Genomic DNA, 57,671 nt, shown 5'->3' on the forward strand with positions numbered 1-57,671 from the left:
GAGCCAGGATCAAACTCTCCGTAGATGATTTGATCACGGCTGAGAACCAAGAGTTGGCACTCTCGATGTCAATCAACCAAAGGAACCCATCCTGGCAAACCCGAAGGCACCCCAGGACTGGGGTAAAACATATGGCACTGACTTTCAGCACGCTGTTGAGTTCTCAAGGAGCGGACACTCAGGAACGCCAGCCCTAGAGGAGCTTCGTCTTCCCAGTGGATTGTCCTGCTCGGCGTCTCAGGCCCGACCTCGCGGTCGTTCCCGGCGCAGAGAGAAAGTTACGTGCCGCGGCGGGGGCTGTCAAACCCGCGACCGGGTGACGCCCGCCACCTGGTCGGAACCCGCCCGTCACGCGCCGTTCACACGACGCTGAGGCGCAGGTCAGACCCCGGTGGGGGCGCTCTGGCGGGCGCCGGCGACCGTGCGACGCCCGCGGCGCAGGACGAGCCATCCTCCTGGCAGGACGTCCGAGGCCCCCGGAACCGCTTCCCCGTCGGTCACCCGGACGTTGTTCAGGTACGCCCCGCCCTCCTTGATCGTGCGTCGGGCGTCCGACAGCGAAGAGCACAAGCCGGACTGCTGGAAGAGCGCGGCCAGGGTGGGCCACTCCCCCTCGACCGTCGTCACCCCGGCCTCGGACAGCGCCGCCTCGAGGGTGTCCGGCGACAGGTCGGTGAGCTCGGCCCGGCCGAAGAGCGCGCGCCCGGCCGCCTCCGCCTGGCGCAGCTCGTCGTCCCCGTGCACGAGTCGGGTGAGCTCCTCGGCGAGGGCCCGCTGGGCCTCGCGTGCCTGCGGCTTCTCCTCCGACGACGCGATCAGCTCCGCCACCTCGGAGAGAGGGCGCTCGGAGAACAACGGCAACCAGGCGCGCACGTCCACGTCGTCCAGACCCAACCAGTACTGGAAGAACCGGTAGGGGCTCGTGAGCTCGGGGTCCAACCAGACCGTCGCACCCTCGGTCTTGCCGATCTTCGTGCCGTCCGCCCGGGTGATGAGCGGCGTCCCCAGCGCGTGCACGGACGTGGCGTGGGTGCGCCGGACCAGGTCGGTGCCGGCGGTGATGTTCCCCCACTGGTCCGAGCCCCCGGTCTGCAGCGTGCAGCCGTGCCTCTCGAAGAGCTCGCGGAAGTCGTTGGCCTGCAGGATCTGGTAGCTGAACTCGGTGTAGCTGATCCCGGCGTCGCTGTTCAGCCGGGCCGAGACGGCCTCCTTGGCCAGCATCCGGTTGACCCGGAAGTTCTTGCCCAGGTCCCGGAGGAAGTCGATCGCCGACAGGGGCGCCGTCCAGTCCAGGTTGTTCACGTACACCGGTGCCCGCAGGCCCTCCTCGGCGGCGGGCCGATCGAGGAAGGGCGCGACCCGGGCGCGGATGCGCTCCACCCACTCGGCGACCAGCTCCGGTGAGTTCAGGGTGCGCTCGGCCGAGGGGCGGGGGTCACCGATGAGACCGGTGGCTCCCCCGACCAGCACGATCGGCTGGTGGCCGGCGCGCTGCAGGGCGCGCAGCACCATGAACTGGATCAGGTGGCCGACGTGCAGCGAGGCCGCGGTGGGGTCGAAGCCGCAGTAGTAGGTGACCGTGCCCTCGGCCAGCGAGGCGCGCAGGGCGGTCTCGTCGGTGCTCTGGGCGATCAGCCCGCGGCGGTGCAGCTCGTCGACGACGTCAAGGGTGCTCACGGGGCTCCATCCTGCCCGGCAGCCCGTCGCGTCGTCCGCACCCCTGCACGGAAGGCGCTCACGGTGGCGGCGCCGGTCTCGGTGAACCGCCACGGCAGGTCCGCCGCGTGGGTGATCCCGACCCGGGGTCCGGCGGTCACCGACGCCGGTGGTGTGCCGTGGTGCAGGCGCACCGGCGAGGACGGCGACAGCAACCAGGCGTCCCGGTCGTCCGGGCCGATCCCGAGCGCGGAGGTCAACCGGGCCGGCCCCCGGGCGAGGTCGCGCTCCGTGGACGAGGCGGGCCGCCGGGTCCGGGCCGGCTCGAGACCGGCCACCACCTCCCCGGCCCGGAGCAGGACGGCCGACCCCTCCCCCTGGTGGCCCACCACCACGTTGGCGCACCAGTGCATGCCGTAGCTGAAGTACACGTACAGGTGCCCGGGCGGCCCGAACATGACCGCCGAGCGCGGGGTGGGCCCGCGGTGGGAGTGGGCCGCCGGATCGTCGCCGGCCCCGGAGTAGGCCTCCACCTCGGTCAGCCGCACCGCGACGGTGCCCTCGGGGCGTTCGGTGATCAGCCAGCAGCCGAGCAGGGACGGCGCCACCACCTCGGGCCGCCCGAGCAGCTCGTCGGGGGTGACGAGCGGCCCGGGTCGCACCACCGGCTCAGAGTGCGGCAGCGACCGGGGAGGCCCCGGCCCAGGAACGGTGGTCGGCCACCAGTGCGGTCAGCGACTCCAGCTGCTCGGCGACCCGCTCGGGGGCCGTCCCACCGCGGGCCTTGCGGGCGGCGAGGGCGCCCGGCACCGACAGGACGGTGCGGACCTCGGGCGTCAGGTGCTCGGAGACCTCGCTGAGCTGGGTGTCGGTGAGCTCGTCGAGCTCGACGCCGAGCTCCTCGCAGCGGGCGACCATGGCGCCGCTGATCTCGTGCGCCGACCGGAACGGCACCCCGGCCGACACCAGCCACTCGGCGACATCGGTGGCCAGCGCGAACCCCTGGGGGGCGGCTGCCTCCAGCACCTCGGGGCGCAGGGTGAGGGTGGCGATCATCCCGGTGACCGCGGGCAGCAGGAGGGCGAGCTGCTCGATGGAGTCGAAGACCGGCTCCTTGTCCTCCTGCAGGTCGCGGTCGTAGGCCAGGGGCAGCCCCTTGAGCATCGTCAGCAGGCCCGTCAGGTTGCCGACGAAGCGGCCGGCCTTGCCGCGGGCCAGCTCGGCGATGTCGGGGTTCTTCTTCTGCGGCATGATCGAGGACCCGGTGGCCCAGGCGTCGTCGAGGCGAGCCCAGCCGAACTCGGTCGACGTCCAGAGCACGACCTCCTCCCCCAGCCGGGACAGGTGCACCCCGAGCAGGGCGGCCGCGAAGCAGAACTCGGCGGCGAAGTCCCGGTCGCTGACGGCGTCGATGGAGTTGTCGGCGGCGCGGTCGAAGCCGAGCTCGGCGGCGACGGCGTCGGGGTCCAACCGCAGCGAGGAGCCGGCCAGGGCACCGGCACCCAGCGGGCTGACCGCGGTGCGGCGGTCCCAGTCGAGCAGCCGGTCGACGTCGCGGGCGAAGGAGTGCGCGTGCGCCAGCAGCTGGTGGGCGATGAGCACCGGCTGGGCGTGCTGCAGGTGGGTCATGCCGGGGGCGGCCACCGTGCGGTACCGCTCGGCCAGCCCGACCAGCGCCTGCTCGAGGTCGGCGAGGTCGCCCACCAGGGACCGGACGTGGTGCCGGAGGTAGAGCCGCAGGTCGGTGGCGACCTGGTCGTTGCGGGAGCGGCCGGCGCGCAGCTTGCCGCCGAGGGTGCCGAGCTTGGCGGTGAGGCCGCGCTCGAGGGCCTCGTGCACGTCCTCGTCGGCCTCGATCGCGGTGAAGGTGCCGTCGGCGACCTCGGCGGAGAGCTCGGTGAGCGCACCCACCATCTGCTCGAGCTCGTCGGCGGTGAGCAGCCCCGCGCGGTGCAGGACCCGGGCGTGCGCCCGGGAGCTGGCCAGGTCGAAGGGGGCCAGCCGCCAGTCGACATCGGTGGACTTGGAGAGGGCGGCCATCGCCGCGGACGGGCCACCGCCGAACCGGCCTCCCCAGAGCCTGGTGTCGGAACCGGTCGGTGCGGTGCTCACGGTGCGGGACGTCCTTCGGGGTCGGAGGCGGGGCTGCCGGCGGCCAGCGCCAGCAGGCGGTCGGCGAGCGCGGCGCCGCCGACCGGGTCGCGGGAGACGACCAGCAGAGTGTCGTCGCCGGCGATGGTGCCCAGGACGTCGGGGAGGCCGACCTTGTCCAGGGCCGAGGCCAGGAACTGCGCTGCCCCCGGAGGGGTGCGCAGCACGGCCAGGTTGGCGCTGCCCTCGGCGCTGGTCAGCAGCTCGCCCAGCATCCGGGTCAGCCGACCGGGCGCGGACTGCGCCGGGCGCAGCGGGGCGTTCTCCGGGGGCAGCACGTAGGACGCCGGCACCCCGTCGGAACCACGCATCTTGACCGCGCCGAGCTCCTCCAGGTCCCGGGACAGCGTGGCCTGGGTGACCTCGACGCCGGCCTCGGCCAGCAACCGCGCCAGGTGTGCCTGGCTGGTCACCGGCTGGGCCGTGATGAGCTCGGCGATCCGGGCGTGCCGGGCCGGCCGGCTCAGCGCCGAGGTCATCGTCGGGTCACAGGGACAGCAGCCAGGTGAGCAGGGCCTTCTGGGCGTGCAGCCGGTTCTCCGCCTCGTCGAACACCGCGCTCTGCGGGCCGTCGATGACCGACGCGGCGATCTCCTTGCCGCGGTAGGCGGGCAGGCAGTGCAGCACGACGGCGTCCGAGGCCGCCCGGCCCAGCGCCTGCTCGTCGAGGGCGTAGGGCCGGAACGGGGCCTCCCGGTCGATGCCGTCGTCCTCCTGGCCCATCGACACCCACGTGTCGGTGGCCAGCACGTCCGCCCCGTCAGCTGCCGCGGCCGGGTCGGCGGTCCAGGTGACCGAGCCACCGGTCTGCGCGGCCACCTCGGCCGCGCGGGCCATGATCGCCGGGTCGGGAGCGAAGCCCGCCGGGGAGCCGATCCGCACGTGCATGCCGGCGGTGGCGCCACCCAGGGCGTAGGAGTGCGCCATGTTGTTGGCGCCGTCGCCCAGGTAGGTCAGCGTGAGTCCGGCCAGGGTCGTCCGGCGTTCGGCGATGGTCTGCAGGTCGGCCAGGATCTGGCACGGGTGGTAGGCGTCGGTGAGTGCGTTGACCACCGGCACGCTGCTGACCGCGGCCATCGCCTCCAGCCGGTCCTGCCCGAACGTGCGCCAGACGATCGCGGCGACCTGCCGGTCGAGCACCCGGGTGGTGTCCTCGATCGGCTCCCCCCGGCCGAGCTGGCTGCCGGCCGCGTCGATCACCAGCGGGTAGCCACCGAGCTCGGCGACCCCGATGGAGAAGGACACCCGGGTGCGGGTGGAGGGCTTGTCGAACACGACGGCCACCGAGCGGGGGCCGGCCAACGGGGTCGGGGCGTCGGCGGTGTGCCGCGTCTTCTTGAGCTCCGCCGCCAGCGCCAGGACCTCGGCCTGCTCGGCCGGGCTGAGGTCGTCGTCCTTGGTGAAGTGCCGCGGGCTCACTGGCCGGCCTCCTGCAGTGCGGTGTCCAGGGCGGCCGGGAGGGCCTCGACGAAGGCGTCGACCTGGGCGTCGGTGACGACGAGCGAGGGCGCCAGCCGGACGACGTCGGGGGCGACCGCGTTGGTCAGGTACCCCGCACCGCGCAGTGCGACCTCGGTCTGCGGCGCGACCTCGCTGGTGAGGACGACGCCGAGCAGGGCACCGCGTCCCCGGACGCTGCTGATCGCGGGGTGGCCCAGACCCTCGATGCCGGTGGTGAACCGGTGCTCGAGGTCCTTGGCCCGCTCGAGCAGGCCCTCGTCGCGGATGGTGTCGAGCACCGCGAGAGCCGCGGCAGCCGCGATCGGGTTGCCGCCGAAGGTGGAGCCGTGCGAGCCGGCGCCGAGGAGCTCGGCGGAGTCCCCGAAGGCCAGCGTCGCGCCCAGCGGGAGTCCGCCGCCGATCGACTTGGCCAGGGTGATCACGTCGGGGGTGACGCTGTCGGCGGCGTGCGCGAACCACTGCCCGGTGCGGCCGGACCCGGTCTGCACCTCGTCGACGGCGAACAGCGCACCGACCTCGCGGGCCTGGGCCTGCGCGGCGGCCAGGTAGCCCGCCGGGGCCGGCAGCACGCCGCCCTCACCGAGCATCGGCTCCAGCAGCACCATCGCGGTCTGCTCGGTGAGCTCGAGGGCGTCGGGCTCGCCGTAGGGCACGTGCCGCACGCCGCCGGGCAGCGGGGCGAACGCCTGCGCCTTGGCCGGCTGGCCGGTCAGTGCCAGCGAGCCCATGGTCCGGCCGTGGAACGAGCCCAGGGCGGTGACCACCTCGGGCCGGCCGGTGAGACGGCTGATCTTGAAGGCGGCCTCGTTGGCCTCGGCGCCGGAGTTGCAGAAGAAGACCCGTCCCGGGCGCCCGGCCAGCTCCAGCAGCCGCTCGGCCAGGGTCACCCCGGGCTCGTGCATCGCCAGGTTCGACACGTGGCCCAGCACCGCGGCCTGCTTCGTGATCGCTGCGACCACCGACGGGTGCGCGTGGCCCAGGATCGTGGTGGCGATGCCGCCCAGCAGGTCGACGTACTCACGGCCGTCGACGTCCCAGACGCTGGCACCCCGGCCGTACGCCAGGGCGACCGGCGGGGTCTTGTAGTTGCCCATCATCACCGCCGACCAGCGGCGGGTCAGCTCCTCTGTGCTCGTCATGCTGAACCCTCCTCGGGGGTCGGTGAGGCAGGGACGACCATCGTCCCGGTGCCCTCGGTGGTGAACATCTCCAGCAGCAGGGCGTGCGGCAGCCGACCGTCCACGACGGTCGCCCGGTCCACCCCGCCCTCCACGGCGCGCAGGCACGCGGCCATCTTCGGGATCATCCCGGCGTCCAGGGTCGGCAGGATCTCGGCCAGCTCGGCGCTGTCGATCTGCTCGACGAGGGAGTCCCGGTCGGGCCAGTCGGAGTAAAGGCCCTCGACGTCGGTGAGCACGACGAGCTTGACCGCACCCAGCGCCACGGCCAGGGCCGCCGCCGCGGTGTCGGCGTTGACGTTGTGCAGCTGGCCGTCCACGTCGGGGGCGACCGTGGCGACGACCGGGATGTGCCCGGCCTCCAGGAGCGCGGTCACCGGCGCCGGGTCGACCGCGACCACGTCACCGACCAGCCCGACGTCGACCGGCTGACCGCCCACGACGGCCTGGGTGCGCTGGGCGGTGAACAGCCCGCCGTCCTCACCGCTCAGCCCGACGGCCAGCGGCCCGTGGCTGTTGATCAGCCCGACCACCTCGGGGCCGACCTGTCCGACGAGCACCATCCGGACGACGCCGATGGTCTCCTCGGTGGTGACCCGCAGGCCGCCGCGGAACTCGCTCTCCACACCCAGCCGGGACAGCATCCGGCTCACCTGCGGTCCGCCGCCGTGCACGACGACGGGCAGGATGCCGCAGGTCCGCAGGAAGACCATGTCCTCGGCGAACGCGGCCCGGCACTCGTCGTCGACCATGGCGTGCCCGCCGTACTTCACGACGACGACGTTGCCGTGGAACTCCTTGAGCCAGGGCAGGGCCCCGGTGAGGACGGCGACCTTCGCCGCGTCGCCCTCGGGGTCCTGGGTGCGCATGACCCGGCTGGTGCCGACCCGGCGCTTCGGGGGCACCTCGTCCGGCCGCACGTCGGGCGGGGTGGGGTCCTCGGTGGTCACGTCGAGTACGCCGAGTTCTCGTGCACGTAGGCGATGGACAGGTCGTTCGTCCACACCGTGGCGCGCTCGGAGCCGGCCCGCAGGTCGACGTCGATGCTGATGCTCCGGCCGGTGAGGTCCACGCCGTCCCGGCTGTCGCCGATCGCCCCGCCCCGGCAGACGGTGACCCCGTTGATGGTCACGTCGACCTGGTCGGCCTCGAACGCGGCGTCGGTGGTGCCGATCGCGGCGAGCACCCGGCCCCAGTTTGGGTCGTTGCCGAACAGCGCGGTCTTGAGCAGGTTGTTGCGGGCGCAGGCCCGGGCCGCCGTGAGGGCGTCGGCCACGGACGCGGCGTTGCGGACCTCGATCGCGATGTCCTTGGTGCTGCCCTCGGCGTCGGCCAGGAGCTGCATCGCCAGGTCCAGGCAGGCCGCGTCGAGGGCGGCCCCGAGCTCCTCGGCGGTGGGGGTGACGCCGGAAGCGCCGTTGGCCAGCACCAGCACGGTGTCGTTGGTGGACAGGCAGCCGTCGCTGTCGACCCGCTCGAAGGAGTGCTCCGTCGCGTGCCGCAGGGCCGGGGCCAGCACGTCGGCGGTCACCACCGCGTCGGTGGTGAGCACGACGAGCATGGTGGCCAGGCTGGGCGCCAGCATGCCCGCGCCCTTGGCCATCCCGCCGACCGTCCAGCCCTCGCCCGTCTGCACCGTCGTCTTCGGCACCGAGTCGGTGGTCATGATCGCCCGCGCGGCGGCCGGACCGCCGTCGGTGGACAGCTGGGCCGCGGCGTCGGTGACGCCGGCGGTCAGCTTCTCCATCGGCAGCCGGACACCGATGAGCCCGGTGGAGGCCACCGCGACGTCGATGGCGCCCAGCCCGAGGGTCTGCGCGACGTGCTCGGCGGTGGCGTGCGTGTCGCCGAAGCCCTCGGGGCCGGTGCAGGCGTTGGCCCCGCCGGAGTTGAGCACGACGGCCCGGGCGCGGCCGTCGCCGAGCACCTGGCGGCTCCACAGGACCGGAGCGGCCGGGAAGCGGTTGGTGGTGAACACGGCGGCGGCGACGTCGTCGGGCCCGTCGTTGACGACGAGGGCGACGTCGGGGTCGCCGGAGGACTTGAGCCCGGCGGCGACGCCGGCGGCCCGGAAGCCCTGGGGTGCGGTGGTGGTCACGGTGCGACTCCGACGAGCGGGAGACCGGTGGTCTCGGGGAGGCCGAGGGCGATGTTGGCGCACTGCAGCGCCCCGCCCGCCGTGCCCTTGGTCAGGTTGTCCACCGCCGCGACGACGACCAGCCGGCCCGCATCCGGGTCGACGGTCACCTGCAGCGCGACGGTGTTGGCGCCGAGCACGGCGGCGGTGGTGGGCCACTGGCCCTCCGGGAGCAGGTGCACGAAGGGCTCGTTGGCGTAGGCCTGCTCGTAGGCGGCCCGGGCAGCTGCGGCGTCGACGCCGGGCAGCACCTTGGCCGAGCAGGTGGCGAGGATGCCGCGGGCCATGGGCACCAGGGTCGGGGTGAAGCTCACGCCGACAGTCCTACCGGCGGCCACCGACAGGTTCTGCGTCATCTCCGGGGTGTGCCTGTGGACACCGCCCACGCCGTACGCGCTGGCGGCCCCCATCACCTCCGAACCGATCAGGTTCGGCTTGGCGGCCCGGCCGGCACCGGAGGTGCCCGAGGCCGCGACGACGACCACCTCGGGCTCGACCAGACCGGCCGCCAGGGCGGGGGCCATCGCGAGGGTCACGCTGGTCGGGTAGCAGCCGGGGACGGCGATCCGCCGCGCGTCGGCGAGCACCGCGCGCTGGCCGGGGAGCTCGGGCAGGCCGTAGGGCCAGGTGCCGGCGTGCTCGCTGCCGTACCACCGCTCCCAGGCCGCGGGGTCGCTGAGCCGGTGGTCGGCGCCGCAGTCGAGCACAAGGACGTCGTCGGGCAGCCCCGCGGCGATGGCGCCGGACGCACCGTGCGGCAGGGCCAGGACGACGACGTCGTAACCGGCCAGGTCGGACGGGTCGGAGGGCTGCACGACCATGTCGGCGTAGGGCAGCAGGTGGGGCTGGGACTCCCCCAGGCGTCGGCCGGCGCTCGATGCTGCGTGCACCCCGGTCAGCTGCAGCTGCGGGTGCCCGGCCAGCAGCCGGCACACCTCACCGCCCGCGTACCCGGTGGCGCCGGTGACCCCGACCGTCCACGTCTGTTGTCCACTCACGATGCATGAGTATGCACTAGGCCGGATGATCGTGCAGTGCCGCCTGCAGGTGGCGGTCGGTCAACCGGGGCAGCACCACCGCCCCTGCGGCGGTCAGCACGACGGCAGCCCCGACGAACACCGCGGGGACGCCGAAGGCCGCCGCGGCCACCCCGCCGAGACCGGCACCGACCGGGGCGACGCCCCACGTGGCGAACCGGTAGGCGCTGGAGACCCGCCCCTGCAACCGGTCCGGGACGACGGCCTGCCGGTAGCTGACCGACACCACGTTGAAGGCGAAGGCGGCCAGCCCGACCACGCCCAGGGCCACCACTGCCACGACCGGTTCCCGGGTCACCGACAGCACGACGGTGCCCAGCACGGTCAGCCCGACCGTGCCGGCGATCGTCGTCCCGGTGCCGATCCGGCGCTCCACCCGGGGCGCAGCCAGCGCACCGAGCACCCCACCGACCGCCACCCCGGTGAGCAGCACCCCGTAGCCGGACGCGGGCAGCCCCAGGACCTCCAGGCCGTACAGCACGAGGATGCCCAGGTAGGCGGTCTCGGTGAGGTTCCAGGCGGTGAGCAGGACGACCAGGGCGCGCAGCTGCCGGTGCTGCCACAACCAGCGGACGCCCTCGGCGATCTCGGTTCCGATCCGAGTGCCCGAGCGCTCGGCGGCGGTGAAGCGACGGCGGATCGCGGCCACCAGCAGCGCCGAGCCTACGAAGGAGACGGCGTTCGCGGCGAAGGGCACCGCCGGGGCCTGGGTGAACAACCAGCTGCCCAGCGGCGGGCCGGCGAACAGCCCGGTCAGGACGACGCCGGTGTACAGCCGGCTGTTGGCCGCTCCCAGCAGCGGCGTGGGCACGATCGAGGGCAGCGCGGCCTGACTCGCGCTGTCGAAGAGGGTGCTCACCGTGGCCGCGGCGAAGGCGACGGCACACAGCACCCACAGGCCGGCCCCGTCGAGGAGCACCAGCACGGCGAGGGCGGCGAGCAAGGTGGCGCTCACCAGGTCGCAGACCACCATGGTGCGGCGGCGGTCCCACCTGTCGGCCAGCGCACCGGTGTGCAGCGCGAACAGCAGCCACGGCAGCCCGGCCGACACCGACACCAACGCGACCAGCCGCGGGTCCCGGGTGAGCGTCGCGGCCAGCAGCGGACCGGCGGCGCTCTGCATCCCGCCGCCCAGCCGGGACACCACGCCGGCGCCCCAGAGCCGCCAGAAGTCCGCCGACAGCCGCTCCCCGTCCGCCACGCCCGGCAGCCTGCCGCACGCGGGGGCCCCGCGGGTCCACCCGGCGGGGCACGTCGCCGTCGGCCATGATCAGCCGGTCGGGACGACGCCGTCCCCCGACGTTCGACGAGAGGCCGACGGTGTCGTTCGACAAGATCGTGATCGTGTTCAACCCGAAGAGCACCGGGGACGCCCCCGCGCTCGCCGAGGACCTGAGCGAGGAGCTGGCCCGCCGGCTCCCCGGCACCCCGCTGGAGATGGCGCCCACCCAGCACGCCGGGCACGCCCGCGACCTGGCCCGGAAGGCGGCGGCGCACGGCCGACCGCTGGTGGTCTCGGTCAGCGGGGACGGCGGCTACAACGAGGTCGTCGACGGCGTCATGCAGGCCGACAACCCCGAGGCGACCGCTGCGGTGCGGGCCGCGGGCAACGCCAACGACCACCGGCGGGTCACCCGCACCCGGCCGCTGGCCGACGCGATCGTGGCCGGGGACACCACGCAGATGGACCTGCTCCGGCTGACCCTGGCCGGCGGCGGCCACGACGAGGTGCGCTACGCCCACTCCTACATCGGCCTGGGGATCACCCCGGTCGTCGCGGTGGACATCGAGGCCGGCGGCAAGGGCTCGTGGCGCGAGATCGCGTCGGTGGTCCGCGGGTTCCGCAGCTTCCGCCCCTTCCCGGTGCGGCTGGAAGACGGCCAGCAGATCGAGATCGACAGCCTGCTGTACGCCAACATCGCCCAGATGGCCAAGGTCGCCAAGCTGTCCGAGGGCGGCCGGCCCGACGACGGCCGGTTCGAGCTGGTGGTCAACCGGCGCACCAGCAAGCTCAAGGTGCTCGCCACCGCGGTCAAGGCGGCCACGGTCGGCCTGGGCGCCCAGCCCACCGCGACCCACCACGAGCTGACCGTGCTGACCCCGATGCCGTTGCAGCTCGACGGTGAGCTGGTCGAGCTCGAGGCCGACACCACCGTCACCGTCGACATCGCCCCGGGGGCGCTGCGCACCCTGTTCTAGGCGACCGGGTCGGTCGTCCCGTACGGCAGCAGCCGGAGCCGGCGCTCGGCGTCGGTCGGGGTGGCCGCGGCCAGCGCGTCGAGGGTGTCCTTGCCGGCCCGGACGAAGCGTCCCGACCAGGCGTCGAGCCGCCCCTCGGCGATCGCGGCCACGAGGTCGACGACGGCGGACACCGGGGTCCAGTCCTCGTAGCCGTCCCACATGGCCATCGAGCGGGTCATCGGGGTGTCGACCACCCCGGGGGCCACGTCGAAGGCGAGCACGCCCGAGGCGGCGAGGGACTCGGTGATCCGGAGCTGGCCGGCCTTGCCGACGCAGTAGGCGCTGTAGTGCGGGTCGACCCGGGTGGCCAGGCCACTGGTCACGTCGACCACCCGGCCGGTGCCGCGGGCGACCATCGACGGCACGACGGCCTGCACCAGGTGGAACGGGCCGCGCAGCTGGCTCTCCACCACCGACCACCACTGCTCCGGGTCGGCCTCCCAGACCGGCACCTCGGCGGCGTCGATGAGCCCGGCGTTGTTGACCAGCAGGTCGACCGGGCCGAGCTCGGCCTCCACCCGGGCGACGGCAGCCCGGACGTCGGCGAGGTGGGTGACGTCGGCGGGCACCGCGAGCGTCCGGCCGGGGATCTCGGCCATGGCCGCGGTCAGCCGCTCGGCGCCGCGCGCCAGGCCGGCGACCGCGGCACCGCGGGCGGCCAGGCCCTCGGCGAGCGCCCGGCCGATCCCGGTGGAGGCGCCGGTGACCAGCGCGACGGTCCCGTCGAGGTCACCCACGGAGCACGGCCCCCGTCGCGGCGCGGGCGGACTCGACGGCGGCGTCGAAGGCCGCCTGGGCCTCCTCGCCGGTGAGCGTGCGGTCCGGCGCCCGGAAGACGAACGCGTAGGCCAGCGACCGCTGCCCGTCGGCGACCTGCGAGCCGGTGTAGACGTCGAAGAGCCGCAGGTCCTCCAGCAGCTCCCCGGCGCCGGCGGCGAGCGCCGCACGCACGGTGGCCTCCGGGTGCTCCGCGGGCACCACGAGCGCGGCGTCCATCCGCACGGGCGGGAACGACGCGACGTGCGGGCCCTGGGCGACCGCCTTGTCCGGCAGCGCGTCGACGTCCAGCTCCATCGCCGACGTGCGCGGCGGGAGCTCGAGGGCGGCGCAGACCCGGGGGTGCAGCTCGCCGGCGTGCCCGACGACGGTCTCCCCCACCAGCAGCTCGGCACAGCGGCCGGGGTGCCAGGGCGCGTGCTCGGCGGCGCGCACCGTCAGCTCGACCCCGGCGGCGTCGGCGACGAGCCGGGCGGCCTGCACGGCGTCGGCCCAGACGGCCGGACGGCCAGGACCCCACCAGCCGCGGGGCTCCCGGGTGCCGGCGAGGACCACCCCGACGTGCCAGGGCTGCACCGGCACCGCGCCCAGCAGCGCGGCGAGCGTCTCGTCGTCGGGACGCCGGTCGACACCGGGCAGCGGGGCGACCGCGCCGTCACCGGCCGGGAACACCGCGCCGTGCTCGAAGACGGCCAGGTCGCGCTGGCCCCGGCCCAGGTTGCGGGCCAGGGTGGCCAGCAGGCCCGGCAGCAGCGTGGTGCGCAGCGACGGCTCCTGCTCCGAGAGCGGGTTGCGCAGGGTGACGACGTCCCGGCGCGGGTCGTCGTCGGGCAGGCCGAGGGCGTCGAGCACCCGGGTGCCCAGGAACGGGTAGGACGGCGCCTCCACGTACCCGGCCTCGGCCAGCGCGCGGCCGATCGAGCGCCGGCGGCGCTGGGTGGCGGTGAGCCCGCGGCCCGGGGGCACGGTGGGCAGCACCGAGGGGATCTCGTCGTAGCCGACGGCCCGGACGACCTCCTCGACCAGGTCGGCCGGGTCGGTGAGGTCCGGGCGCCAGGACGGCGGGACGACGAGCAGCCGGTCGCCCGACAGCTCGACGGAGGCGCCCACCGTGCGCAGGGCGTCCACGACCTGGTCGGTGCTGATCGGGATGCCCGCGGTGCGGCTGGGCCGGTCCACGGCCAGGGAGATCTCCGGGCGCGGGGCGCGCGCGTCGACGTCCACCACGCCGCCGACCACGGTGGCGCCGCCGTACTCGGCCAGCAGGGCCGCGGCCCGGGCCAGCGCGACGACGGTGACGTCGGGGTCGGTGCCGCGCTCGAAGCGCTTGGCCGCCTCGCTGGGCAGCTTGTGCCGGCGGACGCCGCGGGCGATGCCGGTGGGCTCCCAGTGCGCGGCCTCCAGCAGCACCGCGGTGGTGCCGTCGCCGATCTCGGTGGACCGGCCGCCCATCACCCCGGCCAGGCCGATCGGGCCGCTCTCGTCGGTGATCAGCAGGTCGTCGGGGTCCAGCGCGCGGTCGACGCCGTCCAGGGTGGTCAGCCGCTCGCCGGCGGCCGCCGTGCGCACCACGATCGGCCCGCGGACGGCGGACCGGTCGAAGGCGTGCATCGGCTGGCCGAGCTCGACCATCACCAGGTTGGTGACGTCGACGGCCAGTGAGATGGAGCGGATGCCCGACTGGGCCAGCCGGCGACGCAGCCACCAGGGGCTGGGCGCGGCCGGGTCCAGGCCCTCCATCGCGATCATGGAGAACCGGTCGCAGCGCTGCGGGTCGGTGACCTCGACGGTCCAGGCCGGCTCGCCCGACCAGGCGGGCGGGGTGGCCGCGGCCGGGTCACGCCACTCGGCGGCCAGCGCGCCGGCGACCTCGCGGGCGATGCCGCGGATGGCCATGCAATAGCCGCGGTCGGTGGTGACCTCGAGGTCGAAGACGACGTCGTCCAGCCCGACGACGCCGGCCGCCGGGGTGCCCGGGGCGATGCCGTCGGTGCCCAGCACCAGGATGCCGTCGTGGTCCTCGCCCACGCCCAGCTCGCGGGAGCTGCAGATCATCCCGTCGGAGACGTGGTCGTACGTCGTCCGGGCGGCGATGGCGAAGTCGCCGGGCAGCACGGCCCCGGGCAGCGCGACGACGACGAGGTCGCCGACGGCGAAGTTCCGGGCGCCGCAGACGATGCCCTGGGGGGTCTCGTTGCCGACGTCCACCTGGCAGTACCGGATCGGCTTCTTGAACCCGGTGAGCTCCTCGATCTCCAGCACCCGACCGACGACGAGGGGGCCGGTGGTGACCGGTGCCCGCAGCACGTCCTCCACCTCGAGGCCCTGCCGCACGAAGACGTCCTCGAGCTCGGTGACCCCGATGCCCGCGGGCAGGTCGACGTGCTCGGACAACCAGCTGACGGGGACCTTCACTGCTCTACTCCGAACGCTCGCGTGAACCGGACGTCGCCCTCGACGATGTCGCGCATGTCGCCCACGCCGTGGCGGAACTGCAGGGCGCGCTCGATGCCCATCCCGAAGGCGAACCCGCTGTACTCCTCGGGGTCGATCCCGCAGGCGGTGAGCACCCGGGGGTTGACCATCCCGCAGCCGCCCCACTCGACCCACTGCGGGCCGTCGCGGTGCTCGGGGAAGAACACGTCGAACTCCGCCGAGGGCTCGGTGAAGGGGAAGAAGTGCGGCCGCCAGCGGATCTGCGAGTCCTCCCCGAACAGCGCCTTGGCCAGCGCCTCCAGGGTGCCGCGCAGGTGGGCCATGGTGAGCCCGCGGTCCACGGCCAGGCCCTCGACCTGGTGGAAGACCGGGGTGTGCGTGGCGTCGAGCTCGTCGGTGCGGTAAACCCGCCCGGGCGCGACGACGTAGATCGGCGGCGTGCGCTCGAGCATGGTGCGGGCCTGCACCGGGCTGGTGTGCGTGCGCAGCACCAGGCCCGAGCCCTCCGGCGCGACGAAGAAGGTGTCGGCCAGCGAGCGGGCCGGGTGGTCGGGGCCGGTGTTGAGGGCGTCGAAGTTTAGCCACTCGCTCTCCAGCTCCGGACCCTCGGCGACCTCGTAGCCCATCCCGACGAAGACGTCGGCGATCCGGTCGTTCAGCGTGGTCAGCGGGTGCCGGGCGCCGCGGGGGGTGCGGTCCCAGGGCAGGGTGACGTCGACCCGCTCCTCGGCGAGGACCCGCTCGTCGCGCTCGGCCTCCAGGGTGGCCAGCCGCTCGGCGTAGGAGTCGGTCAGTGCCACCCGGGCGGCGTTGACCCGCTGACCGGCGTCCTTGCGGGCCGCCGGGGGCAGCGCGCCGAGCTCGCGGCGGGCCAGCAGCACCGGCGCGCGGTCGCCCAGGTGGGCGGGCCGGACGGCGGCGAGGGACTCCAGGTCACCCGCCCCGGCGAAGGCCTCCACCCCGGCCGCGACGGCGGCGTCCAGGGCGTCGGCCGAGAGGGCCGCCACCTGTTTGGGGTCGTAGGGGTCGTTGGCACCAGACACGGGAGGCCATTCTGCCTGCCGCGGGCTGCTCAGTCGGTCGGGGCCGGGGGCAGCAGGGTGGACAGCCCGCCCCAGGCGAGCGCGGTCAGCTGGTCGACCAGCTCCGCGGCCGGCACCGTGCGCGCGGTGGACCACCAGTGCGCGGCCAGCTGGACCATGCCGACCACCCCGTAGGCCCAGGTGGCGGTGGGGGCGGGGTCCAGGCCGTGGTCGACCAGCCGCTCCCCCATCACCCAGGCCAGCGCCTCGGCCACCTCGCGCTCGGTCTGGGCGACGAGGTCGGCCCGCCCGGCGCGCCCGGCCTGGGCGTAGGCGAACCGGTAGAGCGCCGGCTCGTCCTCGATGATCGCGACGAACGCGGCGACGACGGCGCGCAGCCGGTCGACGTCCCCGGGCCGGTCGGCGGCGAGCTCCCCCAGCAGCCGGGGCAGCAGGATCTCGGTGCTGACCCGCTCCAGCACGGCGTCGACCAGCTCGTCCTTGTCGGCGAAGTACCGGTAGAGCACGGTCTTGCTGACCCCGGCGGTGCGGGCGACGTCCTCGACGGCCAGCTCGGGACCGGTGCGCCGGACCGACTCCACGGCGGCGGCGACGAACTCCACCCGACGCGCCCGCCGGTGCTCGGTCCACCGCGAGGAGCGGCCGTCGGAGCGTCCGGCTGGGGTCACCGGGTGAGTCTCCCAGCCCCCCGGTCGTCCTGCTTGTGTACGGACGTACACATCGTCGGCTAGGGTCTGCCGCCATGAGCTCCCCCGTCGAGGACACCCGGACCATGCGCGAGCGGATGCTGGCCGGTGACGCCTACACCGCCGACGACCCCGACCTGGCCCGGGAGAACGCCCGCGCCCAGTCACTGGCCCACCGCTACAACGGCCTGGACCCGGCCGACGTCGACGCCCGCCGGGAGCTGTTGACCGACCTGCTCGGCGCGTTCGGCCCGGACAGCACCATCCGCGCCCCGTTCCACTGCGACTACGGGTACCAGACCACCGTCGGCGCCCGGACCTTCGTCAACTGGGGCCTGGTCGCCCTGGACGTCGGCCGGATCACGATCGGGGACGACGTCCAGATCGGTCCCGGCGTGCAGCTGCTGACCGCCACCCACCCGGTCGAGCCCGGCCCGCGGCGGGACAAGTGGGAGGGCTCGGCGCCGATCACGCTGGAGGACAACGTGTGGCTCGGGGGCGGCGTGGTCGTGCTGCCCGGGGTCACCATCGGCCGGGACACCGTCGTCGGGGCCGGCTCGGTGGTCACCCGGGACCTGCCGGCCGGGGTGGTCGCCGTGGGCAACCCGGCCCGGGTGGTCCGGTCGGTCGACGGTGGGTGACGCCCCGACCCGCCGGTTCGACCCCGACCGCCGCGACCGGCTGGTCGACGTCACCCTCGACGTGATCGCCGAGCACGGCCTGGCCGGTCTGACCTCGCGCCGGATCGCGGCTGCCGCCGACGTGCCGCTGGGCTCGGTGACCTACCACTTCGACGGTCTCGGCGACCTGGTCCGGGCCGCCTTCGCCCGGCACGCCGCGACGATGGCCGAGGTCTTCCGGGCGCACTTCGCCGGGGTGACCGACCGGGCCTCGATGCTCGAGGCGGCCACCGACTTCGTGCTGGAGGGCCACCGGGCCTCACCGCGCGAGTGGGCCGTGGCCTACGAGCTCTACCTGGCCGCGCTGCGCGACCCGGCGCTGCGCGAGGTCACCGAGTCCTGGATGGGCAGCAGCCGGGAGACCCTGCAGCGCGTCCTGGAGCCCGGCCTGGCCCGCGCCCTCGACGGCGTCATGGAGGGCCTGACCATGCACGCCATCCTCACCACCGCCCCACCCACCCGCGAGGAGACCCGCGCCGTGCTCGCCCGCGTCCTGGAGGTCACCCCGTGACCACCGCCGCTCCCACCCGTCAGCTGCAGCGCGCCCGGGTCGCCGTCGCCACCTGCTTCGCGCTCAACGCGGTCTTCTACGCCAACCTGATCCCCCGGCTGCCCGAGCTGCGCGACGACCTCGGGCTCTCCAACGCCGCCCTGGGCACGGCGCTGGCCGCCGCCCCGCTGGGCGCGCTGGTGATGGGCCCGCTCGCCGCCGTCCTCATCGCCCGCCTCGGGTCGGGACCGGTGGCCTCGTTGGGCCTGCTGGGTCTGGGCGTCGGGGTGGCCGGGGCGGCGGCGGCACCGAGCTGGTGGGTGCTGGCGCTGGCCCTGCTGCTGGTCGGGGCGTTGGACGCGATCGTCGACGTGGCGCAGAACGCCCACGGGCTGCGGGTGCAACGCGGGTACGGCCGGTCGATCCTCAACGCACTGCACGGGCTCTGGAGCCTGGGTGCGGTCGCCGGCGGGCTCCTGGGCTCGGTGGTGGCCGGGCTCGGTGTGCCGCTGGAGGTGCACCTGGGCGTCTCGGCCGTGGTGTTCGGTGCCGTCGCCGTCCTGATCCGGCGGTGGATGCTGCCCGGTCGGGACGACGCCGAGCCCGCCCCCGAGACGGCCCCGACCGCGCCCGGGGCCCGCAGCGCGCGCCGGACCGCCGTCCTCGCGCTGGTGGTGCTGGGGCTGCTGGCCGCGGCGGCCGCGTTCGTCGAGGACTCCGCCGCGTCGTGGAGCGCGATCTGGCTGCGCGACGACCTGGGCGCGACCGTGGTGACCGCCGGGCTGGGGTTCGTGGCGTTCCAGGTGGCGATGACCGTGGGCCGGCTGACCGGGGACCGGGTGGTCGACCGGTTCGGTCAGCGGGTCGTCGCCCGGGTCGGTGGCGCGGTGATCGCCGCCGGGTTCGGGCTCATGCTGGGCCTCCCGTCGGTGCCCACGACCGTGGTGGGCTTCGCCCTGGCCGGTCTGGGCGTGGCCACCCTGGTGCCGGCGGTCTACGCCGCGGCCGACGCGCTGCCCGGCCTGCCGACCGGCGTGGGCCTCACCGCGGTCAACCTGCTGCTCCGGATCGGCTTCCTGGTCTCCCCGCCGCTCATCGGCTTCGTCGCGGACGCGGTGGGTCTGCGGGTGGGGCTGCTGTCGGTGGTGCTGGCCGGGCTGCTGGTGCTGGTGCTCGGCCGGTCACTGCGCACGCGGGTCGGCTGACGCGGCGATCACGCCCAGCAGCACCAGCCCGGCCGCGGGGGCGGCGACCACCCAGGGCGCACGCTCCAGGTAGCCGGTGGTCTCGGCCAGGGCCCGGCCCCACTCGGGGGACTCCGCCCCCGCGCCGAGGCCGAGGAAGGACAGGCCGGCCAGGGCCAGCGAGGCGTGCGGCACGCGCACCAGGGCGTGCCGTACGACCGGGGGCCCGACGACGGGCAGCAGGTGGCGGCGCAGCACGTGCCAGCGCCCGGCGCCACCGGCCACCGCGGCGACGTGGAACCCGGAGGCGCGGGCCTCGGCGGCCAGCGTGCGGGCGTGCACCGCCAGCGGGATCCAGGCGACCAGGCTCACCGCCAGGCAGGCGGCGAGCAGCCCCGGCCCGGTGACCGCGGCGACCACGATGCCGACGACGACGGCGGGCAGTGCGTTCAGCACGTCGGCCGGCCCGGAGCGGTCGCCCCGGCCCAGGAGGCCCACCGCGAGCCCGACGACCAGCGCGAGCGCGGCGAGGACGACGGCCAGCCCGACGCTGAGCAGTGCGCCGTGCCCGAACCGGGCCAGCACGTCGCGGCCCAGCGGATCGGCACCGAAGGGGTGCGTCCACGAGGGTGCGGCGAGCCTCGCCGCGACGTCCTGCGCCGCCGGATTGCGCAGCAGCCCGGCGACCACGGCGACCACCAGGACGACGGTGACCGCGACCGCCACCCTGCGCGGCCGCCGTCCGGGCGGGAGCAGCTCGGGGGTGAAGCCGCTGCCGCGGAGCGCCGGGCCGAGCAGCAGCCGGTGCGCCAGCAGCCCGCCGCCGCCGACCAGCAGCCCGAGCCCGACCAGCAGCACCACCGCGGCCTGCACGACCGGCACGTCCTGGTCCAGCGCGGCGGCCAGGGCCACCCCGCCCAGCCCGGGCACGTCGAAGACGGCCTCCACGACCGCGGCCGCACCCAGCGTGCCGACCAGCAGGAGCAGCACCTGCGGGACGACGACGCTCACCGCCCGCCGGCCCAGGGACGCCGCGATCGTCCCGCGCCGCACGCCGGCGGCCCGCCAGGTGCGCACCCAGGACTCCCCCGCCGCCGCGGCCACCGCGCCGGCCAGCAGCCGGGCCAGCACGCCCGCGGCCGGGATGCCGAGGGCGAGCACCGGGAGCACCAGGTTCGCCGGCCCGGTGAAGCCCGAGGTGGGCAGCAGCCCCCAGCCGACGGCGACCACCGAGACCAGCAGCACGGCCAGCACGAACTCCGGCAGGGCGGCCAGCGCACCACCGACAGCAGCTCCCACCCCACCTCCGCTGAGCCGTCCCTCGGCGGCCCGCAGCAGGGCGGGCACGGTCAGCAGCCCGGCCAGCACCAGCGCGACCAGGCTCGCCGTGCCGGCCACGGTCAGCGAGACGCCGAGGGCGGGCAGGACGGTGTCGGCGACCGGGGTGCCCGACACCCAGGAGGTGCCCAGGTCCCCGGTGAGCACCCGGCCGGCCCAGCCCAGCGTCCCGGTGACCGGGTCCGCGGGCAGGTCCAGCTGGTCCCGGACGGCGTCCAGGGTGGCCGGGTCGGCGGCGCTGTCGATCTCCCGGGCGCGCAGCACCGACCGGGCCGGGTCCTCCCCGGACAGCCAGGGCAGCGCGCCGACCAGCAGCGCGGTGCCGGCCAGCGCGCCGGCGACCCCGGCCGAGCGCTGCAGGACCGCCGTCGTCACCGGCCGGTGGTGGTGGCGACCGTGACGACCTGCCGCTCGAAGGGGTCCTCGCCGACGCCCTGCACGCCCTGGGCGACCCCGGTCCGGCTCTGCTCGTGCAGCACCGGGACGACGGCACCGGTGGACAGCACAGCCGCCTCGAGGTCGGCCGCTGCCTGCCGGCGCTCCAGCGGGTCGGTCAGTGCGCCGGCCGCCTCGACCGCGGCGTCGACGGCCGGCTCGCACAGCCGGGCCAGGTTGTAGCCGCCGTCGCAGGTGTAGTCGGTGCCGAAGAAGCCGATCGGGTCGCCGGTGTCCAGCAGGGTGAGCCGGCTGCCGAGCACCGCGTCGAACGCGCCGGCCAACAGGTCGGGCTCCAGCGTGGCGTAGGTCTGCACGACCACCTCGACGGTGAACCCGGCCGCGCGCAGCTGCTCGGCGAGCACCGCGGCGGCCTCGGGCAGCTCGGGCCGGTCGTCGTAGGTGGCCAACCGGATCGACGCACCGGCCGGGTCGGCGGCGCTCGGCAGCACCGGCGCGGGTCGTGCGGCCGAGCCCAGGGTGGCGTCGGTCAGCAGCCCCGGGGCGACGTCGGCCTGGCCCTCGAAGACGCCCTCCACGACCGGCTCGGCGTCGACCGCGGCCACGGCGGCGGCCCGCAGCGCCGGGTCGGCGAAGACCCCGGTGGAGGTGTTCAGCGACAGGGCGGTGACCCGTGGCAGCGACGTCGTCACCACGCGCTGGTCCTCGCCCAGGGTCGGCAGCTGCGCGACCGGCACGCCCTGCACCACGTCGAGCTCGCCCGCCCGCAGCGCGGAGGTGCGGGCCCCGGCGTCGTCGACGAAGCGGACGTCCACCCCGTCGGCGGCCGGCGTGCCGTCCCAGTAGGCGGTGGCGGCGTCCAGCGTCGCGGACTGGGTGCCCTGCACCGCGGTGATCGCGTAGGGGCCGGTGCCGTGCCCGACCGGGTCGGGGGCGCCCTCGCCGTAGGCGTCCGGGGAGAGCACCACCAGGGCCGGGGCGCCCAGGCGCTGCACCAGCAACGGGTCGGCCTGCGCGGCCTGGACCTGCACGGTGTCCTCGTCCACGGCGGTGGCGGTCAGGCCCACCCCGGTGAGCACCCGCACCGGCGGGTCGGCCGCGGCGGCGGCGTTCAGCGACCCGGCGACGGCCTCGGCGTCCATCGGGGTGCCGTCGTGGAAGACGACGTCGTCGCGCAGCTCGAGCACCGCCGTCCGGTCGTCGGTGGACTCCCAGGACTCGGCGAGCTGGGGCTGCGCGGCACCCGAGGCGTCGAAGGCCACCAGGCTCTCGGCCACCCCCATCCGGGTCAGCAGCACCGCGTCGTCGGTCCACGGCGAGAGGGCGGCGACTGGGGGGAAGGCCAGCGCGAGCCGGATCCGGTCGGCGCCGTCGTCGCTGCTGCTCCCCCCGCCTCCGGAGAAGCACCCGCTGACCAGCAGGACGGGGGCGGCGAGCAGGGCGGTGCGGCGCTTCACGAGGGGTCTCCTACGGGGGTGGGGACGGGACGACGGGTCAGCGCCCACAACCCGACCGCGGAGGCGGCGGGCAGGGCGGCGAGGACGAGCCAGGGGACGGCGGCCGCAGGCTGCGGGGTCTCGGCGAGGTCGAGCAGGGCCCCGGCGCCGGTGCTACCGAGGAGCACGGCCAGGCCGCCGGCCGAGGCCAGGACGCCGAAGTGCGCCCCGAGCCGGCGCTCCCCCGCGAGCCGGGGCACGAGGTCCTGGGCGACCGGGACGGCGATCATCTGCCCGGTGTAGAGCAGCAGCACGAACCCCACGGCGGGGGCCAGCGCCCCGCTGCCGGTCGGTGGCGTGAGCGGGGCCAGCACGGCGACGAGCAGGAACGAGGCGCTCATCAGCCCGAAGCCCAGCGGGAGGGCCACGCGGGGGCCGACGCGGCGGGCCCGACCGGTGACCGGCAGCTGGAAGAGCAGCACGCTCACCGCGGCGAGCACGAAGAGCCAGCCCAGCGCACCCTGCCCGCCGGTGGCCCGGGTGAGCTCGACGGGCAGCGCCAGGTAGAGCTGGTTGTAGGACAGCAGGTAGGTGCAGTAGCAGGCGGTGAACGCCAGGAACCGGCGGTTGCGCAGCACCTGCCCCCACCCGGCGGTCATCGGCTCGACCTCGCCGACCCCGGTGCGCAGGTCCCGCGGGAGCAGCACCACGTGGGCGACCAGGACGACCACGAAGACCCCGGCCGCGACCAGGCAGGTGATCCCGAACGGGACGCCGAGCAGCAGCGCACCGAGCACTGGCCCGGTGACCGAGCCCAGCTTGGAGGCGATCGCGTCCAGCCCGAACACCTCGGCCCGGGTGGCCACCCCGGCCTCCTCCAGCTGCCGGCCCTGGTCGGCCAGCGCGGACTCCACGGCCGGGGAGAACAGCGCCGCGGCGAACCCGACCAGCACCACCCCGACGAGCACCCCGGGCAGGCTCTGCACGACGGCGAGCACCCCGAACCCGGCGATCCGGATCAGGCAGCCGACCACGACGACCGGCTTCACCCCGAACCGGTCGGCCAGTCCGCCGCCGAGGAAGAACAGCCCCTGCTGGCTGAAGGTGCGGATGCCGAGCACCAGACCGATCACCCCGCCGGCCAGCGCCAGGTCCTCGCTCAGGTGCACGGCGAGGAACGGCACGACGAGGTAGAAGCCGATGTTGAAGGCGAGCTGGCTGGCCAGCAGCAGCCGCGGGACGGCAGGGAGCCGGCGCACCAGCACCCCGGGCGCCCAGCTCACGCCGGGGCCAGGGTGGGGACGGCGTCCAGGAGACGGGCGGTGACCGGGCTGGCGGGTGCGGCGAAGACCCGGTCGACCGGGCCCTCCTCCACGGCCCGGCCCCCGTCGAGCACCAGCACCCGGTTGCAGAGGTGCTGCACGACGCCCAGGTCGTGGGAGACCACCAGCAGCGCCAGGCCCTCGGCCGCGGAGAGCTCGGCCAGCAGGTCCACGACCTGCAGCCGGACGACGACGTCCAGCGCGCTCACCGGCTCGTCGGCGATCAGCAGCTCCGGACGCGGGGCCAGCGCCCGGGCGATCGCCAGCCGTTGCCGCTGACCGCCGGAGAACTCGTGCGGCCAGCGGGTGGCGGCGTCGGGCTCCAGGCCGACGGCGACGAGCAGTTCGGCGACCCGGGCGGAGTGGTCTCCGTGCACCTGCAGGCAGGCCAGGGGCTCGGCGACGGCCGCGCCGACCCGCATCCGCGGGTTGAACGAGCGGGAGGGGTCCTGCGGGACGGTCTGCACCCGCCGGCGGAACCAGCGCAGCGACCGCGACGACCCCGGCCGCACGGCCCGCCCGTCGAGGGCGACGGTGCCGGCGTCGGGGGTGTCCAGGGCCAGCAGCAGCCGGGCCAGCGTGGACTTGCCCGACCCGGACTCCCCCACCACCGCCAGCCGCTCGCCGGCGGCCAGGGTGAGCGAGACGTCGTCCAGGGCCGTCGTCCGGCCGTACCGGCGGGTGAGCCCGCGGGCCTCCAGCAACGGGGCGGTCACCGGTGCACCGCCAGCTCGCGGGACGCGGCCACGACGTCGGCCAGCAGCGGGTCGGCCAGCACCTGCGCCACCGGCCCGTCGGCGACCAGGCGGCCCTCGGCGAGCACCAGCAGCCGGGTGCAGAGCCGGGTGGCGACGGCGAGGTCGTGGGTCACCAGCAGCAGCGCCCCCTCCGTCGTCACCCGGTCGAGCAGGTCGAGGACGTCGGCCTGCACGGTGGGGTCCAGGGCCGAGGTCGGTTCGTCGGCCACCAGCAGCCGAGGGGCGCCGGCCAGGGCCATCGCCAGTGCGACCCGCTGCCGCTGGCCGCCGGAGAGCTGGCTGGGGAACCGGCGGTCGGCGTCGGGCAGCCCGACCTCGGCCAGCAGCGCGCGGGCGCGGTCCCGGGCCCCGGCGCGGGCCACGCCCTGGGCCCGCAGCGGCAGCGCCACCTGTCGGCCCACCCGGGTCAGCGGGTCCAGCGCGGTGCCCGGGTCCTGGGCGACCAGGGCGGTGGCCCGACCGCGCAACGGGCGCCAGACGCCGGGCCGGGCCCCGACCACCTCGGTGCCCTCGATCTGCACGCTGCCGGAGACGATCAGCCCCGGCGGGGTCAGCCCGAGGACGGCGCCGACCAGCTGGGACTTGCCGGCCCCCGACGCCCCCACGATCCCGACCCGCTCACCGGCGGACAGCTCGAAGGAGACCCCGGTGAGGAGCGTGTGGGTGGGGCTGGTGACGGACAGGTCGTGCACGTGCAGCACGCGGCGGACTCCTCGGGTGGGTGTCCGGCGACCCTAACTGCAAGACGTTCGCATCAACGACTGCGCATGGGTGCAGCCACGCACCCACCCTCCGACGAGGAGCGCCCTCCTCGTCAGGGGTCCTGACGAGAAGGGCGCTTCTCGTCAGCGTTGGGCGAGCTGGGTGGCGTAGAGGCAGATGGCGGCGGCGACGGAGAGGTTGAGGCTCTCGGCGCGGCCGCGCATGGGCACCCGGACCCGGTGGTCGGCGCGGGCGCCCAGGGCGGGGTCCAGGCCCCGGGCCTCGTTGCCGAACAGCCACAGCACCGGGCCGGCCAACAGCCCGTCGTCCCCGGCGACGTCCAGGTCCACCTCGCCGTCACCGGCGGCGGCCAGCACGGTGACCCCGGCGGCCCGGACGTCGTCCAGCAGGGGCTCGAGGGGGGCACTGCGGACGACGTCGACGTGGAAGAGGCTGCCGGCGCTGGACCGGACGACCTTGCCCTGGAAGGGGTCGGCCGAGCCCGCGCCGAACACGACGGTGCGGGCCCCGCAGGCATCGGCGGTGCGCAGCACGGTGCCGGCGTTGCCCGGGTCGTTGAGCTCGGCCAACGCGACGGCCAGCTGCGGCGGGTCGGTGGCCAACGAGGAGGCCGGCACGTCCCGCAGGGGGCAGACGGCGACCAGGCCCTGCGGGGTGGCGGTCTCGCTCAGCCCGGCGGCGGCCTTCTCGGTGACCAGCCGGACCGGGACGCCGGCGCCGGCGAGCAGCTCGCGGTGGGCGTCGGCGGCGGCCTCGGTGGCGAACACCTCGGCCGCTGCCCCGGCCTCCAGCGCCTCGAGGACGGACTGCCGGCCCTCGGCCAGGAACAGCCCGGCGGCGTCCCGGCCGGCCCGGCGGGTGAGCTTGCGGGCGGCGGCGACGCGGGCGTTGCGCTCGGTCAGCGGTTCGGTCAACGCGGGTCCTCCCTGGACACACGACGACGCCGCCGGTGCCGGGCAGGTGCCCGGCGCCGACGGCGTCGTGAGGAACTCAAGCGGCGGCGACGCCGGTCTGGTTCGGGGCGGCGGCGACCGCGGCGCGCGCGGTCTCCACCAGGGCCGCGAAGGCGGCGGGCTCGTTGACGGCCAGCTCGGCGAGGACCTTGCGGTCCAGCTCGATGCCGGCCAGCTTCAGGCCCTGCATGAAACGGTTGTACGTCATGTCGTTCTGCCGCGCCGCGGCGTTGATGCGGGTGATCCACAGCTTGCGGAAGTCACCCTTGCGCACCTTGCGGTCGCGGTAGGCGTAGGTGGCCGAGTGGAGCAGCTGCTCCTTGGCCTTGCGGTACAGCCGCGAACGCTGACCCCGGTAGCCACTGGCTGCCTCGAGGGTCGTCCGGCGCTTCTTCTGGGCGTTGACCGCCCGCTTCACGCGTGCCACGTGATAGCTCCTGTCTGTCTAGGGGGGAGAGAGGGGCGCCGGTCAGAGACCGAGCAGCTTCTTCATCCGGGGGGCGTCGGCGGGGGACAGCACGGCGGCGCCCTTGACCCGGCGCTTGCGCGAGGAGGACTTCACCTCGAACTTGTGCTGGTTGTTCGTGTGCTCGCGGACGAGCTTCCCGGTGCCGGTCACGCGGATGCGCTTGGCCGTGCCCTTGTGGGTCTTGTTCTTCGGCATGTCCTCAGTCCTCGTTCGGTGTGTGGGGCCGGCTCAGGCCTGGTCGGCCTCGGCGGGCTCGATCGGCGCCGGCTTCGGCGGTGCCTGGGGGGCCAGGGGCCGCATCTCCTGCTCGGGGGCGGCCTCGGACCCGGCCTCGTTCTCCGCGGCCTTGGCCTTCTTGCGCTCCACGATCTGGGCCTGCTGCGCCGCCTGGTTCCGGTGCGGGGCGATGACCATGACCATGTTGCGGCCGTCCTGCTTGGGGTTGGACTCCACGACGCCGAGTTCGGTGACGTCGCCGGCCAGCCGCTGCAGCAGTCGGTAGCCCATCTCGGGCCGCGACTGCTCACGACCACGGAACATGACCGTGATCTTGACCTTGTCGCCGCCCTTGAGGAAGCGGACGACGTGGCCCTTCTTGGTCTCGTAGTCGTGCGGGTCGATCTTCAGGCGCAGACGCATCTCCTTGATGACGGTCTGCGTCTGGTTGCGCCGGGCCTCGCGCTCCTTCTGAGCGGCCTCGTACTTGTACTTGCCGTAGTCCATCAGCTTGACGACGGGCGGCCGGGCCATGGGAGCGACCTCGACGAGGTCGAGCTCGGAGTCCTGGGCCAGGCGCAGGGCCTCGCCGATCGGCACGATGCCGACCTGCTCGCCCTCGGGTCCGACGAGGCGGACCTCGGGGACACGGATGCGGTCGTTGATGCGGGGCTCGGTGATGGCCTCTCCTCTGCGTTCTGCGGTGAGGAGTCAGCGTCCCGGCCCGGCAGTCCGGCAACGAGTGGTGGCCCCGTCGGCTGTGCCGACGGGGCCCACTCGTCCGGTCACGCCCTCGACCCGGTGAGGGGTGGGGCGAGCCAGGACCGACGGACCGGCCCCGGTCTTCCGGGTGACCTGGGTGCCTGTGACGGCGCCAGGTGGGAGCGGGCTCCTCTTGGTGCGACGGCCCGGGGCGGGGTCGTCGCGGTGGTGCGCCTCATGTAGCGGGGTGAGGCGTCGTTCAGACTACCCCGTCCACCCGGCTGGCGGCCAGCAGGGCACGCATGCCCTCCACCGCGCGCACCGCGCGCTCGCCGTCGGCGGCCTGCACGGCCAGCACCGACATCTCGTCGTCGTCGCTGAGCAGCAGGCTGGCCCAGGGCGAGTGCTCGTCGAACCGGACGGCCCGGACGTGCTCCCAGGGCACCACGTGGGTGCCCACGATGTTCCGCACGGTCACCGCGTCGGCGTCGGCGGTCATCCGCGGCCGGGCGCAGTAGAGGATCGCCCCGCCCAGCAGGAGCCCGATGCCCATGGTGGCCACCTGGTCCGACGTCCGGAAGGCCACCACACCGGTGGTCGAGGTCTTGAGCAGCACCGACACGGTGACCATCACCCCGACGACCAGGGCCGCGCTGATCGCGAACCAGATCCTCATCCGGAGCGGGGTGGCCTCGACGGTGGGCGGCGTCGCTGGAGTGGTCACCCCCCTACTGTCCCAGGGGTGTCGACCAGCAGCGAGATCACCGGGAGCATCCAGCACGCCGCGTGGCAGGCGCGCGAACTCCCCGCGGTCGAGCAGCTGCGCCCGGACCTCTGGTCGATCCCGGTCCCCATCCCGCACAACCCGCTGCGCTACGTGTCGGTCTACGCCTTCGCCCTCGAGGGCGGCGGGATCGGGCTGGTCGACTGCGGCTGGGAGTCCGACGCCGGCTGGGAGGCCCTGACCGGCGGGCTGGCCGGCATCGGCGCCGACGTCGGCGACGTGGCCGGGGTGCTGGTCACCCACATGCACTACGACCACCTGGGCCTGGCCGCGCGGGTGCGGGAGGCCAGCGGCGCGTGGATCGCCATGCACCCCGCCGACGGCGACGTCGTCCGGCAGTGGTCGCAGCGCTCGGGCGACCAGGCGGTGGAGCGCAACGTGGCGTTCATGATCGGGCTGGGCGCCGACCCTGCGACCGCCGCAGCCGACGTCGGCGACCCCGAGCGCTGGACCCGGTTCACCCAGATGGCCGTCCCCGACCGCGAGCTGGTCGACGGCGACCTGGCCGCGTTCCCCGGCTGGTCGCTGCGCGCGGTGCACACCCCGGGCCACACGGCCGGGCACCTCTGTTTCGCCGAGGAGCGCACCGGCCTGTTCCTGTCCGGGGACCACGTGCTCCCGCGGATCAGCCCCAACATCTCCACCGAGTCCGGCGGCGCGCCCGATCCGCTGCGGGACTACCTGTCCTCGCTGGCCGCCGTCGGGGACCGGCCCGAGCCCACCGAGGTGCTCCCCGCCCACGAGTGGCGCTTCACCGGCCTCGCCGCCCGGGCCGCCGAGCTGCAGGCCCACCACGAGACCCGGCTGGCCGAGCTCCTGGCCGCCGTCCGGGCGCACCCGGGCAGCACGCCGTGGGAGCTGGCGGCCCACCTGACCTGGTCGCGGCCCTGGTCGTCCTACGAACGCAGCATGCGGGTGTTCGCGGTGACCGAGACCGACGCGCACGTCCGGCTGCTGGCCAGCCGTGGGGACGTCGTCGGCACCGGCGACGCGGTGCAGACCTGGACCGCCGTCGCGCCGTGAGGTTCGCCGACCTCGCCGACCGGGTGCGGGCCGCTCCTGCGCTGCTGGGCGACACCCGGCTGGTCTGCGTCGACGGCCCCGCCGGGTCGGGCAAGACCACGTTCGCCGACCGGCTGGCCGCCGAGCTGGGCGCCCCGGTGGTGCACCTGGACGACCTCTACGCCGGCTGGACGCTGGACGGGGTCACCGGGCGGCTCACCGATCAGGTGCTGGCGCCGGTGGCGGCCGGCCAGGACGCCGTCTTCGCCGCCTACGACTGGCACGCCGGCGCCTTCACGGTGCCCACGACGGTGCCGGCGCGGGCGCACCTGGTGGTGGAGGGCTGCGGCGCGGCCGCCCGGTCGATCGACCACCTGGTCACCCTGCGGGTCTGGGTGCAGGCCCCGCCGGAGGTGTGCGCTCGGCGCTGGGCCGAGCGCGGGGGTGCGGCGATGACGGCGTTCCAGCCCGACTGGGCGCGCGCCGAGGCCGTCGTCTTCGCCCGCGAGGACACCCGCGCCCGGGCCGACGTTCTCGTGGACGGCGACCCCGGCGCGGACCCGGGGCCGGCGGCCTTCGCGCTGCTCTGACCTACCGTGGCCCGACGTGGCCACCACCGCACTGCTCCGACCGCCCACGTCCTCCCCCACCCCGCCGCCGGCGCCCGCGCCGGGTGTCCGCTGGGTGCCGCTGGGCATGGCCGCCGTCCTCGCCGCCGGACTGGTCGCGTTCGTCGCCGTCCGGCACGGGGCGCAGCAGGCGGTGCTGCTGGGCCTGGGCCTCGGCCTGGGGGCGGCGCTGTTCCACAGCCGGTTCGGGTTCACCTCCGCCTGGCGGCAGCTGGTCGCGGTGGGCAACGGCAGCGGGTTGCGGGCCCACACGCTCCTGCTGGGCACCACGGCGACGCTCTTCGCGCTGGTGCTGGGCACCGGCACGGGCCTGTTCGGGACGACACCGGGCCCCTCGGCCGGGTCGCTGGGCGTCGGGCTGGTGGCCGGGGCGGTGCTGTTCGGGGTCGGCATGCAGCTGGGCGGGGCGTGCGCCTCGGGCACGCTGTTCGCCGTCGGCTCGGGCCAGTCCTCGATCCTGCTGACCCTGGGCGGGTTCATCGCCGGCACGGTGCTCTACGCCTGGGCGTTCCCGCTGGTCGACGACCTCCCCGCCTTCCCCGCGTTCCTGCTGTCCGACCACGTCGGCTGGGCCGGCTCGTGGGCGGTGACCATCGCGCTGCTGGCCGTCGTCTGGTTCGTCTCGACCGCGGTGCAGCGCCGTCGGGTGCCCCCGCCCACCGAGCCGCCGCCCTCGGCGCGGGGCGTGGCCCGGGTGCTGCGCGGCTCCTGGCCGCTGTGGGTCGGCGCGCTGGTGCTGTCGGTGCTCGGCGCCGGGGTGCTGCTGGTCTCCGGTGGCGCCTGGGGCATCACCAGCGCGTTCACCCTGTGGGGCTCCAAGCTGCTGCAGCTGGTCGGCCTGCACCCCGAGGAGTGGCTCTACTGGTCGGGCTCGCGCTCGGCCCAGCTCGCCGCCCCGGTGCTCACCGACACCGTCTCGCTGACCAACATCGGGATCATGGTCGGGGCGGCCCTCGCCTCGGCCGCCGGCGGCGCCTGGGTGCTGCACCGCGGCATCCCGGCCCGCACCGCGGCCGCTGCGGTGATCGGCGGGGTCCTGATGGGCGTCGGGGCCCGGCTGGCCAGCGGCTGCAACATCGGCGCCTACCTGGCCGGGATCGCCTCGGGCAGCGCGTCCGGCTGGATCTGGGGCATCGCCGCGCTGGCCGGCACCTGGCTCGGCATCCGGGCCCGCCGGGTGTTCGGCCTCGGCGTCCCCGCCCCGCGCGACAGCGTCTGCTGAGGAGCGGCATCCTCGTGGGCGTGAGCCTCCCCCAGCACGGCCGGTACGCCTACAGCGCGCTGCCCGACCGCCCGGTCTACGACTGGCCCGACGGCAAGCGGCTGGCGGTCTACGTCGCCGTCAACCTCGAGGTCTTCGACTTCGGCGGCGGCCGGGGCGCCGAACTGGCCCCGGGCGGCGGCGACCCCGACGTCCTCAACTACTCCTGGCGCGACTGGGGCAACCGGGTCGGCGCGTGGCGGCTGATGGAGACCCTGGACACCCTCTGCCTGCCGGCCAGCGTGCTGGCCAACAGCCGGGTGCTCGCCGAGTGCCCGGGCCTGGTCGAGGCACACCTGGCCCGCGGCGACGAGCTGGTCGGGCACGGCCGCACCAACGCCGAGCGCCAGGCCGACCTGTCCGAGGACGACGAACGGGCGCTGATCGCCGAGGTGACCCGGGAGCTGACCGGGGCCACCGGCAAGCCCCCGGCGGGCTGGCTGGGCCCGTGGATCTCGCAGAGCCACCACACCCCCGACCTGCTCGCCGAGGCCGGCTACGACTACCTGCTGGACTGGGCGCACGACGACCAGCCGACCTGGTTCGCCACCCGCGGGGGCGGCCGCATCCTGTCGCTGCCCTACCCGCAGGAGCTCAACGACATCCCGGCCGTGGTCTCCCGGCAGGTGTCCGGCCAGGAGTTCGCCGACATGGTGGTCGCCACCTTCGACGAGATGGTCGAGCAGTCCCGCAGCGCCCCGCTGGTCATGGGCATCGCGCTGCACCCCTACGTCGTCGGCCAGCCGCACCGGCTGCGGCCGCTGCGCACGGCGCTGGCGCACGTCGCTGCCCGCCGCGACGAGGTCTGGCTGACCACCGCCGGCGCCGTCGCCGCACACGCGGCACCCCGCACCCCGGGTCCGGACACACGACCGGAACACCGACCGGCGACCATGGACCGGTGACCGCGAGCGCCGAACACGCCCCGGCCCCCGAACCGCTGCCGCTGGCCGGCTACACCGTCGCGGTCACCGCCGCGCGCCGCTCGGAGGAGCTGGTCGCCCTGCTGGACCGGCGGGGGGCCCGGGTGGTGTCCGCCCCGGCGATCCGGATCGTCCCGCTGGCCGACGACGCCGAGCTCGTCGCGGCCACCCGCGAGGTGCTGGCCCGGCCGATCGACCTGGTCGTGGCCACCACCGGTGTCGGGTTCCGCGGTTGGACCGAGGCCGCCGAGGCCTGGGACCTGCCCCTCGTCGAGCACCTGCTGGGGGCCCGGGTGCTCGCTCGCGGCCCGAAGGCGCGCGGGGCGATCCGCGGCGCCGGGCTCGTGGACGCCTGGTCGCCGGCCTCGGAGAGCTCCGCGGAGGTGCTGGCCCACCTGCTCTCCGGCGCCGAGGGCCCCCTGGCCGGCCGGCGGATCGCCGTCCAGCTGCACGGGGACCCGTTGCCGGACCTGGTGAGCGGGCTGCGGGAGGCCGGCGCCGACGTGGTCACCGTCCCGGTCTACCGGTGGGTGCTGCCGGAGGACACCGCGCCGCTGCGCCGGCTCGTGCACACGATCGCCTCCCGCGCCGTGGACGCGGTCACCTTCACCTCCGCCCCGGCCGCGGCGAGCCTGCTGCAGGTCGCCGCCGAGGAGGGCGTGCGCGGCGGGGTGCTGACCGGGTTCGCCGACGGCGTCCTCGCGGTCTGCGTGGGGCCGGTGACCGCGGGGCCGCTGGCCGCCGCCGGGGTGGCCACGGTGGAGCCCGAGCGTTCCCGGCTGGGTGCGCTGGCCCGCGAGGTGGTGGCCCGGCTGCCCCAGCGCGACCCCGTGCTCACCGCCGGGGCACACACCCTGCAGGTCCGCGGGCACGGGGCGGTGCTCGACGGCCGGCTGGTGGAGCTGGCCCCCGGGCCCATGGCGGTGCTGCGGGCGCTGGCCCGCCGCCCGGGTGTGGTCGTGTCCCGGCCGGACCTGCTCGCCGAGCTGTCCGGCGGGCACGACGCGCACGCGGTGGAGATGGCGGTGACCCGGCTGCGGGCCGCGCTCGGCGCACCGGTCGTGGAGACCGTGGTCAAGCGCGGCTACCGCCTGGCCGTGTGAGGCGTCGTCCCTACACCCGCACGGTCGTGCCCGGCCGCAGGTAGACCGCCCAGGTGACGGCGACGCAGACCAGGTAGAAGGCGATGAACACCAGGTAGGCACTGTCGCCGGTGCCGGTGGTGAGGAACGACTGCCGGAACGCCAGGTTCACCAGCACCCCGCCGAAGGCCCCGACCGCACCGGCGATGCCGATCAGCGCCCCGGACATCCGCAGCGCGTGTCGGTCGGCGGTGGGGGCGTCGGCACCGGCGGCGATGCGGTCCCGGGCCTGGACCCGGAAGACCGCCGGGATCATCTTGTAGGTCGAGCCGTTGCCCAGCCCGCTGAGCACGAACAGCAGCACGAAGCCGACGACGAACAACGGCAGCGACTCCGCCTGGCTGGCCAGGAAGACCACCAGGGCGCCGACGGCCATCCCGACGAAGTTCCACATCGTGATCGAGGCGCCCCCGAAGCGGTCGGCGAGCCGGCCGCCCACCGGCCGGATCAGCGAGCCCAGCAGCGGGCCCAGCCAGGTCAGCGACGCCGCGGCCAGCGGGGTCGCGAAGGAGTCGGTGAACTGGTTGGTGAGCACCTGGCCGAAGGCGAAGCTGAACCCGATGAACGAGCCGAACGTGCCGATGTAGAGGAAGGACATGATCCAGGTGTGGCGCTCGCGGGTGGCCTCGCGCAGCGCCCGTGGTTGGTTGGTCGCCGCCGTCAGGTTGTCCATCAGCAGCGCGGCGCCCACCGCGGCCAGCACGATGAACGGGATGTAGACGAACAGCACGATCCGCGGGTGCCCGGCACCGGCGGTGGCCAGCACCAGCAGGCCGACGAGCTGGATGACCGGGACCCCGAGGTTGCCGCCGCCGGCGTTGAGACCCAGCGCCCAGCCCTTCTCCCGCTCGGGGTAGAAGGCGTTGATGTTGGTCATCGAGCTGGCGAAGTTGCCCCCGCCGACCCCGGCCAGACAGGCCACGGCGAGCAAGGTCGGGTAGGGCACCCCGGGCTCGAGCACGAGGGCGGTCGCGATCGTGGGCACCAGCAGCAGCGAGGCCGACACGATCGTCCAGTTGCGACCACCGAAGACCGCCACGGCGAACGTGTAGGGCAACCGCACGAAGGCCCCGAGCGCCGTCGGCAGCGTGGTGAGCAGGAACTTCTGCGCCGCGATCTCGGCGGGCTCACCGGTGAAGGTGCCGGCCAGCACGTAGGGCTCGCCGAGGAAGAGCACCATCACCGACCACAGGCTCCAGATCGAGAAGCCGATGTGCTCGGAGAACACCGAGAACCACAGGTTGCGGCGGGCGACCCGCTTGCCGGTCGCGGCCCAGAACTGCGGGTCCTCCGGGCGCCAGTCGTCGATCCACCGCCCCCCGAACCGGCTGCGCGTGCTCGTCGTCGGGGGGATCCGGGTCGGGGCGTCGGTGGCCATGACCCACCGTGGCGGGAGCGGGTCACCCGGCCGTTGCCGTTGCCCGCGAGACGTGTTCCGTTCTCCGCACGCCCGGTGCCCCGACGTGGTGAGGACCGGCGCCCGACCGGGTGCAGGCCGGTCGCCGGACCGCCATGCTCACCGGTGTGAGCGACGTGCCCGCCCCCGGGCGACAGCTGATCGAGTCCGGGTTCGGCATCGCGGGGACGATGACCTCGGCGGCCGCGACGGTCGTCTACGCCCCCGCCGACGCCGTGCTCCAGCTCGACGACCGGTTCGGCGGCTGTCTGCGCGGGCTGGCCGACGACCTGGCCGAGGGGGCCCTGCCCCGGCGGGAACGGGCCCGGGCCGGGGCCGCGCTCGCCTTCGCCGTCGAGCACGGGGTGACGCTGGCGCGGCGAGACCGCCGGGTGCGCACCGACGGGTTCTTCACCGAGCGGGCCGGGGGCCGGGTCGCCGCCCGCGAGGTGGGCGAGGCCGTGCTGCTGGCCGCCCGGGCCGCCGCCGACGACCGCCGGGTGCGACACCTGGGCTACCTGCTGGCCGAGGTGGTGGCCTCCCCCGACGTGGACACCGCGCTGGCCGACCGGGTGCTGCGGACGGCGTCCGGGCTGAGCTGGCGGCAGCTGGCCCTGCTGGCCGCGGTCGGCCGCCGCGAGCGCACCCCGCTCCCGCTCACCCCGGTGCCGGTCGACCCGCGGGCCTGGACCACCTGGGGCGCGGTCGAGGACCTCGTGGAGCTGCAGCAGGCCGGCCTGCTCGACCCCCCGGTCGCCGTCCCGCGCCCCGGCGGGTCCGCGCCGCCCCGGCTGCGCCCGGCCGACCTGCGGCTGACCCGCCGGGGGGTGCTGGTGCACCGCCTGCTGGCGCTGGACTTCGTCCGGGCCGACGACGTGGAGGCCGCCCTCGCCACGCTGGGCTGACCCGGCGTTCAGACCTCGACGACGAGGGCGCCGGCCTCCTCGCGGACCCGGTAGACCGGCAGCGGGGCGGCACCGGTGGTCGGGGTGCCGTCCCAGCGCCAGGCGTTCAGGTGCAGCGGGCACACCACGACCCGCGCGTCGGACTGGCCGTCGGCCAGCGGCCCGCCGGCGTGCGGGCAGACCGCGGCCACCGCCCGCAGCGACCCGTCGCGCAGCCGGAACACCGCCACCGCCGTCCCGCCGACGGAGAAGGCCCGCCCCTCCCCCACCGGCACCTCGTCGACCCGGCCGACCACGTGCGCCTGCAGCGACGTCGTCATCGGACCGGCACCTGCGGCAGCACGGTCAGCGGCAGCGACGTGCGGAACTGCCCCGGCGACGCCTGCTGGGCCAGGTCCTGCGCCCACGGGTCGGTGTAGGCGTCGATCGAACGCTGGATGCCGGCGTCCAGGTCGGCGCAGATGCCCTCGGCGTCCTCCAGCAGGGTCTCCTTGATCCGGTCCAGCCCCCAGCGCGGCACGAAGTCGTAGGTGCGCTCGAGCCAGTTGCCGTTCTCCCGGTACAGCTGGATGAACCGGCCGATCACCGTCATCACCTCGTCGGGGGTCGACACCGTCGTCAGCAGGTCGCCCTTGCGCACCGAGGCCCCGGCGGCACCGCCGACGTAGACCTCCCAGCGGCCCTTGCCGGTGGCCACGACGCCGACGTCCTTGACGTAGGCCTCGGCGCAGTTCCGCGGGCAGCCGACCACGGCCATCTTGATCTTGGCCGGGCTCTCCACGCCCTGGAACCGGGTCTCGATGTCGATGCCGAGCTGGGTGGAGTCGTCCAGGCCGAAGCGGCAGAAGTCGCTGCCCACGCAGGTCTTCACCGTGCGCATGGACTTGCCGTAGGCGTAGCCCGACGGCATCCCCAGGTCCGCCCACATCCTCGGCAGGTCCTCCTTGCGGACGCCCAGCAGGTCGATGCGCTGGCCGCCGGTCACCTTGACCATCGGCACCTCGTACTTCTCCGCGACGTCGGCGATCCGCCGCAGCTGGGCCGGGGTGGTCACCCCGCCCTTCATCTGCGGGACGACCGAGAACGTGCCGTCGCGCTGGATGTTGGCGTGCACCCGGTCGTTGACGAACTTGGCGTCGGGCTCGTCGACGTAGTCGCTGCCCCACACCATCCGCAGCAGGCTGACCAGGCCCATCTTGGACTTCGCGTCCTCGGCGCCGCCGGGGGCCAGGGTCGCGAAGACCGCCGAGACGCTGCGCAGGTCGTGCTCGCGGATCGCGGCGACCAGCTCGGACTTGGGCATCGGCACGCCGGGCACGTACCAGGACGCCGACTCCTCCACGGTGAGCTCGCCGTCGGCCGCCCACTCGATGATCCGCTCGACGAGCCCCTTGCACGAGCCGCAGCCCTTGCCGGCCCGGGTGGCGTCCATGACCTTCGGCAGCGAGGTGCAGCCGTCGGCGACGGCGCCGCAGATGGTGGCCTTGGAGACCCCGTTGCAGTTGCAGACCTGGGAGTCCCCGGGCAGCTCGGCCACGCCGACCTCGGCGTCGCCGTCGGAGAGGTCGACCAGCAGCCGGATCCGCTCGGGCGGCAGCGGGGTCCCGCGGTCGAAGGCCTGGGTCAGGAAGGCGACCTTGCGGGTGTCGCCGACCAGGGTCGCGCCGATCAGCAGGTCGTCCCGGACGACGACCGACAGGTACACCCCGCGCTTGGGCTCGCTGATCACCAGGAACTCGTCGGACTCGCGCTCGGGGGTGCTCACACCCATGACGGCGACGTCGACCCCGGCCACCTTGAGCTTGGTCGCCGTCCGGGAGCCGGTGTAGGCCGCGTCCGGGTCGGTGCCGGTGAGCAGGTCGGCCAGCACGGTGGCGTGCTCCCACGCGGGGGCGACCAGGCCGTAGACGGTGCCGCGGTGCTGGGCGCACTCCCCGATGGCGTAGACGTCGGGGACGTCGGTGGCCAGCCGGTCGTCGACCAGGACCGCCCGCTCCACCTCGATCCCGGACCGGACGGCGACGTCGGTGTGCGGGCGGACGCCGGCGGCGACGACGAGCAGGTCGCAGTCCAGCCGGCGGCCGTCCTTGAGCAGCACCCCGGTGACCCGGTCGGTGCCCAGCACCTCGGTGGCCATCGCGTCGGTGTGCACGGTGATGCCGAGCTCCTCGACGCTGCGCCGGACCACCCCGCCGGCCTCGACGTCGAGCTGGGCGTTCATCAGCCAGCCCATGGCGTGCACGAGCTCGACCTCCATGCCCTGGGCCTGCAGCGCGCGGGCCGCCTCCAGTCCGAGCAGCCCGCCGCCCATGACGACGGCCTTCCGGTGCGTGCGGGCGGCGGCCAGCATCTGCCGGGTCTCGTCGATGGTGCGGAACCCGACGACGCCCTCGCGCAGGGCGCCGTCGGCGGTGCGCACACCGGTCATCGGCGGGATGAACGAGTGGCTGCCGGTGGCCAGCACCAGGTGGTCGTAGCCGGTGGCCGTGCCGTCGGCGGCGTAGACGACCTTGGCGGCGGTGTCGATCCGCTCCACCCGCACACCGGCGCGCAGCTCGACGTCGCGCTCGGCGTACCAGTCGTGGCTGTTGAGCACGATGTCGGCCTCGTCGGCCTCCCCGGCCAGCACCGGGGACAGCATGATCCGGTTGTAGTTGCCGTGCGGCTCGTCGCCGAAGACGGTGATGGCGAAGTGCTCGCCGCCGTCCCGGTCGAGGACCTCCTCGACGAAGCGGGCGCCGGCCATCCCGTTGCCGACGACGACGATCCGCGCGCGGGTGTCGGTGTCGCCGAAGGACAGCGTCGTGAGCCCGGCGGGCCGGCCGCCCAGGACCGTGCTCCCCGACCGCGGGGCCATCAGACCTCCACCAGCCCGAGGTCGACCACCAGCTCGCCGGTGACGCCGTCCGGCGCGGCCACGTGCAGGGTGACCACGCTGCCACCGGGCAGGTCCTCGACCACCCGCAGCGGCACGTGGACGTCGCCCTTGGCGCCGATCGGGAACCAGCGCACCGGCTCCCCGTCGCGCACCAGCAGCACGTAGACCAGCTCGGCGGTGGAGTTGCCGCCGCGGAAGTACAGCGCCTGGGCGCTGGCGCCGGCCGGCACGGTGTAGGTCAGCGCGGGGTCCACCGGGCCGGGCTTGGTGAGGCCCTGCCCGATGAGGGGGAAGACGCCCTGCAGGAACCTCGGGGTGCTCTTCACGGCAGCGGTTCTCCTCCGGGTGGGGGTGAGCGGGGTGCGGGGGACGGTCTCGAGCACGAGGGCCGCCGGTTGCGACGTCGGGGCGGGCACCTGCTCCGCGGGGCCACCGACGCGGGCGACGGCGACCGCGCAGGTCTTGAAGGCCGGCATGCGGCTGACCGGGTCCAGCGCGGGGTCGGTGAGCGCGTTGGCGCTGGACCCACCGCCCCAGTGGAAGGGCGCGAAGACGACGTCGGGGCGGATCGCGTCGGTGACCGTGGCGGTGAACCGGGCCTTCCCGCGGCGGGTGGTCAGCTCGACGACGTCGTCGTGGGCGATGCCGTGCCGGGCGGCCAGGTCGGGGTGCAGCTCGGCCCGGGGGGCGGGGGCGACGAGGGCCAGGCTGCGCGAGCGGCGGCTCTGCGTCCCGGACTGGTACTGCGCCATCACCCGGCCGGTCGTCAGCACGTAGGGGTGCTCGCGGTCGGGGGTCTCGTGCGGGTCGGTGTGCTCCACCGGCAGGAACCGGGCCCGGCCGTCGGGGGTCGGGAACCGGTCCAGGAACAGCCGCGGGGTGCCCGGGTGGTCCGGCGTCGGGCAGGGCCAGAACACGCCCTGCTCGGCGTCCACCCGGGCCCAGGTGATGCCGGCGTAGTCGGCCCGGCCGCCGGCGCTGGCCCGGCCGAGCTCGGCGAACACGGTCTCCGGGTCGGCGCTGAAGTGCGCACCCGACCCCAGCCGCCGGGCGAGGTCGGCCAGCAGCGTCAGGTCGTCGCGCGCCTCCCCGGGCGGGTCCAGCGCCCGGCGCCGGCGGATGACCCGGCCCTCCAGGTTGGTCATCGTGCCGTCCTCCTCGGCCCACATGGCGCTGGGCAGGACGACGTCGGCGAGCTCGGCGGTCTCGGAGAGGAAGAAGTCGCTGACGGCGAGGAAGTCCAGCTCGCCCAGCCGGCGCAGCACCCGGCGGGCGTCGGGGGCGGACACCGCAACGTTGGAGGCCAGCACCAGCAGGGTCCGCACCTCGCGGCCCAGGGCGTCCAGGAGCTCGAACGCGCTGCGCCCGGGCTGGGGCAGGTCGGCGGGGTCGACGCCCCAGACGGCCGCGACGTGCGCGCGGGCCGCGGGGTCGGCGAGCATCCGGTACCCGGGGAGCTGGTCGGCCTTCTGGCCGTGCTCGCGGCCGCCCTGCCCGTTGCCCTGCCCGGTGACGGTGCCCCAGCCGCTGCCCGGTCGGCCGACCAGGCCCAGTGCGAGGGCCAGGTTGATCCACGCCTGCGCGGTGTCGGTGCCGTTGCGGTGCTGCTCGGCGCCGCGGGCGGTGAGCACGATCGCGTTCTGGGCCCCCGCCAGCGCCAGCACCGTGCGGCGCTGCTGGGCCACCGGCACCCCGGTCAGCCGCTCGACCCGGTCGGGCCAGTACGCCTGCACCCCGGCCCGGACGGCGTCCCAGCCCGTCGTGCGGGCCGCGACGTACTGCTCGTCGACCAGCCCCTCGGCGATCGCGATGTGCAGCAGCCCGTTGGCCAGGGCCAGGTCGGTGCCGGGGAGGGCCTGCAGGTGGACCTCGGCGGCGCGGGCGGTCGCGGTCCGGCGGGGGTCGACGACGAACAACCGCCCGCCCTTCTCCCGGGAGGCGTCCAGGTGCTGCATGGCCGGCGGCATGGTGTCGGCGGGGTTGCTGCCCACCAGCAGCAGGACGTCGGCGTCGGCGAGATCGGCCAGCGGGAACGGCATGCCGCGGTCCAGGCCGAAGGCCCGGTTGGCGGCGCCGGCGGCCGAGGACATGCAGAACCGGCCGTTGTAGTCGATCTGGGAGGTGCGCAGCGCCACCCGGGCGAACTTGCCGAACTGGTAGGCCTGCTCGTTGGTCAGCCCGCCCCCGCCGAAGCACCCGACCGCGTCGCGCCCGTGCGCGGCCTGGGTGCCCCGGATCGCCGTGACCACCACGTCCAGGGCCCGGTCCCACGTCGTCTCGACGAACGGCGAGGTCCGGTCGCCGGGGGTGGCGCGGACCAGCGGCCGGGTCAGGCGCTCGGGGTGGTCCAGCAGCTCCGGCGCCGACCACCCCTTGGAGCACAGCCCACCGCGGTTGGTCGGGAAGTCCGCCGGCACGAGGGTGGCCGGGCGGTCCCCGGCGGTCATCGTCACCCCGCACTGCAGGGAGCAGTACGGGCAGTGGGTCTGCGTCGTCCGGGTGCGGGACGGCGCGGGGGTCGACACGGGGCGAGCCTGCGGGGTCCCCGTGTCGCGGCCGCTGCCGTGGGGTCAAGGTCGCGTTCCAGCGACCTCACCACCGGCCGGCGTCCCCCGTGCGGACCGGCACCGGTTGCCGTTCCCGCAACGGGCACCTCCCTCGGGGCCCGGGTCGGGCACGCTCGGGGCATGACAGCCGATGCCGCCGAGTGGGACGACCGCTACGGACCCGAGCAGATCTGGAGCGGGCAGCCCAACGCCGCCCTCGTCGCCGAGGTCGCCGACCCGCCGCCGGGACGGGTGCTCGACGTGGGGTGCGGGGAGGGCGCCGACGCCGTGTGGCTGGCCGGCCGCGGCTGGCAGGTCACCGCGCTCGACGTCTCCCGGGTCGCGCTGGAGCGGGCCGCCCGGCACGCCGCCGACGCCGGGGTGGAGGTCACCTGGCTGGCCGCCGGACTGCTGGAGGCCGACCTGCCGGCCGAGGCGTTCGACCTGGTCAGCGCCCAGTACCCGGCGCTGCGCAGCACCCCGGGCCGGGACGCCGAACGGGCGCTGCGGACGGCGGTGGCACCCGGCGGGACGCTGCTGGTGGTGCACCACGCCCTCGTCGACACCGCCGAGGCGGCCGCCGCCGGCTTCGACCCCGCCGACTACGTGAGCCCGGCCGACGTCGCCGCCACCCTGGACGACGACTGGGAGGTGCAGGTGCACGAGGAACGCCCCCGGCACGTCACCGGCGGCGCCGGCGCGCACCACACCCACGACGTCGTCCTCCGGGCCCGCCGGCTGCGCTGACCCGCCCTCAGCCGCCTCCGTGCGTCCTCCTCCACCGACGTCGGTGGCTGAGGACGCACGGGGGTCGTCGGAGCTGATCGACGCCCGGGGGGGCGGGGTCAGTCGAGGGAGCCGCGCTGCTTCTTCAGCTGGCCGCGCTGCTTCTTCGCGGTGATCCGGCGCTCCTTCGACCCGCGGGTGGGCTTGGTCTTCCGACGGGGCGGGGCCGGGGGTGCCAGGGCCTGGCCGATGGCCATCGCCATCCGGGCGCGGGCGGCCTCCCGGTTGCGCAGCTGCTGGCGGTGCTCGGACGCCGCGATCGTCAGGACGCCGTCGACCAGCCGGTCGCCGATCCGCTCGGTGAGCCGGGCCAGCTGGTGCTCGGTGAGCCCGGGGATGTCCAGCGGGCGGACCGACAGCTCGACCCGGCTGTCCGCGGTGTTCACACCCTGCCCACCCGGTCCGCTCGAGCGGCTGAACCGCCAGCCGAGCATCGCCGCGGGCACCGTCAGGCGCGCGGTGACCGGGAGGTCGCCTGAGGCGTCGTCGGTGGGCACGAGGACCATCCTCCCGTGTCCACCCTCGCAGCTGCCCTCGCCGCCGGTCCCGTCGTCCTCGACGGCGGGCTGTCCACCGAGCTGGAGGCCCGCGGGCACGACGTGACCAGTGCGCTGTGGTCGGCCCGGCTGCTGCGCGACGACCCCGGTGCGATCCGGGACGCGCACGCCGCGTTCGCCGCGGCCGGCGCCCAGGTGGCCACCACGGCCAGCTACCAGGCGACGGTGCCCGGCTTCGAGGCCGCCGGGTTCGACGACGCCCGGGGGCTGATCGCCCGCTCGGTGCAGCTGGCCCGGGAGGGCGCCCCGGGGTCGTGGGTGGCCGGGTCGGTCGGCCCGTACGGGGCGTACCTGGCCGACGGGTCGGAGTACACCGGCGCCTACCTGGACCACGTCTCGATCGACGAGCTGCGGGCCTTCCACCGGCCCCGGCTGGCCACCCTGGTCGAGGCCGGCGTCGACGTCCTCGCGCTGGAGACGCTGCCCGGCGCGGCCGAGGTGGAGGCGCTGCTGGCCGAGGTCACCGCGCTCGACGCCCCGGCCTGGGTCTCCGTGTCGGCGGTGACCGGCCCGGACGGGGTCACCCGCACCCGCCGGGGCGAGCCGCTGTCCGACGTCCTGGGCATGACCCGCGGCATCGACCAGGTGGTCGCCGTCGGGGTGAACTGCACCGACCCGGCCGCCGTCGTCCCGGCCGTGGTGTGGGCGAGGGTGTCCAGCGGCAAGCCGGTGGTGGTCTACCCCAACAGCGGCGAGACCTGGGACGCCGACGCCCGCGCCTGGACCGGCACCCCCGGGGTCGGCGACGTCTCGGCCTGGCTGTCGGCCGGAGCCCGGCTGGTCGGGGGCTGCTGCCGGGTGCGCCCGGACGACGTGGCCGCGATCGCGGCCACCGTCGCCGGGAAGGTCTGAGCGGTAGGGGACGCTGGACAGCACGATGACCCTCTCCGACACCACCCCCGACCTCGTCGCGCTGCTCGACCAGGGCAACGACCCCGACGCGCTCTTCGAGCGGTTCGCCGGCTGGGCCGCCGACACGGGCACCGTGCTGTACCCGGCGCAGGAGGAGGCGCTGATCGAGCTGGTCAGCGGGGCCAACGTCGTGCTGGCCACCCCGACCGGGTCGGGCAAGTCGCTGGTCGCCACCGGCGCGCTGTTCGCCGCCCTGGCCCAGGACCGGGTGTCGTTCTACACCGCGCCGATCAAGGCGCTGGTCAGCGAGAAGTTCTTCGCCCTGTGCGGGGTGTTCGGCGCGGAGAACGTCGGCATGCTCACCGGTGACGCCTCGGTCAACGCCTCGGCGCCGATCATCGCCTGCACCGCCGAGGTGCTGGCCAACATCGCGCTGCGCGAGGGCGCCGGGGCCGACATCGGCCTGGTCGTGATGGACGAGTTCCACTTCTACGGCGACACCGACCGCGGCTGGGCCTGGCAGGTGCCGCTGATCGAGTTGCCGAAGGCCCAGTTCCTGCTCATGTCGGCGACCCTGGGCGACACCACCGAGCTGCGCGCCGACCTCTCCCGCCGCACCGGCCGGGACACCGCGCTGGTGGCCAACGCCGAGCGCCCGGTGCCGCTGACGCACTACTACGCGACCACCCCGATGCACGAGACGATCCAGGAGCTGCTGGACACCCGGCAGGCCCCGGTCTACGTCGTGCACTTCACCCAGGCCTCGGCGCTGGAACGCGCGCAGGCGCTGATGAGCGTGAACGTCTCCACCAAGGAGCAGAAGCAGGCGATCGCCGACATGATCGGCGGCTTCCGGTTCTCCAGCGCCTTCGGGACGACGCTGTCCCGGCTCGTGCGACACGGCATCGGCGTGCACCACGCCGGGATGCTGCCCAAGTACCGCCGGCTGGTCGAGCAGCTCGCCCAGGCCGGGCTGCTGAAGGTCATCTGCGGCACCGACACCCTGGGCGTGGGCATCAACGTGCCGATCCGCACCGTGGTGTTCTCCGCGCTCTCCAAGTACGACGGCACCCGCACCCGGCTGCTCAACGCGCGTGAGTTCCACCAGATCGCCGGGCGCGCCGGGCGGGCCGGCTACGACACCGCGGGCACCGTCGTCGTCCAGGCACCCGAGCACGAGGTGGAGAACCTCAAGCAGTTCGCCAAGGTCGCCGACGACCCCAAGAAGCGCCGCAAGCTGGTCCGCCGCAAGGTGCCCGAGGGCATGGTGCCGTGGAGCGAGGCCACCCAGCAGCGGCTGATCGCCGCCGACCCCGAGCCGCTGAGCAGCCACCTGCGGGTCTCGACCGGGATGATCCTCAACGTCGTCGCCCGCCCCGGCGACCCGTTCGCGGCCATGCGGCACCTGCTCACCGACAACCACGAGCCGCGCAAGCGCCAGCTGCGGCTGGTCCGGGAGGCCATCGGCATCACCCGGGGCCTGGTGACCGCCGGGGTGCTCGAGCGCCTCGACGTCCCCGAGCCCGACGGACGGCGCTACCGGCTCACGGTCGACCTGCCGCCGGACTTCGCGCTCAACCAGCCGCTGTCGACGTTCGCGCTGGCCGCGATCGGGCTGCTGGACCCCGACTCGGCCGCCCCGTCGCCCTCGGTGCCGGAGTCCCCCGGCTCGAGCACCTACGCCCTGGACGTCGTCTCGGTCATCGAGGCCACCCTCGACGACCCCCGCCAGATCCTGGCCGCCCAGCTCAACAAGGCCAAGGGCGCGGCCGTGGCGCAGATGAAGGCCGAGGGCATCGAGTACGAGGAGCGGATGGAGCTCCTGGAGGAGATCGCGTACCCCAAGCCCCTGGAGGAGCTGCTGGAGTACGCCTTCGAGACCTACCGGGCAGGCAACCCGTGGGCCGCGGACGCCCAGCTGTCGCCCAAGTCGGTCGTGCGGGACATGTGGGAGAAGGCGTTCACCTTCCGCGAGCTGGTCAACGAGTACCAGCTCACGCGCTCGGAGGGCGCGGTGCTGCGCTACCTGTCCGACGCGTTCAAGGCGCTCCGGTCGGGGGTGCCGGCCGACGCCCGCACCGAGGAGGTCACCGACATCGTCGAGTGGCTCGGCGAGCTGGTCCGGCAGGTCGACTCCTCGCTGCTGGACGAGTGGGAGGAGCTGACCAACCCCTCGGCCCCGCTGGACGCGCCGGTCGCCGTCCCCGCCCGGCCGCGACCGGTCACCGGCAACGAGCGCGCCTTCACCGCGATGGTGCGCAACCAGCTCTTCCGCCGGGTCGAGCTGTGGGCCCGCCGCCGCTGGTACGACCTGGGGCAGCTCGACGCCGCCGCCGGCTGGGACGCCGAGGCCTGGGGCGACGTGGTGCAGGCCTACTTCGCCGAGCACGAGGAGGTGCAGACCGGCGCCGACGCCCGCGGCCCGGCGCTGCTGGTGGTCGACAAGACCGAGCCCGGCCTGTGGCGCGTGCGCCAGATCGTCGACGACCCGGCCGGGGACCACGACTGGGGCTTCGACGTCGAGGTCGACCTGGAGGCCTCCGACGAGGAGGGCTCGGCGGTCATCCGCCTGGTGGGAGCCGGCCGCAAGGACTGAGGAGTTGCCGGGCGCAACCGTGTGCCCGGTCACAGGGGCCCGCTGTGGGAGGGTCCCGGCGATGTCGTCGTGACGGTGTGGGAGATGGTCGCGGTCGCCCTGGCCGGGCTGGCCGCGGGGTCGATCAACGCCGTCGTCGGCTCGGGGACGCTGGTCACCTTCCCGGTGCTGCTGGCCGTCGGTCTGCCGCCGGTGACCGCCACGGTGTCGAACTCCCTGGGGCTGGTGCCGGGCAACCTCACCGGCGCGATCGGGTACCGGCGCGAGCTGGCCGGCCAGCGCCGGCTGGTGCTCTCGCTGCTGCCCGCCTCGGTGCTCGGCGCGCTGACCGGGGCGTTCCTGCTGCTGCACCTGCCCGCCACGGCCTTCGAGACCGTCGTCCCCGGCCTGGTCGCGCTCGCCGTCGTCCTGGTCGCCACCCAGCCGCTGCTGCAGCGGTGGCTCGCCCGGCGCCGGGAGCGGGCCGGCGCCGTCCCGCTGGCCGACGTGCGGGTGCGGGGCGGCCGGCTCGCCGCGCTGTTCGCCGGGGCGTACGCCACCGGCACCTACGGCGGGTACTTCGCAGCCAGCCAGGGCGTGCTGCAGATCGGCGTCTTCGGCCTGCTGCTGCCGCACTCCCTGCAGCAGCTGAACGCGATCAAGAACGTGCTCACCCTCGGGGTCAACGCCGTCGCCGCGCTGACCTACGTGGTCGTGGCCACCGACCGGATCGACTGGCCGGCCGCCGGACTGGTCGCCGGCGGCTCCCTGGTCGGCGGGTACCTGGGCTCGACCTTCGGGCGCCGGCTGCCGGCACCGGTGCTGCGGACGGCGATCGTCGCGCTCGGGATCACCGCCATCGTGGTGCTGGTGACCCGGTGAGCTGGTGGGAGTGGGCGCTGCTGCTCCTGGCCGGCGTCGGTGGCGGACTGACCGGGTCGATCGCCGGGCTGGCCTCGCTGGTCAGCTACCCGGCGCTGCTGGCCTCCGGACTGCCGCCGGTGACGGCGAACGTGACCAACACCGTCGCCCTGGTCTTCAACGGGGTGGGCTCGATCAGCGCCTCCCGCCCCGAGCTCGTCGGGCAGGCACGCCGGCTCGTGCCGCTGTCCGGGGCCGCGCTGCTCGGCGGGGTCACCGGCACCGTGCTGCTGCTCCTCACCCCGGCCGGGGGCTTCGAGCGGATCGTGCCCTTCCTCATCGCCGGGGCCTCGGTGGCGATCCTCGTGCAGCGCCCGCCCCGGGAGCTGGCCGCCGAGGGCGCCCGGCACTCCACCCGGTCGCAGTGGGGCCTGGCCCTGGGTGTCTACGCGATCGCCATCTACGGCGGCTACTTCGGGGCTGCGGCCGGTGTCCTGATGCTGGCGATGTTCCTGCTCACCACCGGCACCACCGTGCCCCGCGGCAACGCGGCCAAGAACGTGCTCCTGTTCGTGGCGAACCTGGTGGCCGCGGTCGGCTTCGCGCTGTTCGCCGATGTCGCCTGGGCCGCGGTGCTGCCGCTGGCCATCGGGTTCTTCGTGGGCGGGCGGTTGGGGCCGCGGGTGGTGCGGCGGGTGGACGGCACGTGGCTGCGCCGGGTGATCGCCGTCCTCGGTCTGGGCCTGGCGCTGAAGCTGGGGTTCGACGCGTTCGGCTGAGCTCAGCGCAGCGCGGCGACGGCGGCCGCCGTCGTCGTCACCCGGCCCAGCAGCGGGAACACCCGGGCGACGGCGAACTCGTGCATGACGGCGTCGATGCTGCTCATCGCGTCCTCCACCAGCACCACGGCGTACCCGTGCTCGTGCGCGGCCCGGGCGGTGGACTCCACGCCCAGGTTGGTGGCCAGCCCACCGAGGACGACGGTGTCCACCCCGCGGGAGCGCAGCTCGGTGTCCAGCGCGGTGCCGTGGAAGCCGCCCCACCCGTGCCTGGTGAGCACCACGTCGCCCAGCGGACGGATCTCGTCCACGACCTCCCCCAGCGTGGGCTGCAGGCCGTCGGAGCGGGTGCCGACGTCGGTGGGCTGCCGGGGGCCCCCGACGGGCGGCTCCATCTGCAGCAGCACCACCGGGGCACCCGCGGCCCGGAACGCCTCGGCCAGCTCGAGGGCGTTGTCCAGCACGGTGTCCGCCGGGTGCGGGGCGACGTCCCGGCTCACGAGACCCCGTTGCAGGTCCACCAGCACCAGGGCGCTGCGGGTGGGGTCGAGCGTGGAGACGGGCACGGGTGGGACCTCCGGGGGCGGGGGGCGAGCGGCCCAGGCTGCCACGTCCGGTGGAGTCACTCCACCCAGGCCGCGTCAGCCCCGGACGACGTAGGCGGCCAGCAGCAGCACGAACCCGGCCGCACCCACCAGCAGCCGGGCCGGGGTCAGTCCGCCGAGCAGGCCGGCCGCCTCCGACACCGACTGCGCACCCACGGTGCGGCGGCGGACCCGCACCTCGTCGGCGAGCAGCACCCCGCCGGCCCCCAGCAGGGCCAGGCCCAGGCAGAGGAAGACCGCGGCCAGCCGCTCAGGGAACCCGTCGGCCACCGGGGCCAGCGCGAGGACGACCACCAGGACGCCGACGACCAAGCCGAGGGCGGCGCCGGCGACCGGGGCCCAGGGGCCCATCCGGGTGCGCACCGCCCGGGGTGCGACGGCGGTCCGTCGGGGAGGTGGGTCGACCGGGTCCGCCGGCGCCTCGTGGGGCACCTCGGGCCAGACGTCACCGTCGCGGGAGAGGCCGGCGACCACCGCGGCCGGCGGGGCCGGGGGCTCGGCGGGGAACGGCGGCGCGGTGGGGACACCCGTCGGTCGATCGGTCATCGGTGATCACCTCGAGGGACGACCGTAGGGGGTGGGCGGGGCGCACGCGGGACCGCCGGGTCGACGAGTCGACGTGTCGACTCGTCGACCCGGCTGTGGTCGGCGGTGGTCAGAGCAGCCGACGGGTGCCCGGCTCGACCACCCGCAGCCACCGGTGGCCGTAGCCCTCCAGCGCCAGCTCGACCTGACCGCGGTCGTCGATCGGCGTCGACCCGTCCTGCAGCAGGTCGGCGAGCAGGTGGCCCTCGGCGCAGTCGGTGAGCACCAGCGGCACCCGCACCGGCTCGGCGGACAGGTTGTGCACCGCGACCAGGCTCCCGTCGTCCCAGGTGCAGCGGTGCGCCAGCACCGCGGCGTGCGGCTGCTCAAGCACCTCGAGGGCACCCCAGCCGAGCTCGGGGCACTCCCGCCGGCGGGCGATCAACCGCTTCATGAACGACAACAGCGAGTCGGGGTCCTTGCGCTGGTCGGCCACGTTGACGAACTCCGGCGCGTACCCGCCGGTCACCACCGGACCGGGCAGCTTCGACGCCCTCGCCCGGGAGAAGCCGCCGTTGACGCCCGACGTCCACTGCATCGGGGTGCGGACGGCCAGCCGGCTGCCCACCGACAGCTCCTCCCCCATGCCGATCTCCTCGCCGTAGAACAGCGTCGGGGTGCCGGGCAGGGAGAACAGCAGGCTGTAGACCATCCGCACCCGGCGGGGGTCGCCGGCCAGCATCGGGGGCAGCCGCCGGATGAGGCCCCGGTCGTAGACCTGCATCTCCGGGTCCGGACCGAACGCGGCGAAGACCTCCTGCCGTTCGGACTCGGTCAGCTTGTCCAGGGTCAGCTCGTCGTGGTTGCGCACGAACGTGGCCCACTGCGAGTCCGGCGACGTGGCGGGGCGACCCTGCAGGGCGGTCACCAGCGGGCCGGCGTCACCGCGGGCCAGGGAGAGGTAGGTGGCCTGCATGCCGATGAAGTCGAACTGCATGGTCAGCTCGTCTCCGTCGGTGCCGCCGTAGAACTCCAGCTGCTCCTCGAAGGGCAGGTTGACCTCGCCGAGCAGGATGCCGCCGTTGGTCCGCCGGTCCAGGAACGCCCGGATGTCGCGCAGGTAGGCGTGCGGGTCGGGCAGCGCCCGGGCCTCGCCGTCGGCGTTGCCGGAGGTGTCCAGCAGGAACGGGACGGCGTCCATCCGGAAGCCGTCCAGGCCCAGCTGGGTCCAGAACCCGACGATCTTGGCGATCTCGTCCCGGACCACCGGGTTCGTCACGTTCAGGTCGGGCTGGGTCTTGTAGAACTGGTGGAGGTAGTACTCCCCGGTCTTCTCGTCGAGCTCCCAGATCGAGTCCTCCTGGTCGGGGAAGACGACCTGGTCGCTGGTGTCGGGCGGGGTGTCCGAGCGCCACACGTACCAGTCGCGGTACGGGTTGTCGGTGGACCTCCGGGACTCCTTGAACCAGGGGTGCTGGTCGGACGTGTGGTTGACCACGAGGTCGGCGATCACCCGCAGGCCCCGGTCGTGGGCGGTGCGGATGACCTCCACGACGTCGCCGTGGTTGCCCAGCCGGGGGTCCACGCCGTAGAAGTCGGTGATGTCGTACCCGTCGTCCCGTTCGGCGGTCGGGTAGAAGGGCATCAGCCACAGGCAGGTGACGCCGAGGTCGACCAGGTGGTCCAGCCGCTGCGCCAGGCCGGTGAAGTCCCCGACCCCGTCGTCGTTCCAGTCCATGAACGTCTCGACGTCCAGGCAGTAGAGGACGGCGTTCTTCCACCACAGGTCGGCCGTGTCGGTGATCCTCACGCCAGCACCGCCGGCTGGGGCTCCTGCTCGGGACGACGGATGCCAGGCGGCCCGGGCGGGTCGATGGCCAGCGTCGGCTCGGGCACCTCGACGTCGAGCTGGGGCAGCACGTGCTCCCCGAACGCGTCCAGGAACGCCGTCTGGGTCTGGCCCACGTGGTGCAGCACGACCCGGTCGAACCCGAGCTCGGCGTACTCGGCGATCCAGGCCGCGTGCTGGCCGAGGTCGGCGGACACCCGCACGGCCTGGGCGACGTCCTCGCGGCTGACCAGCGCGGCGACCTGGTCGAAGCTCTTCGCGCCCTCGAGCTCCCAGCACAGCGGCGGGGGCAGCACGTTGGAGCGCCACTGGTCGTAGGCGGTCTCCATCGCCTCGTCGGCGTCCGGCGCCCAGGACAGGTGCAGCTGCAGGGTGGCCGGGCCGTGGCCGCCGGCGTCGCGGTAGGCGGCGAGCACCTCGCGCAGCCGGTCGTGCGGCTGGTTGATGGTGATCAGCCCGTCGGCCCAGTCGGCGCCGCGGCGCGCGGTCTCCGGGGTGACGGCGGGGGCAATGAGGGCGGGCTGCTGCTCGGGCAGGGTCCACAGCCGGGCCCGGTCGACGGTCACCAGCCCGTCGTGGGTGACCTCCTCGCCGGCCAGCAGGGCGCGGATGACGTCGACGCACTCGCGCAGCCGGGCGTCGCGCAGCTCCTTGCGCAGCCACTTCCCGCCGGTGATGTGCTCGTTCATCAGCTGGCCGCTGCCCAGGGCGATCCAGAACCGGCCGGGGAACATCTGGTTCAGCGTCGCGATGCCCTGGGCGATCATGGCCGGGTGGTAGCGCTGCCCCGGTGCGTTCACCGCACCGAAGGGCAGCGACGTCGTGGCCATCGCGGCCCCGAGCCAGGCCCAGGCGAACCCGGACTGGCCCTGGCGGACGCTCCACGGCTCGAAGTGGTCGGAGCACATCGCGGCGGTGAAGCCGACCTGCTCGGCGTGCTGGACGGCGGCGAGCAGGTCCCGCGGTGGGATCTGCTCGTGGCTGGCGTGGAAGCCGATCACGGTCATGGGGGCTGTCTATCGGCTCCCGGGGGTCCGGGCATCCCGGGTTGCACTGGTCAACCAGGACCCACGACGGCAGGATCCCCCGTCGTGCACCCGTTCCCGCTGGTCCGCGGCTGGCGCGTGGAACCGTCCCCCGACCGGTCGTACCTGGACGTGGTGGACGCCACCGGGCACTCCCGGGCACGGGTGGTCGGACTGGGCCCGCGCCGGCTCACCCCGCGGGGCCGGCAGGTGCTCCCGGTGCTGCTCCCCGACGGCTCGGCCACGACGCTGACCAACGGCACCCGCTGGTGGGGCGGCCGCCGGGCCCGGACCCGCGGGATCCTGCCGCTGGCCGGGTCGACCTACGTCCTCCAGCACCGCAGCAGCCGGCGGGCCCGGGTGCTGCGGGACGGCGCCTGGATCGCCACCGCGCTGCGGGAGGTCGCGGGTCCCCGCATCGAGGTGCGCACGGTGCTGACCCCGGACGACGAGCTGGCCTGCGCGCTGTTCGGCCACGTGCTGCGGCCCGGGCGCGGCAGCGTGCTCGGCGGGCTGGTGGAGGTCCTGGGTTCCGGCCCCTGAGCCCCGGGTCCGCCGGCGACGGGCACGCCCGGCGCAGGGAGACTGGTCCCGTGCTGCCACCTCCCGGGACCCCCGGCACCGACCTGCCGGTGCGGGCGGTGCTCGGTGAGCTGACCGACGCCCTGACCCGGCACGGCACCGCGGTGCTGGTCGCACCGCCCGGTACCGGGAAGACCTCGCTGGTCCCCCTCGAGCTGGCCGCGACGGGCACGGTGCTGGTCGCCGAGCCGCGCCGGGTGGCCGCCCGGGCCGCGGCCCGTCGGATGGCCTCGCTGGTCGGCGAGCGGGTGGGTGACCGGGTCGGGTTCAGCGTGCGCGGGGAGTCGAGGAGGTCGGCGGTGACCCGGATCGAGGTGGTGACCACGGGGCTGCTGCTCCGCCGGCTGCAGTCCGACCCCGAGCTGGCCGGCGTCGACACGGTGGTCCTGGACGAGGTGCACGAGCGGCAGACCGACACCGACCTCGCGCTGGCCTTCGCCCTCGACGTACGGGCGACGCTGCGCCCGGAGCTGCGGCTGCTGGCCATGTCGGCCACCGCGCAGGCACAGCGGCTGAGCGAGCTGCTGGGCGCCGCGCCCGTCGTCGAGGCCACGGGGGCGCTGTTCGACGTGGAGACCGTGTGGTGTCCCCCGCGACCGCCGGTGCAGCCACCGCTGGGCACCCGGGTCGACCCGCGGCTGCTGGACGCCGTCGCCGACACCGTCCGCCGGGCGCTGACCGAGACCACCGGCGACGTGCTCGTCTTCCTGCCCGGGGCCGCGGAGATCGGCGGGGTGCAGAAGCGGCTCGGCGGTCTGGACGTCGACGTCCGCCCGCTGCACGGCCGGCTGCCCAGCGCCGAGCAGGACGCCGCACTCACCGCCGGTCCGCGCCGCCGGGTGGTGCTGGCCACCGACGTCGCCGAGTCCAGCCTCACCGTCCCCGGCGTCCGGGTGGTCGTCGACGCCGGGCTGGCCCGCACGCCGCGGGTCGACATGTCCCGCGGGCTGGGTGCCCTGGTCACCGTGCCCGCGTCGGTCGCCGCGGCCACCCAGCGCGCCGGCCGGGCCGGGCGGGAGGGGCCGGGGCGGGTGTACCGGCTGTGGTCGGAGGCCGAGCACCGTCGCCGTCCGGCCGCCCCGGAGCCGGAGATGGCCACCGCGGACCTGACCCCGGTCGCCCTGGAGCTCGCGACCTGGGGCGCCCCCGGCGGCGTCGGGCTGGCACTGCTCGACCCGCCCCCGGAGGCCGCGATGGCCGTGGCCGGGCAGACGCTGCGCACCCTCGGCGCGGTCGACGACGAGGGCCGGGTGACCGACCGCGGTCGCCAGCTCTCCGGGGTCGGGGCCCACCCGCGGCTGGCCCGCGCGCTGGTCGACGGGACCCCGCTGGTCGGCCGCAAGCGGGCCGCCGAGGTGGTCGCGCTGCTGTCGGCCGACGGCAGCCCGCGCTCCGACGACCTGGTCGCGGCCTTGCGCGAGGCCCGCCAGGGTCACGGGCCGTGGCGGGAGGAGGTGCGCCGGCTGGAGCGCGCCGTCCCCGACGTCGCGCGCACGGACCTGACCGACGACGCCGCGGCCGGCCTGGTCACCGCGCTGGCACACCCGGAGTGGCTGGCGCGACGGCGGCCGAAGACCGAGCGCACCTACCTGCTGGCGGCCGGCACCGGCGCGGAGCTGCCGCAGGGCACCGCGCTGGGTGGCGCGGAGTGGATCGCGGTGGCCGCCGCCGACCGCGCACCGGGCCGCCGGGACGCCCGGGTCCGGCTGGCCGTCGCCGTCGACCAGGACACCGCGCTCGAGGTGGGCGCGCACACCGACGGCCCCGAGGTGGTCTGGCGGGACGGCGACGTGCGGGCCGCCCGGGTCGAGCGGCTCGGCGCGATCGTGCTCACCCAGCGCCCGCTGCCCGACCCCGACCCCGACCTGGTGGCGGCCGCGGTCGCCGAGGGCCTGCGCACCGAGGGGCTGGCGCTGCTGCGCTGGACCCCGGCCGCGACGTCGCTGCGCGAGCGGTTGGCCGCCGCGCACGCCGGGCTCGGCGAACCCTGGCCGGCCGTCGACGACCGCGCGCTGAGCGAGGCCCTGGGGGCCACCCCGCAGGTGCGGGCCGCCCGCGACCGGCACGACCTGCGCCGGCTCGACGTCCTCGCCGCGCTGCGGGCGCTGGTGCCGTGGGAGCTGGCCGCGACGCTGGAGGACGCCGTCCCGGAGAAGGTCACCGTCCCCGGCGGCGGCGGGCACACGGTCGACTACTCCAACCCGGAGAGCCCGACGGCCTCGATGCGGGTGCAGGAGGCCTTCGGCTGGAAGGAGACCCCGACGGTGGCCGGGCGGCCGCTGCGCCTGGAGCTGCTCTCCCCCGCCCGCCGGGTGGTGGCCACCACCGGCGACCTGGCCGGCTTCTGGCAGACGGGCTACCCGACCGTGCGCAGCGAGCTCAAGGGCCGCTACCCCAAGCACCCCTGGCCCGAGGACCCCGCCCGGGCGCTGCCGATCCGGCGGGTCAAGCCCCGGAGCTGAGTCACACCGGGGGGCCGAGCATGATCTCGGCGTGCAGAGACGACACGTGGCCCCCGACATCTCCCGCTCCTGGCTGCTGGTCAACGGCGCCCGCGACCACGCCGAGTTCGACGCGGCGCTGGCCTCCCGGGCCGACCAGGTGATCCTCGACATCGAGGACGCGGTGGACCCCAAGGCCAAGCCGCAGGCCCGCGCCTCGGTCGTGGAGTACCTCTCCACCGAGCGCGACCGTCAGGCCTGGGTGCGGATCAACGACCACTCCACCCCGTTCTGGGCCGACGACGTCACCGCCCTGGCCGGCCTGCCCGGTCTGGCCGGCGTGATGCTCGCCAAGACCGAGGCCGCCGAGCACGTCACCGAGACCTACGACCGGCTCGGTGGCTCCACCCGGGTGCTGGCGCTCGTGGAGTCCGCCCTGGGCATCGAGGAGACGGTGCGGATCGCCTCGGCGCGCGGCGCCTTCCGGCTGGCCTTCGGCTCCGGTGACTACCGCCGCGACACCGGCACCGCCGCCGACGACCTGGCGATGGCCTACCCGCGCTCCCGCCTGGTCGTGGGCAGCCGGATCGGCGGCCTGCCCGGCCCGATCGACGGCCCGACCGTCGGCTCCAGCCATGGCGTGCTGCGCGAGGCCACCGGCGTCACCGTCTCCCTGGGCCTCACCGGCAAGCTCTGCCTGGACGTCGAGCAGCTGCCGGTGATCAACGAGGTCATCAGCCCCACCCCCTCCGACGTCGCCTGGGCCACGGACTTCCTGGCCGACTTCGAGGCCCGCGGCCAGGTCATCCGGGACGGCAGCGACCTGCCCCGGCTCGGTCGCGCACGCAAGATCACCACGCTGGCGACGGCGCTGGGCATCCAGCCCTCCTGAGTCAGCCCAGCAGCTCCAGCACGGCCGCGGGGTCGGTGGCGACGTCGGTGTGCATGCCGGCGCCGTCACCGACCACCCGCCACCCCCGCCGGCGGGCCTCCTCGGCGTCGGCGTCGTAGGCCGGCGACAGGTGCACGTAGGTGACGTCGGCATCGGGCCAGCTGCCCGGCACCGGGACCGCCTGGTCGTACAGGTCGACCGGCAGTGACGGCGCCTCGGCGGTGATCTGCGCCCGCAGCTCCGGGTCGGGCACGAGTTCGGTCAGGGCGTCGGGGCCCCACCACGTCGGCCAGGGCGGGAGCAGACCGTCCCGGGCCATCCCGCGGACCATCGCCCGCAGGTCCGGCGAGGGCAGCGTCACCCCCGAGCGGGCCGGGACGACGGCGTCCACCCACACGACCCGCGTGGCCCGCACCGCCGCGGCGACCCGGGGCAGGACGACGCCGGCCCCCGAGTACCCGACCACCACGTCGACCGGGCGATCGGACCCGTGGGCCACGGCCTCCTCGGTGTACCGGACCCACCAGTCCTCGGCCGTCTCCACGGCCGACCGGAGGTCGGGGACGACGACCTCGTGACCGCGCGCGCGCAGCCCGTCGCGCAACGGCCCGAGGACGGCAGCGCTGAGCAGGGGCGGGTGGCACAGCAGCCAGGACGACATGCCGACCATCACACCCCGGTGCGCGGGCCGCCGCCCGGCGGGTGCGACCGGCAGCGACGACGATGGACCGGTGAGCCAGGACCCGTCCCCGCCCGTCACCGACCGCTGGGGCATCGACGCCTCCTGGCTCGACGCCCTCGACACCGAACACACCGTCGAGCAGGCCACGATCGACCTGCTGCGCGAGGTGATCGGCGAACCGCCGGCCGACCTCGAGGACACCGCCCCGATCGTCGTCCGCCCCGGGGACGCCCTGGAGGTCGACGAGGCCGTCGTGGTGCTCGAGGACGGCACCAGCCGGGACGTCGACGGCGAGCTGCCCGAGGACTTCCCGCTGGGCTACCACCGGATCCGCACGCCCGACGGCCGGGACCGGCTGCTCGTGGTGACGCCGGGCCGCTGCTGGCTCCCCGAGGACCGCAGCTGGGGCTGGGCCGTGCAGCTCTACGCCGCCCGGGGCACCGGCTCGGCGGGCATCGGCGACCTGGCCGACCTGCGCACGGTCCGGGAGCTGGCCGAGAGCCAGGGCGCCGGCTTCGTGCTGGTCAACCCGCTGCACGCGGTGGGCCCAGGCCCCGAGCAGGAGGACAGCCCTTACCTGCCGGCCACCCGCCGCTTCCGCAACCCGCTCTACCTGCGCCTGGACGACGTCCCCGGGGTGCAGCTCACCGACGCGGACCGGGCCCTGGCCGCCGAGCTCAACGGCGCCGAGCTGATCGACCGGGACGCGGTCTGGGCGTTCAAGCGCGCGGTGCTCGAGCGGTCCTTCGACGCGGACGCCGAGGGCTTCCGGGACTGGTGGTGGCACCAGGGCCAGCCGCTGCAGGACTGGGCCACCTGGGCCGCGGTCGCCGACGCACACGGTGCGAACTGGCCCGACTGGCCCGCAGAGCTGCAGGACCCCCGCTCGGACGGCGTCCGCCGCTGGGTGGCCGACCACGAGCAGCAGGTCGCCTTCCACGCCTGGCTGCAGTGGCTGCTCGACGGCCAGCTGTCCGTGGCGACCGGCGACCTCACCGTCATCCAGGACCTGCCGATCGGCGTCTCCGGCGGCGGCGCGGACGCGTGGGCCTGGCAGGACGTGCTCGCCCAGGGCGGGGTGAGCGTCGGGGCTCCCCCGGACGCGTTCAACGCCGCCGGGCAGGACTGGGGCTCCCCGCCGCTGGTGCCGTGGCGGCTGCGGGCGGCGGACTACGAGCCGTTCGTCGAGTCGATCCGCTCGACCATGGCCGGCGCCGGTGGGCTGCGCATCGACCACGTGATGGGCCTGTTCCGCCTCTGGTGGGTGCCGGGCAACGACCCGACCGCCGGGGCGTACGTCCGCTACCCGGCCGAGGACATGCTGGGGATCGTCGCGCTGGAGAGCCACCGCGCGAAAGCCGTCGTCGTCGGGGAGGACCTGGGCACCGTCGAGGACGGCGTCCGGGAGGCCATGGCCGAGCACGGGGTGCTCTCCTACCGGCTGCTCTGGTTCGAGGACGACGCGCCGAGCTCCTGGCCGGCCGCCTCGATGGGGGCGATCACCACCCACGACCTGCCGACCGTGGCCGGACTGTGGACCGGGTCTGACGTGCGCGAGCAGGTGGAGCTGGGCACCGGCGAGGAGGAGCAGCTGGAGAAGGACCGCAGGCAGCTGCTGGCGCACCTCACCGGCCACGCCGAGGGGCCGGCGAAGCGGTCCACCCCGGGCAGGGCCGTGGAGGCCGCCCACCGGCTGCTGGCGACCGCCCCGTGCACGCTGCTGT

General features: G+C 75.1%; 53 protein-coding genes (1 of these 53 running past the window's edge). 19 read left to right on the top strand and 34 right to left on the bottom strand.

The features are described from left to right. Nucleotides 1-381: 381 nt before the first annotated feature. From tyrS to ASG36_RS00050, 10 genes are read right to left on the bottom strand one after another with little or no spacing between them, the layout of a single operon-like run. A complete protein-coding gene (gene tyrS / locus ASG36_RS00005; protein ID WP_055757779.1) occupies nucleotides 382-1,677 on the bottom strand; it encodes a tyrosine--tRNA ligase in 1,296 nt (431 codons plus the stop codon). Further along, nucleotides 1,674-2,321 carry a DNA-3-methyladenine glycosylase gene (locus ASG36_RS00010; protein WP_235494425.1) on the bottom strand — a complete coding sequence of 216 codons (648 nt, stop codon included), beginning with the start codon at nucleotides 2,319-2,321 and terminating at the stop codon, nucleotides 1,674-1,676. The genes tyrS and ASG36_RS00010 overlap by 4 nt, the downstream gene beginning before the upstream one ends. A 4-nt stretch (nucleotides 2,322-2,325) precedes the next feature. Then, complete coding sequence (gene argH / locus ASG36_RS00015) at nucleotides 2,326-3,768, bottom strand: argininosuccinate lyase (RefSeq protein WP_055757784.1); 1,443 nt, start codon at nucleotides 3,766-3,768, stop codon at nucleotides 2,326-2,328. Further along, nucleotides 3,765-4,286 (bottom strand): arginine repressor, encoded by a 522-nt coding sequence (locus ASG36_RS00020; protein ID WP_055757787.1) that lies wholly within the window; start codon nucleotides 4,284-4,286, stop codon nucleotides 3,765-3,767. Before ASG36_RS00020 ends, argH begins: the two co-directional genes overlap by 4 nt. A 7-nt stretch (nucleotides 4,287-4,293) precedes the next feature. Continuing rightward, nucleotides 4,294-5,226, bottom strand: coding sequence for an ornithine carbamoyltransferase (argF, locus tag ASG36_RS00025; RefSeq protein ID WP_055757790.1), 933 nt, complete (start codon nucleotides 5,224-5,226; stop codon nucleotides 4,294-4,296). Next, the gene (locus tag ASG36_RS00030; protein WP_055757793.1) at nucleotides 5,223-6,407 is read right to left on the bottom strand and encodes an acetylornithine transaminase; all 1,185 of its coding nucleotides are present in this window, start codon (nucleotides 6,405-6,407) and stop codon (nucleotides 5,223-5,225) included. The genes argF and ASG36_RS00030 overlap by 4 nt, the downstream gene beginning before the upstream one ends. Next, on the bottom strand, nucleotides 6,404-7,396 hold the full coding sequence (gene argB, locus ASG36_RS00035; RefSeq protein ID WP_200944293.1) for an acetylglutamate kinase: 993 nt from the start codon (nucleotides 7,394-7,396) through the stop codon (nucleotides 6,404-6,406). Before argB ends, ASG36_RS00030 begins: the two co-directional genes overlap by 4 nt. Next, nucleotides 7,393-8,544 carry a bifunctional glutamate N-acetyltransferase/amino-acid acetyltransferase ArgJ gene (gene argJ / locus ASG36_RS00040; protein ID WP_055757796.1) on the bottom strand — a complete coding sequence of 384 codons (1,152 nt, stop codon included), beginning with the start codon at nucleotides 8,542-8,544 and terminating at the stop codon, nucleotides 7,393-7,395. The genes argB and argJ overlap by 4 nt, the downstream gene beginning before the upstream one ends. Next, nucleotides 8,541-9,581: an N-acetyl-gamma-glutamyl-phosphate reductase gene (argC, locus tag ASG36_RS00045; RefSeq protein WP_055757799.1), complete on the bottom strand. Its 1,041-nt coding sequence runs from the start codon at nucleotides 9,579-9,581 to the stop codon at nucleotides 8,541-8,543. The genes argJ and argC overlap by 4 nt, the downstream gene beginning before the upstream one ends. A gap of 16 nt (nucleotides 9,582-9,597) precedes the next feature. After that, complete coding sequence (locus ASG36_RS00050; RefSeq protein WP_055757803.1) at nucleotides 9,598-10,821, bottom strand: MFS transporter; 1,224 nt, start codon at nucleotides 10,819-10,821, stop codon at nucleotides 9,598-9,600. A 119-nt stretch (nucleotides 10,822-10,940) separates the two neighbouring features. Here ASG36_RS00050 and ASG36_RS00055 point away from each other — a divergent pair, with 119 nt between their 5' ends. After that, entirely contained in the window at nucleotides 10,941-11,819 is an 879-nt protein-coding gene (locus tag ASG36_RS00055) for a diacylglycerol kinase family protein (RefSeq protein WP_235494427.1), read from the top strand. On the opposite strand, the gene ASG36_RS00060 is transcribed toward ASG36_RS00055, so the two are convergent. The 4 genes from ASG36_RS00060 to ASG36_RS21680 are packed head-to-tail and all read right to left on the bottom strand — an operon-like array spanning nucleotide 11,816 to nucleotide 16,785. After that, the gene (locus tag ASG36_RS00060) at nucleotides 11,816-12,598 is read right to left on the bottom strand and encodes an SDR family NAD(P)-dependent oxidoreductase (protein WP_055757809.1); all 783 of its coding nucleotides are present in this window, start codon (nucleotides 12,596-12,598) and stop codon (nucleotides 11,816-11,818) included. The genes ASG36_RS00055 and ASG36_RS00060 overlap by 4 nt on opposite strands. Then, entirely contained in the window at nucleotides 12,591-15,053 is a 2,463-nt protein-coding gene (pheT, locus tag ASG36_RS00065) for a phenylalanine--tRNA ligase subunit beta (RefSeq protein ID WP_055757813.1), read from the bottom strand. The genes ASG36_RS00060 and pheT overlap by 8 nt, the downstream gene beginning before the upstream one ends. Next, nucleotides 15,050-16,117: a phenylalanine--tRNA ligase subunit alpha gene (gene pheS / locus ASG36_RS00070; protein WP_055757816.1), complete on the bottom strand. Its 1,068-nt coding sequence runs from the start codon at nucleotides 16,115-16,117 to the stop codon at nucleotides 15,050-15,052. Before pheS ends, pheT begins: the two co-directional genes overlap by 4 nt. A 29-nt stretch (nucleotides 16,118-16,146) precedes the next feature. Then, nucleotides 16,147-16,785 (bottom strand): TetR/AcrR family transcriptional regulator, encoded by a 639-nt coding sequence (locus tag ASG36_RS21680; RefSeq protein WP_055757819.1) that lies wholly within the window; start codon nucleotides 16,783-16,785, stop codon nucleotides 16,147-16,149. 74 nt (nucleotides 16,786-16,859) lie between these two features. On the opposite strand from ASG36_RS21680, the gene ASG36_RS22845 reads away from it, so the two are divergent. Genes ASG36_RS22845 through ASG36_RS00090 form a run of 3 tightly spaced genes read left to right on the top strand, consistent with a single transcriptional unit; the run spans nucleotide 16,860 to nucleotide 19,178 of the window. After that, a complete protein-coding gene (locus tag ASG36_RS22845) occupies nucleotides 16,860-17,444 on the top strand; it encodes a sugar O-acetyltransferase (RefSeq protein ID WP_055757821.1) in 585 nt (194 codons plus the stop codon). Further along, on the top strand, nucleotides 17,437-17,994 hold the full coding sequence (locus ASG36_RS00085; RefSeq protein WP_055757822.1) for a TetR/AcrR family transcriptional regulator: 558 nt from the start codon (nucleotides 17,437-17,439) through the stop codon (nucleotides 17,992-17,994). Before ASG36_RS22845 ends, ASG36_RS00085 begins: the two co-directional genes overlap by 8 nt. Beyond that, on the top strand, nucleotides 17,991-19,178 hold the full coding sequence (locus tag ASG36_RS00090; RefSeq protein ID WP_082522678.1) for an MFS transporter: 1,188 nt from the start codon (nucleotides 17,991-17,993) through the stop codon (nucleotides 19,176-19,178). The genes ASG36_RS00085 and ASG36_RS00090 overlap by 4 nt, the downstream gene beginning before the upstream one ends. On the opposite strand, the gene ASG36_RS00095 is transcribed toward ASG36_RS00090, so the two are convergent. From ASG36_RS00095 to ASG36_RS00140, 10 genes are all read right to left on the bottom strand, one after another. Beyond that, on the bottom strand, nucleotides 19,155-20,870 hold the full coding sequence (locus tag ASG36_RS00095; protein ID WP_200944294.1) for an ABC transporter permease subunit: 1,716 nt from the start codon (nucleotides 20,868-20,870) through the stop codon (nucleotides 19,155-19,157). The two genes, ASG36_RS00090 and ASG36_RS00095, sit on opposite strands and share 24 nt — an antisense overlap. Continuing rightward, the gene (locus ASG36_RS00100) at nucleotides 20,867-22,348 is read right to left on the bottom strand and encodes an ABC transporter substrate-binding protein (RefSeq protein WP_157498471.1); all 1,482 of its coding nucleotides are present in this window, start codon (nucleotides 22,346-22,348) and stop codon (nucleotides 20,867-20,869) included. Before ASG36_RS00100 ends, ASG36_RS00095 begins: the two co-directional genes overlap by 4 nt. After that, the gene (locus tag ASG36_RS00105) at nucleotides 22,345-23,610 is read right to left on the bottom strand and encodes an MFS transporter (RefSeq protein ID WP_055757830.1); all 1,266 of its coding nucleotides are present in this window, start codon (nucleotides 23,608-23,610) and stop codon (nucleotides 22,345-22,347) included. The genes ASG36_RS00100 and ASG36_RS00105 overlap by 4 nt, the downstream gene beginning before the upstream one ends. Beyond that, nucleotides 23,607-24,365, bottom strand: a complete 759-nt coding sequence (locus ASG36_RS00110) for an ABC transporter ATP-binding protein (protein ID WP_082522679.1) — start codon at nucleotides 24,363-24,365, stop codon at nucleotides 23,607-23,609. The genes ASG36_RS00105 and ASG36_RS00110 overlap by 4 nt, the downstream gene beginning before the upstream one ends. Beyond that, entirely contained in the window at nucleotides 24,362-25,108 is a 747-nt protein-coding gene (locus ASG36_RS00115) for an ABC transporter ATP-binding protein (RefSeq protein WP_055757833.1), read from the bottom strand. The genes ASG36_RS00110 and ASG36_RS00115 overlap by 4 nt, the downstream gene beginning before the upstream one ends. A gap of 144 nt (nucleotides 25,109-25,252) precedes the next feature. Next, nucleotides 25,253-26,044, bottom strand: coding sequence for an RNA methyltransferase (locus ASG36_RS00120; RefSeq protein ID WP_055757835.1), 792 nt, complete (start codon nucleotides 26,042-26,044; stop codon nucleotides 25,253-25,255). Between the two features lie 76 nt (nucleotides 26,045-26,120). Next, a complete protein-coding gene (gene rplT, locus ASG36_RS00125) occupies nucleotides 26,121-26,510 on the bottom strand; it encodes a 50S ribosomal protein L20 (protein WP_055757838.1) in 390 nt (129 codons plus the stop codon). Nucleotides 26,511-26,552: 42 nt separating this feature from the next. Continuing rightward, the gene (rpmI, locus tag ASG36_RS00130) at nucleotides 26,553-26,747 is read right to left on the bottom strand and encodes a 50S ribosomal protein L35 (protein WP_055757840.1); all 195 of its coding nucleotides are present in this window, start codon (nucleotides 26,745-26,747) and stop codon (nucleotides 26,553-26,555) included. Nucleotides 26,748-26,780: 33 nt separating this feature from the next. Then, nucleotides 26,781-27,449 (bottom strand): translation initiation factor IF-3, encoded by a 669-nt coding sequence (gene infC, locus ASG36_RS00135; protein WP_082522680.1) that lies wholly within the window; start codon nucleotides 27,447-27,449, stop codon nucleotides 26,781-26,783. Between the two features lie 280 nt (nucleotides 27,450-27,729). Next, nucleotides 27,730-28,194, bottom strand: a complete 465-nt coding sequence (locus ASG36_RS00140) for a PH domain-containing protein (protein ID WP_055757844.1) — start codon at nucleotides 28,192-28,194, stop codon at nucleotides 27,730-27,732. Between the two features lie 18 nt (nucleotides 28,195-28,212). Here ASG36_RS00140 and ASG36_RS00145 point away from each other — a divergent pair, with 18 nt between their 5' ends. Genes ASG36_RS00145 through ASG36_RS00165 form a run of 5 tightly spaced genes read left to right on the top strand, consistent with a single transcriptional unit; the run spans nucleotide 28,213 to nucleotide 33,172 of the window. Next, on the top strand, nucleotides 28,213-29,277 hold the full coding sequence (locus tag ASG36_RS00145; protein ID WP_055757846.1) for an MBL fold metallo-hydrolase: 1,065 nt from the start codon (nucleotides 28,213-28,215) through the stop codon (nucleotides 29,275-29,277). Further along, nucleotides 29,274-29,846, top strand: coding sequence for a uridine kinase (locus ASG36_RS00150; protein WP_235494429.1), 573 nt, complete (start codon nucleotides 29,274-29,276; stop codon nucleotides 29,844-29,846). Before ASG36_RS00145 ends, ASG36_RS00150 begins: the two co-directional genes overlap by 4 nt. A gap of 16 nt (nucleotides 29,847-29,862) precedes the next feature. Continuing rightward, on the top strand, nucleotides 29,863-31,107 hold the full coding sequence (locus tag ASG36_RS00155) for a YeeE/YedE family protein (RefSeq protein ID WP_055757849.1): 1,245 nt from the start codon (nucleotides 29,863-29,865) through the stop codon (nucleotides 31,105-31,107). 20 nt (nucleotides 31,108-31,127) lie between these two features. Further along, nucleotides 31,128-32,051, top strand: a complete 924-nt coding sequence (locus tag ASG36_RS00160; RefSeq protein WP_200944295.1) for a polysaccharide deacetylase family protein — start codon at nucleotides 31,128-31,130, stop codon at nucleotides 32,049-32,051. Then, nucleotides 32,048-33,172: a uroporphyrinogen-III synthase gene (locus tag ASG36_RS00165; protein WP_055757852.1), complete on the top strand. Its 1,125-nt coding sequence runs from the start codon at nucleotides 32,048-32,050 to the stop codon at nucleotides 33,170-33,172. The genes ASG36_RS00160 and ASG36_RS00165 overlap by 4 nt, the downstream gene beginning before the upstream one ends. 10 nt (nucleotides 33,173-33,182) lie before the next feature. Here ASG36_RS00165 and ASG36_RS00170 read toward each other — a convergent pair whose 3' ends face one another. Further along, on the bottom strand, nucleotides 33,183-34,589 hold the full coding sequence (locus tag ASG36_RS00170) for a NarK/NasA family nitrate transporter (RefSeq protein ID WP_055757857.1): 1,407 nt from the start codon (nucleotides 34,587-34,589) through the stop codon (nucleotides 33,183-33,185). Between the two features lie 146 nt (nucleotides 34,590-34,735). On the opposite strand from ASG36_RS00170, the gene ASG36_RS00175 reads away from it, so the two are divergent. Continuing rightward, the gene (locus tag ASG36_RS00175; RefSeq protein ID WP_235494431.1) at nucleotides 34,736-35,512 is read left to right on the top strand and encodes a hypothetical protein; all 777 of its coding nucleotides are present in this window, start codon (nucleotides 34,736-34,738) and stop codon (nucleotides 35,510-35,512) included. 8 nt (nucleotides 35,513-35,520) lie between these two features. Here the strand turns inward: ASG36_RS00175 and ASG36_RS00180 are convergent, their stop codons facing one another. The 3 genes from ASG36_RS00180 to ASG36_RS00190 are packed head-to-tail and all read right to left on the bottom strand — an operon-like array spanning nucleotide 35,521 to nucleotide 40,915. Then, on the bottom strand, nucleotides 35,521-35,832 hold the full coding sequence (locus ASG36_RS00180; protein ID WP_055757860.1) for a Rieske (2Fe-2S) protein: 312 nt from the start codon (nucleotides 35,830-35,832) through the stop codon (nucleotides 35,521-35,523). Next, on the bottom strand, nucleotides 35,829-38,369 hold the full coding sequence (gene nirB, locus ASG36_RS00185) for a nitrite reductase large subunit NirB (protein ID WP_082522682.1): 2,541 nt from the start codon (nucleotides 38,367-38,369) through the stop codon (nucleotides 35,829-35,831). Before nirB ends, ASG36_RS00180 begins: the two co-directional genes overlap by 4 nt. Then, complete coding sequence (locus tag ASG36_RS00190; RefSeq protein ID WP_055757863.1) at nucleotides 38,369-40,915, bottom strand: molybdopterin oxidoreductase family protein; 2,547 nt, start codon at nucleotides 40,913-40,915, stop codon at nucleotides 38,369-38,371. The genes nirB and ASG36_RS00190 overlap by 1 nt, the downstream gene beginning before the upstream one ends. 162 nt (nucleotides 40,916-41,077) lie before the next feature. Between ASG36_RS00190 and ASG36_RS00195 the strand changes: the two genes are divergently transcribed. Beyond that, nucleotides 41,078-41,683, top strand: a complete 606-nt coding sequence (locus tag ASG36_RS00195; protein WP_055757866.1) for a class I SAM-dependent methyltransferase — start codon at nucleotides 41,078-41,080, stop codon at nucleotides 41,681-41,683. Between the two features lie 98 nt (nucleotides 41,684-41,781). Here ASG36_RS00195 and arfB read toward each other — a convergent pair whose 3' ends face one another. Beyond that, nucleotides 41,782-42,219 (bottom strand): alternative ribosome rescue aminoacyl-tRNA hydrolase ArfB, encoded by a 438-nt coding sequence (gene arfB, locus ASG36_RS00200; protein ID WP_369794058.1) that lies wholly within the window; start codon nucleotides 42,217-42,219, stop codon nucleotides 41,782-41,784. A 15-nt stretch (nucleotides 42,220-42,234) separates the two neighbouring features. Here arfB and mmuM point away from each other — a divergent pair, with 15 nt between their 5' ends. From mmuM to ASG36_RS00220, 4 genes are all read left to right on the top strand, one after another. Beyond that, entirely contained in the window at nucleotides 42,235-43,131 is an 897-nt protein-coding gene (mmuM, locus tag ASG36_RS00205) for a homocysteine S-methyltransferase (RefSeq protein ID WP_055757873.1), read from the top strand. Nucleotides 43,132-43,156: 25 nt separating this feature from the next. After that, a complete protein-coding gene (locus ASG36_RS00210) occupies nucleotides 43,157-45,727 on the top strand; it encodes an RNA helicase (RefSeq protein ID WP_055757876.1) in 2,571 nt (856 codons plus the stop codon). Between the two features lie 69 nt (nucleotides 45,728-45,796). Continuing rightward, on the top strand, nucleotides 45,797-46,588 hold the full coding sequence (locus ASG36_RS00215; RefSeq protein ID WP_200944296.1) for a sulfite exporter TauE/SafE family protein: 792 nt from the start codon (nucleotides 45,797-45,799) through the stop codon (nucleotides 46,586-46,588). Beyond that, entirely contained in the window at nucleotides 46,585-47,346 is a 762-nt protein-coding gene (locus ASG36_RS00220; protein ID WP_055757879.1) for a sulfite exporter TauE/SafE family protein, read from the top strand. Before ASG36_RS00215 ends, ASG36_RS00220 begins: the two co-directional genes overlap by 4 nt. A gap of 2 nt (nucleotides 47,347-47,348) precedes the next feature. Here the strand turns inward: ASG36_RS00220 and ASG36_RS00225 are convergent, their stop codons facing one another. From ASG36_RS00225 to ASG36_RS00240, 4 genes are all read right to left on the bottom strand, one after another. Next, nucleotides 47,349-47,912 (bottom strand): isochorismatase family protein, encoded by a 564-nt coding sequence (locus tag ASG36_RS00225; protein ID WP_055757881.1) that lies wholly within the window; start codon nucleotides 47,910-47,912, stop codon nucleotides 47,349-47,351. 75 nt (nucleotides 47,913-47,987) lie between these two features. Next, the gene (locus ASG36_RS00230; protein ID WP_055757884.1) at nucleotides 47,988-48,497 is read right to left on the bottom strand and encodes a hypothetical protein; all 510 of its coding nucleotides are present in this window, start codon (nucleotides 48,495-48,497) and stop codon (nucleotides 47,988-47,990) included. Between the two features lie 109 nt (nucleotides 48,498-48,606). Next, complete coding sequence (locus tag ASG36_RS00235) at nucleotides 48,607-50,286, bottom strand: alpha-amylase family protein (protein ID WP_055757887.1); 1,680 nt, start codon at nucleotides 50,284-50,286, stop codon at nucleotides 48,607-48,609. Next, nucleotides 50,283-51,332 (bottom strand): TIGR03885 family FMN-dependent LLM class oxidoreductase, encoded by a 1,050-nt coding sequence (locus ASG36_RS00240; RefSeq protein WP_055757891.1) that lies wholly within the window; start codon nucleotides 51,330-51,332, stop codon nucleotides 50,283-50,285. Before ASG36_RS00240 ends, ASG36_RS00235 begins: the two co-directional genes overlap by 4 nt. Before the next feature lie 84 nt (nucleotides 51,333-51,416). Between ASG36_RS00240 and ASG36_RS00245 the strand changes: the two genes are divergently transcribed. From ASG36_RS00245 to ASG36_RS00255, 3 genes are read left to right on the top strand one after another with little or no spacing between them, the layout of a single operon-like run. Continuing rightward, nucleotides 51,417-51,893, top strand: coding sequence for a hypothetical protein (locus tag ASG36_RS00245; protein ID WP_055757894.1), 477 nt, complete (start codon nucleotides 51,417-51,419; stop codon nucleotides 51,891-51,893). A 50-nt stretch (nucleotides 51,894-51,943) separates the two neighbouring features. After that, on the top strand, nucleotides 51,944-54,394 hold the full coding sequence (hrpB, locus tag ASG36_RS00250; RefSeq protein WP_055757896.1) for an ATP-dependent helicase HrpB: 2,451 nt from the start codon (nucleotides 51,944-51,946) through the stop codon (nucleotides 54,392-54,394). A gap of 31 nt (nucleotides 54,395-54,425) precedes the next feature. Beyond that, a complete protein-coding gene (locus ASG36_RS00255; RefSeq protein WP_055757900.1) occupies nucleotides 54,426-55,265 on the top strand; it encodes a CoA ester lyase in 840 nt (279 codons plus the stop codon). A gap of 1 nt (nucleotide 55,266) precedes the next feature. Here the strand turns inward: ASG36_RS00255 and ASG36_RS00260 are convergent, their stop codons facing one another. Continuing rightward, entirely contained in the window at nucleotides 55,267-55,926 is a 660-nt protein-coding gene (locus ASG36_RS00260; RefSeq protein ID WP_157498472.1) for an alpha/beta hydrolase, read from the bottom strand. A 70-nt stretch (nucleotides 55,927-55,996) separates the two neighbouring features. Between ASG36_RS00260 and malQ the strand changes: the two genes are divergently transcribed. Further along, on the top strand, nucleotides 55,997-57,671 hold the 5' portion of the coding sequence (gene malQ / locus ASG36_RS00265) for a 4-alpha-glucanotransferase (RefSeq protein ID WP_055757907.1). It continues 170 nt past the right edge of the window; 1,675 of the gene's 1,845 nt are visible here — the first part of the coding sequence; the start codon lies at nucleotides 55,997-55,999; its stop codon lies off the right edge, out of view.

Origin of the sequence: Geodermatophilus sp. Leaf369 (genome assembly GCF_001424455.1) — a bacterium.
GTDB lineage: Bacteria > Actinomycetota > Actinomycetes > Mycobacteriales > Geodermatophilaceae > Klenkia.

Bases quoted from the DNA above. Each gene is read 5' to 3' on its own strand.
- ASG36_RS00170 (WP_055757857.1), bottom strand. From the start codon at position 34,589: ATGGCCACCGACGCCCCGACCCGGATCCCCCCGACGACGAGCACGCGC.
- ASG36_RS00260 (WP_157498472.1), bottom strand. From the start codon at position 55,926: ATGTCGTCCTGGCTGCTGTGCCACCCGCCCCTGCTCAGCGCTGCCGTC.
- ASG36_RS00030 (WP_055757793.1), bottom strand. From the start codon at position 6,407: ATGACGAGCACAGAGGAGCTGACCCGCCGCTGGTCGGCGGTGATGATG.
- ASG36_RS00020 (WP_055757787.1), bottom strand. From the start codon at position 4,286: ATGACCTCGGCGCTGAGCCGGCCGGCCCGGCACGCCCGGATCGCCGAG.
- ASG36_RS00240 (WP_055757891.1), bottom strand. From the start codon at position 51,332: ATGACCGTGATCGGCTTCCACGCCAGCCACGAGCAGATCCCACCGCGG.
- ASG36_RS00180 (WP_055757860.1), bottom strand. From the start codon at position 35,832: ATGACGACGTCGCTGCAGGCGCACGTGGTCGGCCGGGTCGACGAGGTG.
- nirB (WP_082522682.1), bottom strand. From the start codon at position 38,369: ATGGCCCCGCGGTCGGGGAGCACGGTCCTGGGCGGCCGGCCCGCCGGG.
- ASG36_RS00230 (WP_055757884.1), bottom strand. From the start codon at position 48,497: ATGACCGATCGACCGACGGGTGTCCCCACCGCGCCGCCGTTCCCCGCC.
- ASG36_RS00210 (WP_055757876.1), top strand. From the start codon at position 43,157: ATGACCCTCTCCGACACCACCCCCGACCTCGTCGCGCTGCTCGACCAG.
- rpmI (WP_055757840.1), bottom strand. From the start codon at position 26,747: ATGCCGAAGAACAAGACCCACAAGGGCACGGCCAAGCGCATCCGCGTG.
- ASG36_RS22845 (WP_055757821.1), top strand. From the start codon at position 16,860: ATGAGCTCCCCCGTCGAGGACACCCGGACCATGCGCGAGCGGATGCTG.
- ASG36_RS00195 (WP_055757866.1), top strand. From the start codon at position 41,078: ATGACAGCCGATGCCGCCGAGTGGGACGACCGCTACGGACCCGAGCAG.